This is a genomic window from Bacteroides oleiciplenus YIT 12058, from assembly GCF_000315485.1.
GTDB lineage: Bacteria > Bacteroidota > Bacteroidia > Bacteroidales > Bacteroidaceae > Bacteroides > Bacteroides oleiciplenus.
Genome location: NZ_JH992941.1, coordinates 1501997 through 1559667 on the forward strand (window position 1 = coordinate 1501997; position 57671 = coordinate 1559667).

The window sequence follows — 57671 nt, forward strand, 5'->3', positions numbered from 1 at the left end:
GAACCAGGGAATCTGTGAATAAACCGGCTTTGATAGTGTGGTAAGCGGAAAAGATTTATTTCGTTCGTACGATTGTGCTTTCTTTCCGTATGATTTTTAGATTCCGATTCTGTGTTTTTTGTGAATTTTGTCTTGTTCCTTTATTAGTAATATATAAATCTAATGTATTAAATGAAAAACTGTTGTTTTAAACTAATCTTATCGGTTGTATTTCTATTGATTATGGCCGATGTACATGCGCAGAACGTACGGGTAACAGGTGTTGTGTCTGATACGCAAGGTCCGTTGATTGGCGTGAATGTTCGCGTGAAAGATTCTGCAACTGGTGTGATTACCGATATAAACGGTAAATATTCTCTTGAGGTACCTTCGAATTCTACACTTGTGTTTTCGTATATCGGTTATCTGAACCAGGAGCATAAGGTAGGTAATAAAGGTGTCATTAATGTAGTCATGGTAGAGGATACCAAGCAACTGGAAGAAGTTGTAGTCGTGGGCTATGGTTATCAGCGGAAAAGCGATGTCGCTACTTCTGTCGCTTCGGTTAAGACGGATGAACTGAAAAGTTATCCGGCAGGAAACGTTGCTGATATGCTTCGTGGACGCGTGGCCGGTGTTAATGTGACAAGTTCGTCGGGAAGACCGGGTTCCAATCCTAATATTACGGTCCGTGGTAACCGTTCTATCAGTGCATCCAATACTCCTTTGTATGTTATCGATGGTTCTATCTCAGACAGTGAAGAGTTCAGTACGCTGAGTGCGGAGAACATCGAGTCCATCGAGATTCTGAAAGATGCCGCTTCGCAGGCTATCTACGGTGCCCGTGCCAGCGATGGTGTTATCCTGGTGACAACGAAACGTGGTAGCCAAGGTAAGATGGAGGTAAGTTACAACGGATATGTAGGTATACAGTCTTTATGGCGCAACTTCGATTTCTACTCACCCGAAGAATATGTAATGTTGCGGCGTGAAGCAAAAGCCAATGATAAAGGTGTGATTGATGCACGTGAAATATCCATTGCCGAAGCCTTAGGAGACGATGTCATGCAGCAAGTGTGGGCAAGCGGACAATTTATAGATTGGGAGAAAGAGATGTTGAAGAATGCACTCTATCACAATCATGACGTAACGTTGCGTGGTGGAAATGATAAGATACGGATGGCTGCCGGTGTCAATTACTTCGATCAGGACGGAATGGTAACCACCGGTTCCGGCTATCAGAAGGCGGCTTTTCGCTTGAATGTGGATTATAACATTAATAAGTGGATCAGCCTCGGTGTAAACTCGTCTTATGCTCTTACCAAATCCGATCGTGAAGACGGTAGTTTCAGCGAGTTTATTACCCGTACTCCGATTGCACAGATTTATAATGAAGATGGTAGTTATTCACGCTATATTAATTCTAATAATGATGTTAACCCGTTCTATAGAGCGGAAAACTATAAGCGTGAGATTTCCACCAATAGTTACCGTTTGAATGTCTTTCTGGAGTTGAAGCCTTTCAAAGGGTTCAATTACCGCCTGAATACATCGCTCTATAACAGAGAGCAGGAAGATGGCGAAGCAAAAGGAGTGAATTATCCGGGTGGTGGAGCTACGGCTAAACTGACCGACAGGGAAGACAGAAGCTACCTGATTGAGAACATCTTTACATACAATGTCCCTATTAAAGACCAGAAGCACAAACTGACGATTACCGCAGTACAGTCCGTAGATCATAAGCAGACAAAGCAGTTGGGCTATGCTACCGATCAATTACCGGTGGATATGGATTGGAACTTCATAGCAAACGGACAGTTTACAGGTTCTCCCATACGTTCCTTTACCGAGAATAACCTGGTTTCTTTCATGGGACGTGCTTCTTATATCCTGATGGATAGATATATTATGAATGTTGCAGTCAGAAGAGACGGCTCCAGTCGTTTCGGAAAGAATAACAAATGGGGTACATTCCCGTCTGTTGCCCTTGCATGGCGTGTGAATCAGGAGAAGTTCCTTCAGAATGCAACCTGGATCGATAATCTGAAACTACGCTTGAGTTATGGTATTGTAGGCAATCAGAATGGTATCGGTAATTATACAACTCTTGGTCTGACTGACAAACTCAGATATGAGTTTGGCGATAATTCCTATATGGGTTATCTTCCCGGAGCAGAACTTACCAATCCTAACCTGAAGTGGGAACAATCCAGAACCGTCAACATGGGCTTGGACTTTGGTTTGTTCCGAAACAGACTGTCGGGTACCATTGAGTATTATAAAACCCGGACTACCGATTTGCTTGTTTATCGCGGATTGAATTCAGCCTTAGGTTACGAAAAGATGCTTGATAATCTGGGAGAAACGAAGTCGAGTGGTATTGATATCAGTGTTAGCGGTGACGTGATTCGTACGAAAGATTTCACATGGAGCCTGGGAGCTAACTTTAGTCAATACTCCAATGAGATCGTGAAGATTGACGATCAGGTGGATGAGAATGGAAAACCGTTGAGCCAGCCTGGAAATAACTGGTTTGTAGGTAAACCTATCAATGTATATTACAATTATGAACCGGACGGTATTTATCAATACACTGATTTTGATATTACCCGTGATGCTTATGGCAAACTGACATATACCTTAAAACCAACCATTGATACGGATGGAGACGGTATACCCGACAAAGTTCTGGAACGTCAGGATGCAGTGGCGCCGGGTTCTGTGAAAGTGAAAGACCTGAATGGTGACGGGAAGATTACGGCAGACGACCGTACTCCTATCTCCAAAGACCCGGACTTTACCCTGTCATTGAACACAAGTCTTAAATGGAAAGGCTTCGACTTCTTTATGGATTGGTATGGAGTATCCGGACGCAAGATTCAGAATGCCTATCTGTCGGATGCAAACAGTGGTGGTTCATTACAGGGAAAATTGAACGGTGTGAAGGTGAATTACTGGACTCCGTTTAATCCTTCAAATGACTTCCCACGTCCTACCCATAATTCGAATGTGACGTATCAGAGTGCCTTGGCCATTCAAGATGCCTCTTACATCCGTTTGCGTACTTTGCAACTGGGATATACATTCCCCACCGCCTGGATTAAGAAAATCCAGCTTCAGAAGTTAAGAGTATATGCAACCGCTACGAATCTTCTTACGTTCACAGACTTCCTGTCGTATAGCCCGGAGTTGACTCCCGGTGCATATCCTGAGTCAAGACAGTTTGTGTTTGGAGTAAATTTGTCATTCTAATTATTAAAGACCGAAAAAATGAAGAAAAGATTATATATAGCAGCTTTAGCAATTGCAGCAATTGCGACGTTGCCTTCCTGTGAAGACTTTCTTAATCCTGAATCGAAGACGGACATCACTTACAACTATCTGATAAGTACTCCCGATGGTCTGAGCCGCGCCGTGATAGGGTTATATAATATGGAGAGACAGATAGCCAATGGAGATGGAGGTAACCTGTACGTTGTAAATATGTGCGACTATAATACGGACATCATGGTATTCCGTGCCGGAACCAGTGCAGCTATTGCCCGTCTCAATACGCTATTGCCTAACAATAGCGATATCGAATCATTCTGGACACACCATTATTCCATTATTGGTAAAGCCAATGAAATCATTGTAAGCGCCGAGAACTTGGGGCTTGATGACGAAGTTGTCCATAAAGCATGGGCTGAGGCTAAGTTCTTCCGCGGGCATGCATACTTTGAGCTATGGAAACGTTTTGAACGTCTCTATCTGAATACACTTCCTACTACGGTAGATAATCTGGTGCGTGACTATAAACCGGCATCTACGGAAGAAATATTCACTCAGATTAAAGGTGACCTGGAAGATGCAATAGCCACTCTTGTCTGGGACATTCCGAATAAGGACTATGGCCGTATCACTAAGGCGGTTGCCAAACATGTGAGAGCGCAGGTAGCCATGTGGGAAAAGGACTATGATAAAGCAATAAAAGAGTGTGAAGATATCTTTAGGGATGGCACGATGTACTCCATGATGCCGAAGACGGAAGATGTTTTCAGCGGGGCGGACCTGCGTAACTCCGAGGTGCTGTGGTCCTACCAATTCTCAGAGAATCTGGGAGGTGGCGGAAGCGGTACTCCATTGATGGGACACCGTCTTGCCATTATTACCACTACCCGCTACCAGTCTAACGCCGGATGTACCTTTGAAGCAGCCCAGGGTGGTTACGGTTGGGGACGTGTTTATCCGAATACTTACTTGTTCGGTCTGTATGATAAGGAAAAGGATACCCGCTATGAAAAGCTCTTTATCCACAAGTTCTATTACAATGATCCTACTAATGCCAATTATGGCAAAGAGATACCAGCCGATTTGTATGGCAGTTCTGCCGGATATTTGGAGAAACTGCATCCGATGTCAAAGAAGCATTTTGACCAATGGACCAATGCTACACAGCCTGACAGGACTTCCAGTTTCAAAGACCTGATCGTTTACCGTTTGGCAGAGACCTACCTGATGTGTTGTGAGGCTTACTTCCATCGCGACGGCGGTTCGAGTTCCGAAGCCATCGAATACTATAACAAGACGTGGAGCAGGGCAGGTAATGCCCGTGAGAACGGTCCGCTTACCCTTGATATGATTCTGGATGAATATGCCCGTGAACTGCACTTCGAAGGAGTACGCTGGCCATTGCTGAAACGTCTTGGACTCCTCTACGATCGGGCTCGTGAACACTCAGGCGACTTGAAGTCGGAAGACCCGTATCTGGATACCGATTATGCCTTGTGTCGTGATTACTTCGTGAAAGGCAAACACGAAATATGGCCTATACCACAGAAGCAGATAGACCTGATGGGAGCAGAAAACTTCCCGCAGAGCGATCCGTGGAAATAGGAGAGTTGACTTTAAATTATAAATTAAAAACAGAATCATAATATGAAAAAACTAACTCTGGTTTCATTGATTTTGAGTATGATACTGATTTCATGTAAAGAGCGTGGGGAAGTGCGTATCATGCCGGAATTTAATTATGACCAAACCACTATAAACATATCGAAGAATGAAGGTTCTTCTGTAACGGCTCTTATTTATACGACGGAGGGTGAGGTTACCGCCGAGTATACGGCAGACTGGCTCTCGGTAGATGTGAATCCGAAACGTGCCATTTATAAAGCTACGGCTGCCAATGAAACAGGTGAACCGCGTTCGACTGTCGTGAAGCTGGTTTCCGGAGAGTTCTCTGTAAATGTAACAGTGACTCAATCAGATAAAGATGCTTCGGAAGAGAAGGCATTGAAAGTGGGACAAGTGACAGAAGACGGACTCGGTATGATATTCTGGGTTGACCCGTCTGATCCGGAATCCGGAAAGGCTATCTCACTGGAACGTTGGGGCGGCAATCCGTATGAAGTATCTATCATGCCTCATGGTGCTCTGTCGGCAGTAGACGGCCCGGCGAATACAGCCTTGTTTGTAAATGCAGGTCCTAATGATGCTGCCGCCTTGTGTACAGCATTGGGAGAAGGTTGGTATTTACCGGCATCCAATGAATTGCTCGATTTGTTTGACGCATACAATGGTATCGGACATGAAGAACCGGCATTTACCAATGCAGTGCCTGCCAATATCAGCGATACGGAAAAAGCGGCCCGTGCCATGTTCGACCAGTACCTGACCGATTTGGGTGGAGCTGTTATAAATGCAGCGGCTGATACGGGCAATGGTGAAAGCTACTGGGCAAGTACGGAAAGTGAAGATGGGCAGAAAGCAAGATACGTCCGCTTCGGTAAGTATGGATTTGACTTTGGTGCCAAAACAGGTACAAGCCGCTTCGTACGTGCCATGAAAGTGATAGGTAACTATAAATTCCCCGAAGAACCTGCGACACTGACCGTTACACCTACCCAAGTTGGACTGACCAGTGAAGCCGGTGCCACGGCAGAGTCTACCGTAACTACGAATAAGAGTTCATATGCGGTAACCATTGAAGGTGATGGCTCCACATGGCTTTCCGTAAGCAAGGCAGAAAACAAGATTACATTCACCGCTTTGTCGGAGAATACCACGGATGGTTCGCGTACGGCGACTGTGACCGTCGTAGCCGGTTCCGGTGAAGGCCAGGCTACGGCTACCATTACCGTAAGCCAGCAGAAAGCTATAGCTGTGGAACCTTTTACAATAGGTGAGTATGTGACGAAAGATGGGGATACGGAACTTGCTGAAGGCGGTATTGTATTCTGGGTGGATCCGGCAGATCCTTCCAAAGCTAAGATCGTATCTCTGAAACGAGAGAGCCTGAAGTGGACGAACGGTTTTGCAGAAGGTTTTGGGGTAACGGACGGTGAAAATGGATATGCCAATACGCAGACTATAGCGCAGAGTGAACATGCAGCAGATATTCCGGCTATACAATATTGCAAAGAGAGAGGAGAAGGTTGGTATTGGCCGGCAAGAGACGAGTTGATAGCCTTGTATGATGCCTACAACGGAAATCATAGTTCGAGTTTGCTTCCCGGTCAGCTTCCGGCGGAAGAACAGGCTGCACGTGCTGCATTCGATAAGGTCTTCACCGATCATGGCGGCATTCTCCTGAATACAATGGGGGATACGGAAAACGGTGACAGTTATTGGGCAAGTACAGAGACTACCGACGGTAAGAAAGCTTGTTATATACGTTTTGGTAAATATGTCAGTACCAATAACACCAAGACTGGAAGTGCGCGTTATGTTCGTTGTGTGAGAAGTGTTTCCAAATAAAATCTTTAAAGGCAAATATCATGAAAATAAAATCATTTTATATAACGGCATCCTTTGCGTGTCTGTTTATGTTGACTTCATGTGTAGACTATGAAGTGAAAGATCCTAACTTCATGCCGCCGGACGTTGTTCTGGACGAAGGTGACGACGATGAAATTATAGAGGGGTTGCCGACTCCCGGAGAAATGCAGGCTTACAGTCCTTCACTTCTGGGTAAACCGTATCGTCCGATCAAAGTGAAGTATTCGAGCCAGTTTCCACCGGTTGCCAGTTGGACTGAAGCAAATACCCGCATCGTGGCTTATATGGGCGAGTATAAGCCAAGCATAAAAACAGAAAGTGACTACAAGGCTATCACCAATAAATATGGTAGCCTTACCACAGGTGCCAAGCAACAAGCCACAGGACGCTTTTATGTGAAGAAAGTCAACGGTCGTTGGTGGATTATCGATCCCGAGGGATATCCTCACTATGAAAGAAGTGTGACTTCCCTCAGGTATGGTTCTTCTTCGCGTAATAAGGAAGCTTGGAACAAGCGTTTTGGCAATGATAATATGTGGTTATCGAAGACGCAGGCAGAACTGGCCTCTATCGGCTTTCATGGCACCGGTGCTTTTTGTACCAATACATATAGTAAAATTCAGGCGCATAATCAAAGTAATCCCAATGCACCTATGACTCTTGCACCTTCGTTTGGCTTCCTCAGCCAGTTCAGATCGCAGAATGGGCATGCCTATCCAGGAAATACTTCTGATAATGAATTGGGGCTTGTGTTGTACAGTGATTGGGCGGACTTCTGTAAATCTTATATCCGTTCGGCTATGGCGTCTTATTTGAATGATGCAAATGTATTGGGATTCTTTTCGGACAATGAGATAAATTTCTCTTCACAGAATTCAAGAATTCTGGACCGTTTTCTGAAACTGACAGACCGGACGGATATCGCTTATCTGGAAGCTAAGAAGTTTATGGAAGAGAAGAATGCAACAAGTGTGACCGATAACCTGAATAGTGAGTTTGCCGGCAGGTTGGCCGAACTCTATTACAAGGGAGTTAAGGAAGCCATCAAGGAGATTGATCCGGGAATGATGTATCTGGGAACCCGTCTGCATGGAACACCGAAATATCTGCAACATGTGGTGGCTGCTGCGGGCAAGTATTGTGATATCATCTCTATCAATTACTATAGCCGTTGGAGTCCGGAGTTGACTACCTATGTGAAGCAGTGGGGCGAAGATTGGGCGGATGCTCCCTTTATGGTTACTGAGTTTTATACAAAGGGTGTGAAAGATTCTGACCTGAACAACCAGTCGGGTGCCGGATTCTCTGTTCCCACTCAGAATGACAGGGCGTACGCATACCAGCATTTCACTTTGGGTTTGTTGGAAGCCAAGAACTGTGTCGGCTGGCATTGGTTCAAGTATCAGGATGATGATGGTACGGATAATAGCAGTAAGCCCGCTAATAAAGGGGTGTATGACAACTATTACGAGATGTACCCCTATCTGAGTAAGTTCATGAAGGAAGTGAATTACAATGTTTACAACCTTATTGAGTATTTTGATAAATAAACAGATTTATCAGATTGACATTTTGCATTTCTAAAGCCCCGGGAGTCTCTGCTTTGCAGCCCGGGGAGAGGAGGCTTGCAAATTCGCGAATGAAAATCTATATTTGTCAGATTATGAGTTGGATATATAAATACGTACAACTCTAAAAAACGGGAAATAGCTTGTTCGGGCTCTTTGACTATAAGGCTTTTGCAGAATGTATGCTTCTTTGGTGCAGAAACTATATACCTAATGTGCAGGAACTATATATCTGACGCGTTGGGACTATATATCTGATACGTCAGAACTATAGATGCAATCTGCAGAATATAGAGTTCCTGTACATAGAATATGTATAACGGGCGTATATTATGCAATATTCCGCATTTATATTCAAACCCAAGAGGCGTTGACAGTCTGTTTGGTTTTTCCGGATAAAATGCGTTGTAAGGCAAAAGCCTGTTTTCCTCTCTTTTTGTAAAGACAAATAGGAAATTCTGATATTATAAGAAATAAAATAAATAAGTATAAACCTTTAAAAGGATGATGATGAGAAACGGAAAGAAAGTTTTAGTTATAGGTTTGGTTCTGTTGGCAGGATTCGCCTCTTCGGCATCGGCAGTGACAAAAGGTATGAAAAAGGTTGTTGAGGATGCGCTCGACTTCTCTGTCAGACAGTCAATGTCCATGTTCGGTGAGATGAAAGACCAGAAAGGCATATTGCCCAGAACGGCGAAGGATGGGGAGATGATTACCTGCGATTCCGGTTGGTGGACAAGTGGTTTCTATCCCGGTACGTTATGGTATTGTTATGAGTATAGCAATGATCCGCAGGTGAGGGCAGCCGCCGAAGAAATGACTTCGCGTGTGGAAAAGCAGAAGTATACGACCAGCAATCACGATGTTGGCTTTATCATCAATTGCAGTTTCGGCAATGGCTACCGCCTTACCCGTAATGAAGCTTACAGGGAAGTGATAGAGACTGCGGCCAAATCCTTATCCACCCGCTTCCATCCGGTGACGGGTTGCACTCGCTCGTGGAACAGCAAGAAATGGCAGTTCTCCGTAATCATTGATAACATGATGAATCTGGAACTTTTTACGGTAGCCTCATCCATGACGGGAGATAATTCTTACTATAATAAAGCAAAGTCTCATGCCGACCGTACGATGATCAATCATTTCCGTCCGGATGGCAGTTCATTCCACGTGGTTAGTTATGATACGATTACAGGAAAGGTGCTGAACCAAGTGACACACCAGGGCGTGGGTGATCAATCTGCTTGGTCGCGTGGTCAGGCATGGGGATTGTATGGATTTACTATGATGTACCGACAAACGGGTAAGAAAGAGTATTTGGACCATGCTATTAAGATCGGTAAGTACATTATGAATCACCCGCGTTTGCCTAAAGATAAAATCCCTTACTGGGACTTTGATGCTCCTGACATTCCGAAAGCCGATAGAGATGCTTCGGCCGGTGCCATTATGGCTTCGGCTTATGTGGAGCTGAGTACTTATGTAGAAGGCGAACTGGGCAAGCAATTCCTTGCAATAGGTGAACAGCAAATAAAGTCGTTGGCTTCTCCGGCCTATCGTGCCAGGAAAGTGGGCGATAACAATCATTTTATTATTAAGCATTGCACTGGTTTCATGGCAAAGCAGTATGAGATAGATGCTCCATTGACGTATGCCGATTATTATTTTGTAGAGGCTTTGCTTCGCTATAAGAATTTGTTGGAAGGGCGTCCGGTAGTTGAGACGATTACGGCTTTCTCTGAAAATCCGGACCGTTCTGCCTGGTTGAGTTCACTCCATCGTATCTCCTATCCGTTGCTGGCGAATATGGCGAAAGGTGAGCTTCGTAAAAATATGCCGGTTGAATCTATCGCCGCCGATATGCAGAAAAGAAGAGAAGTGACACATCTGGAAGCTTTAGGCAGACTGATTACAGGTATTTCGGCTTGGCTGGAACTAGGGCCTGACAGTACGATAGAAGGTAAACTGCGTGCCCGGTACATTGGTCTGGCGTTAAAGTCGATTACCAATGGAGTTGATCCTGAATCGTCCGACTACCTGAACTTCAATAACGGGCGTCAACCCTTGGTGGATGCCGCTTTCCTGGCTCACGGACTGTTGAGGGCCCGTACACAACTGTGGGATAAACTGGATAAGACCACTCAGGAACGGGTAATCAAGGAACTCAAATCATCGAGAGTGATAAAACCTTCCGAAACCAATTGGCTGTTTTTCTCGGCAATGGTGGAGGCTGCCTTAAAGGAATTTACCGGCGAGTGGGAGTATGACCGGGTGAAATATGCCTGTGATCGCTTTGAACAGTGGTATAAAGGAGATGGCTGGTACGGTGACGGGGTCGAATTCCATCTGGACTATTACAACAGTTTCGTTATCCACCCGATGATGGCGGAAGTGCTGGGTGTGATGAAGAAACACCAGATAGAAGGTGCCATACCTTACGAACTTGAACTCGAACGCTATGCCCGCTATGCAGAGCAACAGGAAAGAATGATTTCTCCCGAAGGGACTTTTCCGATAGTGGGTCGTTCATTGGCTTACCGTTTCGGGGCTTTCCATGCTTTGTCCGACGTTGCTTACCGGAAATTGCTTCCGGAAAGAGTGAAACCTGCACAAGTGAGATGTGCACTGACAGCAATAATCAATCGGCAGACACAAGCTCCCGGAACATTCAACCCCGAAGGATGGCTGCGGGTGGGCTTTGCCGGCTATCAGCCTCATATTGGAGAGAGTTATATTTCAACAGGTAGCCTCTACTTGTGCTCTGCTGTGTTTGTAGCCCTCGGTTTGCCGGAATCAGATGAGTTTTGGGCTTCGCCTGCAGCAGACTGGACTTGCAAGAAGGGATGGGCAGGCGTCGATCTGGATGTGGACAAGGCCTTGAAGAAATAAGGATGAATTCTAAGAAGAATTGCTTATGAAGAAATTAGCAAGTGCCGTGTTGTATGGATGTGGCATTTCATTGTTTGCTTCCTCTTGTGTACAGAAAGCTGAAGAAAAGAAGCTGAATGTCCTTTTCATCATGACCGACCAGCAGAGGTATGATATGCTGAGTTGCGCAGGCAATCGCTATGTCGGTACTCCTTCATTAGATCGTTTGGCTGAGAACGGTGTCCGGTTTGAACATAATTATTGTGCAAATCCGGTATCGATGCCGTCACGTTTTGCAATGGCAACAGGACGTTATGCCGGCGAAATAGGTTATACAAATAACTCTACTAAGCCGGATACTTTAAGAGTCTTGCCTGTTGCCCGTGAAAGTTCGGTTGGAAATCTTTTCCGTAATGCCGGCTATCAGACAGTCTATTCCGGTTATCCGGGCTTTTATTGTGGAAGGACTCACATGGAGGAGTATGGTTTTACCCAGAATGGTACGGATTATTACGAGGGTCCTGCCGATTTTGCCGAGAACTTTCTTGCTGGTTATAATCCGGTTCAGGATGAACCTTTTTTCCTATATCTCTCTTTCATGAATCCTCATGATATTTGTTATGGGGCAGGTTTTGATCCGAGATTTCCCGATGAGCTGCGCCCTCATCAGATAGCTGCTACGCAGAAGTATATAGATTTGCGTAAAACACTAAGTGATGAAGAATATCGTGCACAGATACCTCCCGTACCTGCCAATGTGGAACCCAACGGGACGTATGCCGAAATGAAAGCAATCGGTTCCGGTTCCCGTGACTGGACAGAAGAGCAGTGGGATTTCTATCGCTGGATGTATTGCCGGCTTGTAGAAGATGTGGAACAACAGATCGGACGTATCCTGGCTGCGTTGGAAAACTCCGGTCTGGCAGATCATACGATCGTTGTCTTTACTTCAGATCATGGAGAAATGGGACAGTCTCATGGCCTTGTTTTTAAAAGTCGTTTGCTTGAAGAAGCTACCCGTACACCGCTTATTATTTCCGGTCCGGGAGTGAAGAAAGGAGTTGTAGACTCAAAAAGCCTGACTAGCGGAATTGATCTGGTACCTACGTTATGCGACCTGGTAGGAATTCCCGTACCGGAGAACTTGTCCGGTAAGTCACTGAAACCGGTTCTGACCGGGCAAACGGATAAGATTGACCGTGAATATATTATCGTAGAGTCTAGTTCAGGCTATCAGATTAATGACGGACGTTATAAGTATACAGCCTTTACGCGTGGAGATAAGGAAGCGTCTTTGATGGATATCCTGGCTGATCCTGGCGAAATGTCCGATAAAGTTGCTGATCCGGCTTATGTAGCAGAGAAAGAACGCTTGCACGGTTTATTGATGAAGGAAATAAAAAAAATAACAGAACAGGTTCCGGCAGAGAAATAAGCCGGAAGCTCTATTAATCTCAGTATTGGCATGAAAAATAAATTATCCCTTTTATTGGTGTCTTTTTTTCTCTTCTCCTGTGCGGAGAACAAACAGGTAACGGAACAGCAGACAACGTTTTGTAATCCGATGAATTTGGATTACGGTTGGGGATGTTTCCAGAAGAGAGAGAAGAAAGCCCGTACGGCTGCCGATCCGGTAATCGTATTGTTCAAAGACAAATATTATCTCTTTACTACAATGGATATCGGCGGTTATCGTGTATCCGACGACTTGATTACATGGAAGGATGTCTATTTTAATCCGGAGGTACATGCATCTGCCCTTGATATTGACCATTATGTGGCACCTGCTGTAGCTGCGGATGATAATTATGTCTATTTTATAAACTTTACCCGCGACCGTTCCAAAAAGAAAGTAGACGTGATTCGCTCTGCTGACCCGGAAAATGGGAAATGGGAAAAATGCGGGGAGGTACGGCGTATGGCCGATCCCTGTCTGTTCATTGATGACGGGCGCTTTTATTTCTATTATGGGCTGGGTGCAGAACAATCTACCACTTTCTTTGAAGTGAATCCTGAGACTTTTGAGGAAATAGAAGGTACGAAGAAGGTGCTTCGTGAATATATTACGGACGTTAAAGAGTGCACTTCCGGTTATCACTTCGGGCGCAGAGAACTGTATGATGAAATTGACGCTTCTGCCTGGATGGGTAAGTTCCAGAAGATACCTTGCCCTGAGGGTGCCTGGATTGTGAAGAACAATGATAAGTATTACCTGCAATATGCCACACCGGGAACCATTTGTAACTGGTATTGCGATATCGTTATGGAGAGTGATAGCGCGAATGGAGGCTTTATTGAACAGCCTTACAATCCTGTTTCGTTGAAGGTCGGTGGTTTTATTGGTGGGGCAGGGCATAGTTGTGTATTCAAAGATAAGTATGGTAACTGGTGGCAGGCAACTTCCATGTGGATTGGTAATCACGATGAATTTGAGAGAAGAATCGGATTGTTCCCGGTATCATTTGATGCGAAAGGGCGGATGAGGACTCATACCGTATTGGGTGATTATCCGATGCTATTGCCTCAGAAGAAGTTTGAGCCGCAGGATATCTCTGCTTTCGGCTGGATGCTCCAGTCTTTCAATAAAGCTTGTATGGCTTCTTCTTCGCTTCCGGGCTTTGAACCGGAGAAAGCAGCGGATGAGAATGTCAGGACGTGGTGGTCGGCAGAAAGCGGTAATGCAGGTGAGCATTTCGTAATGAACTTTGGTAAGAAAGTGCAGATTAACTCTGTTCAGATCAACTTTGCCGAACAGGATATAAATCCGGAGGCTCCCAAAGAGACAGACTATCATGCCTACAAACTATATACTTCGAACGATGGGCATACCTGGAAGCTGCTTGCTGATAAGTCCGGAAACAAAACAGCGGTTCCTCATGAATATCTGGAACTCTCCAAATCTGTAGAAGCTTCTTATATGAAGGTGGAGAATGTACATACTCCCAAAGAAGGTAAATTTGCACTGTTGGATTTGCGGGTATTCGGTTCCGGTTATTCGGATAAGCCCGGACAGGTGAAAGAACTTTCTGTGAAAAGAAACCAGGAAGATGAAAGATACGCCTCGATTGCCTGGAATAAAGTATCCGGTGCCGACGGTTATTTGGTTCGCTTTGGTTATCAACCCGACTTCCTGAATCAATGTATTCAGGTGAAGGGAAATGAAACCACTGAACTTTTGCTGCATATTCTCACTAAAGGCGTGAAGTATTATTATCGTGTGGATACCTATAATGACAGTGGAATTACGGAAGGTAATGTTATTTCGGAGTAGGACTTTGGTTCTTCTCCCTATGTTGACTTGTGCCGGGCTTATGCAAGCTCAGCACAAGCCTAATGTTGTTATCATCTTTACCGATGATCAGGGATATCAGGACCTTGGTTGCTACGGATCGCCGTTGATACAAACCCCGTCAATAGATGGGATGGCAAGGGAAGGACTAAAACTGACAGACTTCTATGTATCTGCTTCTGTCTCCAGTGCCTCACGTGCGGGCCTTTTAACGGGACGGCTGAATACCCGGAATGGAGTGAAAGGAGTATTCTTTCCGGAATCCGAAGGTATGCCTTCCGAAGAGATCACCTTGGCAGAAGCATTGAAAGAACAAGGTTATGCAACAGGTTGTTTCGGTAAATGGCATCTGGGTGACTTGAAAGGTCATCTACCCACAGACCAGGGGTTTGATAAATACTTCGGTATTCCTTATAGTAACGATATGTATATCGGCCCTTCTCAAAAATTTGCTTCTAATGCTGTGTTTAGAGAAGGATATACTCTGTCTGAAGCTAAAGCGGATCAGGACTTTGTGAGAAATGCTCCCAACAGAGCGACGATAAAAAAGAGACTCAATAGTGTATCTCCTTTGTTTGAAGGAGATGAAATCATAGAATACCCTTGTGATCAGTCTACTACTACCCGTCGTTATTTTGATAAAGCGATTGAGTTTGTAGGGCAGAATAAAGAGAAACCTTTCTTTGTTTACATTACTCCTTCGATGCCCCATATTCCTTTATTTGCATCCGAGCAGTTCAGGGGCAAGAGTAAACGTGGGCTTTATGGAGATGTTGTGGAAGAAATAGACTGGAATGTCGGACGCTTTCTCGACTATCTGGATCAACAAGGATTGGCGGAAAGCACGTTGGTTATTTTTGCATCTGATAATGGACCGTGGTTAGGTTACAAAGAAGATAGCGGTTCTGCCGATCCGTTACGTGGCGGTAAATTCTCGTATTATGAAGGCGGGGTACGTGTACCTTGTATTCTGCGTTGGAAGGGTACTATCCCAGCAGGAGTAACCAGTGATGCGATAATTGCCAGTATTGACCTATTCCCAACAATAATGCATTATGCCGGTTGCAGATCGTTCAGGCAGGAGATTGATGGAGTGGATATATCATCATTCTTGAAAAAAACTTCTTTGCGGTTGCGTGATGAGTATGTCTATGTAAAAGGTGGTGAGGTGCATGGAATACGTAAAGGAGATTGGGTTTATTTACCTAGAACGGGAAATAGTAAGTTTAAGGAAGGTGATGTGCCTGAGTTGTTTAATTTAAAACGGGATATTGGAGAAACTAATAATCTCCATCTGGAATATCCTGAAAAGGTGAAAGAATTACAGGAAGTAATGCAGCTATACCAGGCTTTAAAAGTTAAAAAATAGACTTTTAGGGTATCATTAATGAAAAAAGATATGTTTTTTGCAACCTGTGATTCTCTTTCTGCGTCTAATAGATAAATAAAAAACTGAAGAGCTATGAAACTAAATTTTTCCATGGATGAAATCCGTATTAAAGTAGAAGAGTATATAAAGAAAGGTGGCCGTGCCGCCGGTCGTCCCGTACTGACTGCTTATTATGTGATGACTGCCGATACGACTCCCGAGAGTGAACGAACCAATATCATGATTGCTTTGGTAGCGATTGTATTCCCTACCAGTATAGAAGATATTCTGGGGCAACTCTTCATGGTAGGAAAGGGTTTTGCTGCCGTTTATGCCTATAAGAAGGTGAAGAAGTATATCACACCTCAGATAAGAGATAAGGTGGAGGCTAAACTGGATGAGTGGTTCCATGATAATGTGACGGAGGTGGAGGTGCTGTATCTGGAGCCGAAATAAGGGGGGGAGATTTATAATCTGGAAATTCCAGGTTTGGGACCATAATATAAGGTTGTAACTTTTATCTAGTTACAACCTTTATTTTCATAAATGAGAGCCCTACAATCGGAGAGGTCTTAAGGTATATGTATAGTGGTATATTTTATTCTTTAACAAGAACTCTTTATGGACTCTGGGCGACCAACTGTCGTCTCCTCCAAGCCCCATCTGCTTATAATCAATATGCAACCAGTTCTTTTCACCACGAATTAATGTATGTTCTTTCTTACTACGGTCCAAATCTTTATCGGAGTAATTCTGAATATTAAAATTAAAGAGTGGCTTTCCGGTTATGCGTATTCCGCTTCCGGAATCATCGTATATTTCCAGCCAGCGGTTATCTGTTTTGTTTCCATTCTCTTGGGGCATGATATGTGAAAAGAACTGTTCGCTGACAGTCCCCTTGTAGATACCGACGTAAGCAGATTCTTTTCTGTCATCATAGCTTTCATGAGGTCCTTTACCAAACCAAGTAAGATTTTGCCACTCAACGGGTAAAGCACACTCCATCCCGACTCTTGCCAATGACAGGACATCTACATTTACATGGAAGACCACATCAATGATAACTTCACCTTCGGGAGAAACCGTATAATTTGCCTTTTGCAGGATATTGCCTTCTTTGCAATCCAATAGATTATTGGCATAGACTTGTACATATCCGGTAGGCAGAACCACGAAATCCAGTTGCTTCGGTTTTATCTTATAATCATCCAGTCCTGCTTTGCGCCACGAACTTGCATAAGAGTTGTTGCGTCCTTCGTCGTTGTCGGTCGGAACCCGCCAGAAGCATGGTAGTAGGGGAGATTTAAGCAAACCACTTCCTCTGTAAACGAACTGTGATATTGCCCCTGTGAGTTTATCAAAATGTATATGAAAATCTTTTCCTGTAACTGTGAGCCCATTTCCCCTTTCCACCCGAAGGGGGGAAGCGGTGCTGACCCCTCTCTCTACGAATGGTTCGGGAAGCAAGTCTAAAGCTAATTGTTCTGAAGCTATCTCTACACTACCATCAGAGTAGTTCCGTTTTTTTGTATCATAAAAACTAAAGTTTACATGATATTCATTTCCCGCTTTCAAATTTTTCCTGGAGAAATTCAATTCTATCAATTGCCTGCTTTGGGGTGCTATATTCAAAGTAGTAATGGTATCACGCTCTATAGGGACTCCATTTTCTAATAATGTCCAACACAAAGTAATCCCCTTTGTATCTACAAAGTAGTTTGTGTTTGATATTGAAACAAGACCTTCGTTTATATCTATATTCTCTACGTTGAAATTTTGATAGACCTTTTTCAGCTCATATATCTCCGGTTGGACTTCCCGGTCAGGGTTCACCAAACCGTCATTTGAATTAGCCCCGTCGCTATAATTCATGACTTCCCAATATTCCTTTCCATTTTTGTCTTTCAGGCGTAATCCCTGGTCTACCCAATCCCAGGTAAATCCTCCGTGCATACGTGGATATTTATAAAATAAATTCCAGAACTTTCTGAAATTGCCTAAACCGTTTCCCATAGAGTGAGCATATTCACATATCAACATAGGACGTGACTGATCCTCATTATACTGCCTGATAATTTCATTAAGCGGATTGTACATATTGGAAATGAAGTCATACCTTGAAAGTACTTTAGCATAAGCAGGATTCTTTGCCTCATAATGAACCGGACGTTTTTCAGGATCACACCTTTTTATCTCTTCATAGGCCTTGTCAAAGTTCTTCCCCCAACCGGATTCATTTCCCATAGACCAGAAGATGACAGAAGGGTGGTTCTTATCCCTTTCCACCATATTCACATTCCTTTCGACAATGGCACTTTCCCACTCATCCCTTTCTCCGACATGGAACCCTTTTGCCCACAGGCCATGACTCTCTACATTGGCTTCATCCATTACATACAGCCCATATTCGTCACACAAGTCATACCAATCCGGATGATTGGGATAATGAGATGTTCTCACTGCATTTATATTAAATAATTTCATCAGTTTTATATCACGCTCCATCATCTCACGTGTAATGTATCGTCCGGTGTAGGGATCGAACTCATGCCTGTTGACTCCTTTTATTTTTATAGGTTGTCCGTTCAACAGCAACAGTCCATTTTTAATTTCTACTTTTCTGAATCCTATCTTCTGGCTAATAACCTGTTGAACGGTTCCATACTTTTTTAATAGTTCTATGTCCAAGCGATATAAATCAGGTGTTTCTGCCGTCCACTTTAAAGGAGAAGATACTTTCTCTGAAAATGAGATTTCTTGTTCTTCCCCCGAGGCTACACTGAACGAAAACTGTCTTGTCCATATCAATTTGCCGGATGTTTCTTTTAAAGAAACACGCAAACAACCATCTCTGACGAGTTCTTTTGTCTCATTCTTTATGGAAACGACTGCATTCAATTCTGCATCCTTATACTCCATATCCAGGTTGGGGGAAATAGAGAAATCCCTGATGTGGACTTTAGGAAGTGCAAACAAAAAGACATCACGATAGATGCCGCTTAATCTCCAATAATCCAAGTCTTCTAAGTAACTGCCGTCAGACCAATTTAGAACCTGAACAGTCAATTGATTTTCACCCTTCTGCAAATATTTGCTGATGTTGAACTCTGCCGGCAACATTCCGTCTTCATGATATCCCACTTTTTCCCCGTTCACCCAGACATACATGGCAGATTGTACTCCGGCAAAGTGCAGAAAGATTTCTTCATCTTTCCAATCAGCCGGAACAACAAAGTTCCGACGGTACAGGCCTATCGGATTGGATTCTCGGGGAATATAGGGTGGATTAGGTTCAAAAGGGTATTTCACATTCGTAAAAACAGGCGGATCATATTCTCCTTGCAGCTGCCAGTTGCCAGGGACTTGAATATAATCCCATGAACCATCATTATAGTTCGTACTATAAAAAGCGGCTGGTAAGGCATATATTCCGGAGATATATTTAAATTTCCACTCTCCGTTCAGAGAGTGTACCATAGAAGATACTCTTCGTTCTGCCTCTGCTACAGATCGATAAGGTATATAAGAGGCATGAGCCGGTTCCGTATTTATACTGTTTACTTCAGGATTTTCCCATTCGGACAATACTTCCTGAGAATGGGCAAGTGTTACAGCCCAACATATAATAGCCAGGACCAATATTCTTTTCAGCATATCTATTTTGTGACATTAGATGTTTGGTACATAAAAAACTGTTCTCTTTTGTCATTGGGGGTAGGTTGTACATCTACTCTCTCTAAAATAACTCCTTTTACATCCGACGTTACAATAGCAGGTCTGTAATCAAAAGAGTGAACTTTCAATTTCACATTATCCAGCCGGATATCATCTGCATGACGTATGAAGATTCCCCAAGCAGGAAGTTCCTTGAATTGTGAGAACTCCGGATAAGCTGTTCTCATCTCAGGTATTCCTTCCAGTTCTTTTGCGGTCAATCCACATTTGGCATAGAAGGGATTGCCTCCTCCCGGAGATTCTATATCTATATTCTTGAGAGTAATCCCTTGAATTCGATCTTTAGGTAAACCGATAATGCTTGCAGGAGAAATGTTGCGGGGTAGATGCTCTACCGGACCTTCGTATGGATAGCCCGCATCAGGCTTAGAGTTTGCTAACTTCACATTGAAATTTGAAAGAGTGACATTCTTCATAAGCGGCCTCTGCCCGGAATTCCAGCGGTCTCCTATTCGCAGGTAGAATGCATTTCCCACATTCACGGCACGTACGCTATCGACAAATATGTTCTCGATGATGCCTCCGTCCACGGTGGCGAATGTTACGGCGGAACGGTAGGTGTTATAAACCGTAAGATTCTTGATGATAAAGTCACGAAAACCTCCTTTTGATGCTGTTCCGAATTTTAAGCCACTGGCACTTGAACGTATGATGCAATTATCAACTACCACATTCTGGCAGATTTGCGATGGTTCATGTGATTTGAAACAGATACCATCATCGGCGGCATCGAAAAAGGAATTGTTGATTCTGACGCTATCGCAATCTACGATATCTATCCCGTCATTATTCCAGTAAGATTTGCAATCAACATTTATATTGTTTATAATGACTTGTCGGCACTGGTCGTAGGCTTGATTCCAACTTGCCGGATCGTGCATCCGTATCCCTTCAATCCGTACATTCCGGCATTCTCTGAAATAAATATTGTGGGGACGGTTTGTTTCATCAGGCCTGTCCATGTGCAACGGATCATCTATCAGTCCTCTCTGGATGTGTGAAATCAGATTGTTCGCTACTATAAATCCTCTGCCATCAATTGTTCCTTCGCCTGTCACACCGATATTATCTTGCTGTACGGCAAAAAGCAAGGCTGTCCGTTGTATATATTCATCCTTTTTATAATCTAAGGCATTACATGAACCCAATAAAACAGCTCCTTGCGCTAAGTGCAAAGTAACATTGGATTTTAAATATATAGTGCCGGTCAAATAGTTTCCGGTATCAAAAATGAGTTTTCCTCCTCCTGCCGTGTGGATATAATCAATCGCATATTGGATGGTGTGCGTGTTCAAAGTTACTCCATCAGGTTTTGCCCCAAAATCCATTATAGAGTAATCTTGTCCCCGGACACCGGTCCAACAGAGGAATAGAGCCGACAAAGCATATAGTAATTTTCTTTTTAACATAGTATCAAATCATTATTTTTTCATCTTTACATATAACTCATTCAAAACTTCCCTTCGCGTAGAAACTCCCGACTGGACTTTTATATTCAATTTAGACAAGCGCTTCCAGTAACTTAAAGTCTGTTCCTCTATCGCTTCGTCTAATCTTGCTTCCCATTCGGGCAAAAAGCCTCGAAGTCCCATGTATTGCACCATTGAGAAATCTTTATCATCCAATGAGACATCTTTATAATAAATCAGAGTAGTACCTTGCTCAAGCAAGACATCTTGCATCATAGATATATTGATGTTCTTGACTTTTACCTTTTCATCTATTGCAACCGAAGACGCTACACCGGCAGCTTGTCCCATAGCCATCCAGCATGGCTCCATCCTAAGTGTAGAGAAACCGATGTGAGAACCGGAGATAGGGACCGGAAACAATAAATTATCTACATCTTTGGGAACAATCACTCCATAAGGAACAGTGTAAGGTGATGTCGGATAGCCCAGAAAACCATTCAGGTGTACCATACCGGGTTCCCGCTTATGGGTGGCATGTGAATCAAATCCATAGTGGCTGGCTGTAATACTTGATGAGTACACAGGAGGTCTTCCACCACCTTTTACAGGCATCGCATCACTTGCTATGAAAAAGTGAAGTCCTTCGAACCGACGTCCTTCACGTACATATACTTGTCTGGGAAAATGCCCGTTATCTGTGTATTCATCTTTTGCATACCCCCATTCGCGAGTCGCTTTCCGGAAATGATCAGGTAATTCTTTATCGTTTTGGGCAAACCAGAGCAATCCCTCTGTATATTCCCTTAGTCTTGTTGCAAATTTGTCACGCCATGCCCAACCGGCTGTAGGCCATGCCCAGTTCTCTTCGGGGAGATCTGACGAGACAAAGGCAGCATGCTGGTTATTGGCATCTGTTTTTTCATTTGGAATCTCAACCAGGTTTACTACTTTCCCAAGCCCCCATTTGTCACCGGGAATCATAGTAGGATTACCTTTAGCTATATGCTTTCTATTAGCTTCTAACATTTCCGGAGTAACATTCACCATCTCAGCTTGGGTATGACGCCCCGTCCAGACATCATCGATAATAGATGCATATTCATTGCGGTCATAATTTTGGGGTTTTGTTATGGATACTTTATTATTCGGATTTCTGGTTAGGCACAACCGATAGTTGTAGGCTTGGACAGCATTATCTCCAATAAATGTGGAAGCATCCATTTCAGGACCATGCCAATATTTGTAAACACTACCTGCTCCGGGTTCTCCAAATTCATTTTTACCTTCTCGCCCTACTCTAAAGGGTACTCCGGCTGCTGCTGCCAGATCTCCCTCATAGGTTGCATCAATGAAAATCTTGCCTCGATACTCTTCTTGAGTATTTTTATCACGATTCAGTATATTGATTTGCACAATCTTGTCATCTACTTTTTTTAGATTGCGGGGGCTGGAATCAAATTGTCGCATTGTCAAAACTGTGATTAGACCTTTATATTCTCCCAACCAGTCAGTAAATACTTGTTCTGCTACTGAAGGTTCGAAACGGAAACCATCATCACATCTCTGATATTGTGTGGAAGCCATACCATATTTCTTTTTGTAATAGTCTTTGATGCGGCAAGTGAACTCTCTGAACAATCCTGTAGTAGCTGCCCGGGTTACAATATCCGTTGCTCCCAGCCCATTGGAAGGCAGGCCTCCGATATGCTGTGTACGTTCCAGAATAACAGACGTTTTCCCAAGCTTGGCAGCTGCAAGTGCTGTGGTCAAACCGCCGGGCGTTCCTCCCACTATAACAATATCATATGTTTGTTGTGCAAAAACATTGATGCTCCAAAATAATAGTAAAGTTATTAGTAATTGTTTCATTGTAATTTCTATTTATTTATATTAGTAGATTGATATACATGTATCTGTTGCTTCTTTTTTCCGGGTTCCTGGATTTTCATTTTACTCATGTTGACATGGTGTGCGTCATCCAGTACTATAGCTGGTCTATAATCTCTTTTTCGGGCAATAAATGTAACGTTCTCTAAAGCAATCCCCTCAACATGTCGGAGATAGAGCCCCCACGCCGGGAGTTCTTTGAAACATGAAAATTCAGGATATGAATCTGCCAACTCAGGAACTTTATCTAATTCTTCCGGAGTTATACCGACCTTTGCTATTTCCGGTTTTCCTGCTCCCGGATGATTGATTACCACATTTTTCAGAGTTACGTGTGTTATGGGATGCCCTTTCAGTCCAATGATACTTGCCGGCGATATATTTCTGGGCATATGTTCTATTGGTCCCTCATACTCATATCCTGCATCCGGTTTCCCTTCGGGAATTTCCACATACAAGTTAGAAATGAGAACAGAGTCCATAGATCCGACTTTATCCGAATGTGTACGGTTGCCTATCCGAAGAAATATAGCATTTCCTGTATTATAGGCTTGCAAACTATCCACTACTATGTTTCGGACATATCCTCCGTCAGGAGTGGCTATCGTTAATGCTGAACGATAAGTATCATAAACCTTATTGTTTATAATCCGGATATTTTCATATCCTCCAACTGTCATAGTGCCTAATTTTATTCCGTTAGCACTCGAACGCATGGTACAGTTACGAATCACTACGTTTCGACATGCAACCTCTGCTTTATGGGATTTCAAGCAGACTGCATCGTCCGAAGCGTCGAAGAAGGAATTTTCTATCAATACGTTCCGGCAATCGACGATATCAATGCCATCGTTATTCCAATATGCTTTATTGTCGACTGTAATTCCCCTCACCCATAGCGAGTCGCACTCTTCGTATTCCTGTGTCCAGTCACAGGTGTTTTTTAGAGTGATTCCTTCTATAGTTATACCCTGGCATTGCTTGAAATGAATCCCTCGCGGTCTACGCGGTCTGTCGTTTTCCAGAGGATCTTTGATAAAACCTTTATGCACCTGGTCGATTATGTTATATGATACTTGGCGTCCTTGTGCGTCAATTACTCCTTTTCCATAAATAGCTATATTCTTTTGACTTATAGCTCGAATCATACTGTAGCAAGGGCCTTCCATATTATAGTCGTACGGGTTCAGAGAGCCTACCAGCACTGCCCCTTCCTTCAATTGTATCGCTACATTCGATTTGAGTTCAATGCTACCTGTTAAATAGCGGCCGACATTAAAAACTAAAACGCCTCCTCCTTCTTTGTGAATATAATCGATGCCGGTCTGGATAGAATTAGTATTCAACGTTACTCCATCAGACTTTATGCCAAAGAAAGATGCATTATATTCTTTACTCCATACTAAAGAACAAGAAAGGGAAAAAAGAATTGATAATATATATGTTCTCATAATCAATTATTTAAATGTTTCTGACGGATTGTCCGTCATGATAAATTCTAAAATACCTCCGTCTGTGATTTCATGATGAAAGATTCTGAAGCGTTTTAACTCTTTTCCATTCAAGAAGACTACCTTTACATATTTATTTTCTTTCGATAAGTTTTCAGCACGAATGGTGAAATTCTTTCCGCCTTCCAGACGTAACACCATTTCTTTCAATTGAGGAGCACCAATAATATATTCTCCACTGATAGGGTCTACGGGGTAAAATCCCATGGCTGAGAATAAATACCATGCGGACATCTGCCCACAATCATCATTCCCGCATAATCCGTCGGGAACGGGCAAATAAAAGCGATCAAAGATTTCGCGGACAAGTTCTTGTGTTTTCCAGGGTTCTCCTGCATAGTTATATAGGTAAGCTACATGATGGCTGGGTTCATTACCATGAGCATATTGTCCTATAAGCCCGGTCACATCCGATACAAAACCTGTATTTACAGTCTTGTTCTCAAGCCAGAAAAGTGAATCGAGTTTTGCTGTAAATGCTTTATTTCCTCCCATCATCTCAATCAAAGAATCTACATCGTGTTGCACATGCCATACATACTGCCATGCATTGCCTTCGGTATAATCCCCTCCGGAAGTTCCGGCATGTGATAATCTGAAAGGATCAAAAGGATCTCTCCATTTGCCTTGTGAATCTTTTCCTCGCATTAGTTTTGTTGCCGGATCAAATAGGGATGTATATGCGCGAGCTCTTTTGGAAAAGAAATCATAATCTTCCTTTTTTCCTAATGCTTTTGCCATCTGCGCCACGCAATAGTCATCATAGCAACTTTCTAAAGTTCTGGAAACCGATTCTTCAGGAACAAGATCGAAAGGATAATATCCATACTGATTGTATGTTTCCCAATCAGACTTCGGATGGGACTCTAATGATGATTTTCTGATTGCTTCGTAAGCTCTTTCCGGGTCAAAACCTTTATACCCTTTCAGATATGCCTCTACAATAACGGGTATAGCATGGTTGCCAATCATACAATGGTTTTCTTTGCCCCATAAAGCCCATATAGGCAAATAACCCTGTATATCACAATGAGATAACATTGAATTGACAAATCCATTAACTTTCTCTGGCACTAAAAGAGTATATAGCGGATGAGCGGCACGATAAGTATCCCATAAAGATAAGGTAGAATAGTATTCTCCTATGGGAGAATGGAGGATGCTGTCATTAGGACCTTTGTATCTTCCATCCACATCGGTTATATTATTGGGTTGAATACACAAGTGGTAAATGGAAGTGTAAAAATTTACTTTTTGCTCTTCTGTGCCCGATACGTCTATACGTGATAATAAATTGTTCCAGGCTTCGGCAGCTTGAGTCTTCACCTTCTCAAAGTTCCAGTCCGGATTTTCTTTTTCCAATGCTTCCTGCGCGCCTTCTATACTGACAGTAGACAGGCCAACTTTTACTTGAACGCTTTCTCCTTGTTTTAAATCGAATGAAAGAAGAAGGCGTTTGGCCTTTTCCCCTTCCTGGGGCTGAAGTTCCTCAACAGCCATATAGGGTTTGTCGAATTTGATAACATAGAAGAACTCTCTTTCTACCCACATCTTCACCCTGTTCTTTCCGGCAATGCTATGTTGATCTAAAAATTGCATTTCTGCATCTATCACATGAGTTCGTAGCTGCTCATCCTTACTTACAATTCCACTTTGAAGGTCTACCAGAATGTGTGCCGGTCCTTCTTTTCTGAAAGTATAACGATGCATAGCTGTACGCTGTGTCGCAGTCAACTCTACATCCACCTCAAAATCAGATAAAACCACCGAATAATATCCTGGATAAGCTTTTTGATGCTCTTTATCATATCGACTTTTATATTTGCCATTTTGTATATCACCACAAAATGGCAGAATTAATATATCTCCTAAGTCAGGACATCCCGTACCATTCAGATGGTTTTGAGAAAATCCCATGATAGAGTCATCCTCAATATTAAAGCCGGAGCAATATCTCCACGAACCATTTCCACTTTCCGGGCTTACTTGTATCATTCCGAATGGTACACAAGCTCCTGGAAATGTATGGCCATTATCGGCATTGCCAATAAAAGGATTCACATAACAGCAATAATCCTGTTCAATATTACTACATCTTATGCTCAGAAAGCATACTCCAATTATAGCAAATACCCACCAAAAACATTCCTTTATTTTCATTTAATTTATTTTTTAAATAGTGATTTTACAAAATCAGTATTATTTCCCCAACGTTTATTGGGAGACTTTCCTAACTCCAGAGTCAAATCTCCGCCTTGCATGATTTCTTCATAACTTAACCAGCTTCTATTTAAAGTTTTGCCGTTTAAAACAGCTTTTTGAATATAGATGCACTCTGCATCAGGGCGATTTACATGGATTTTAAATTCCTGTTGAGAGGTTGGGTGTAATGTGACCGCATCAAAGACCGGAGCACTTATCCAATAATAGGGTACACCCGGGCAGACCGGAAATAATCCTATGGAGGATAGTACAAACCAGGAAGACATGGTTCCTGCATCGTCGTCCATTTCTTTCAAATATCCCCGTGGAGTGGTAGTGAAGATTTTACCAATATAAGGTTTTTCCCACTTTTCATGTGTCCCGTAATAATTAGTGGTAGGTTCAAGTAATATCTGACGGACTAACTTTTGCGTTTTCCATGGTTCTCCAAGGTAATAATATAAAAATGGAACGTGTATATCAGGCTGGTTCCCCATGTTGAATAAGTTATTCTCAAAGAAATAATCTAATTCGTTCAAAACCTTTTTCTTGCTGCCCAAAGTCGAAATTACCCAGTCGAAATCATGAGGTACGAACCAACGGTATTGCCATATAGTACCTTCATACAAACCGTCGCCGTGCATTATATCTGAAGTAGGGCCAATGTTCTTAAATTTCTGTAACCATATCGGTCTGTAGTCTTTAGAACGTAAAGAGAACTCTTTTTTTAACTCTTTATTACCCATTTTCCCTGCGAGTTCGGAAACTCCCCAGAAATCATATCCTCGTTCTAATGCTTTGTCCGGTGAATCGTTGGAGATATCTTCCGCCTCTTTCAGCATCAATGGGAGTAGTTCGTCGAGAGAACCATCAAACATCCCCTTTTGCAATGCATCTAAAATAGTGATAATAGAGTGTTCTGTACGTGTTGTCAAAAACGGTTCCGTTTTCGTTGCAGAGCGAGGCTTACCTTGTTTGTATAACTCCGCAAGTGAGGAAATCATCTGTTTGTATTCCGTGGGACAAACAATAGACAGCAGAGGATATTTTGTTCGGTAGGTGTCCCAAATGGACCAACCATGATAATAGGGTAACTGCTGGCCTTTATATACTTTTCCATCACTTCCCCTGTAACTGCCGGAATAATCATTGATTGTGAAAGGAGTTTGGCAAGCATGATAGAGCCGTGTATAAAATGATGTCTTTAAGTCTTCATCAGAAGTTTCTACTTGTATTTGCCCCAATAATTTTTCCCAGTTAGCACGTGCATTGGCACGTACTTGCTCGAAAGACAAGTTCGAGCACTCTTGTTTGAGATTCGCTTCAGCTTCTTCTGCACTGACGGAGGATAATCCTATTTTAAGTATAATTTGTTCATTAGGCTCTGTCTGGAACTTCCATAGCAATTCTGAATCGTTGTCTTCCGGTTTACAGGCAGATTTATCTTTCTCAATATAATAATAAAATTTGTAACTGCCTAAATCACAAGTGCAAGCGGAACGCACGAATCCCCTTACTGCATTGTTTCCTACAATATTATGTTCTTCGGCGATATGCTTACCATAAGAATGTTTAAAATCTATTTTGATGCCTGCTGCCTCTGTAGACGGATAAGTAAAACGATAGATAGCGGCAGTTCTGCCTGTAGTAATTTCAACTTTAAGCTGATTATCTAAAGTTATGCTATAATATCCGGGAACTGCTACTTCCGAAGCTTTATCCATCTTTAGAGGTTTGCATGATGTTTCGATAAAAGGTGTTATCAACAGATTTCCTCCGACACCTATGCAGCCCACTCCAGACATTCTGGTTTGTGAGAATCCCTTTAACTGATGTGCTTGATAATCATAACCTCCATTTCCACGAGGCATCGTTTCTGGTCCAGGTTTAATCATTCCAAACGGAATGGTTGCGGATGGATCGGTTTGTCCATGATCATCGGAAGTGCCAATGAAAGGATTTACAAAAGAGGTTTGTTGAGCTTGAACCATAGAAAGGGACAAGCATAATACTAATATTACACTGAAGTATCTCATATTAAATGTTTTATAAATAAAAGAGGGTTTCAAAAGAAACGCAAACTCTTAAAACCCTCATATTAGAAAGGTAGAATCAATCTTTTAGTCCAGGAACTATAAGGAGTTCATTGTCTGGTATCGGGAAATAATAGAATTCTTCGCTTAATGTTAAATTGGGATTTAAAGAAAGCTCGGCTGCATCTCTATAATTCTTTTGCAAATGAAGAATCTCATGTCTTTGCATGGTAAAGAAACGCCCCATGCAGCTATGTTCCATACCTGCGGTTTCCCACCGTCTCTCATCCAAAACAGCTTTTTGGAAGTATTCCTTAGTCACATCCTTTGAAATGAGTGGTACTCCTGCTCTTTTTTGTACTCTCCACATACAGTCAAATGCTAAATCATCAATATTCTTACTTCCATAAGCAACTGCCTCAGCATACAGTAGCAGAATATCAGCATATCTAAATATCATTCTGGTTTTCCCGCTTGCACTTGAAATTCCTTTAGTTTCGTAATACCCGTCATCGTAATTAAATACCCAGTCCGAACTTTCTATATTCTTCTTCCAATAAGGATGTTTCTGATTGGTTGCGGGGTCGTCCCAATCCAGTAATGGATAACGTCCTGTTTCCGGGTTACGTTCCTGTCCGGTCATCGTCACTTTAGTCAAGAACCAAGCATCTTTGCGTATTCCTTCCGGCATACTTCTGAAAAATTCCAATTCAACCATATAGTCACACCATCCGCCGGACTCTTCGGGTAATTCACTTTTAGGGCCAGAGAAATAATTTTTCGTTTTGTTATGGAACTCTCCGAATACTATTTCTTTGGAGTAATTAGCCTCCGGTTCTTTAGTCAATGTGCGTATATCCGGCTCTAATATATAACCATAGGTAGCTTCATTTTCAATAATTTCTTTATATTTTGCAGCTGCCTTATCGTAATATTCGGCTCCCTTTTTCAGAGGCCAGCCTGCTTCTGTCATGTAGACAGAGGCCAACAAAGCTTTTGCAGCGCCTTTGTTAGGAGCTACATTGATTCCGTTCTGAAAATAAGGCGCTATCTTATGATTGTCCGGTAACATTCTTTCTGCCGTTAATGCATCCGATTCTATTAATTCATATATTTTCTGCACATCTGCTTTGGGGGTATTGTAATTTATCTCATTCTCTGTAATCAGAGGTATACGCCCCCAAATACGTACAAGCATAAAATAGTTTAATGCTCTCAGGAAATAGGCTTGTCCCAGTCTCGGCTCCAGGAAAGACTTCTCAACCGGTGTTCTTTCTGCATTATTAATCACATAATTACAAGCCTTGATTGTCTGATAATAGAGTTGATACATTTCAAGAATATCTGTGTTGCCTGAATTGAAATTAAACCGGTCATATTCCGAGAAACGTGACTTATTGCCACCACTATGCGCTGTCACATCATCTGCACACCACACATAAATAGCTCTGAAGACGCGGGCGTTAGTCTGGTAATATTTGTTATACATTCCGGTTATAGCCATATCCAAATCTTCCGGACTTGAGAAGAAAGAAGAAGGAGTAAGCCTGCCACGAGGGTCTTCTTCCAGGAAATTGTCGCAAGAGCATAAAGCAAATAATAATATGCTATAAATCAATATATTTTTCATTTTACATCTATTTTATTGGTTAAACTAAAATGAGAATCCAAGCCCCAAAGTAAATGTTCTTGGCAATGGGTATGAACCGCCATCAACGCCTGCATTAATGTCGCTATTGCCGCCATTGCTTGTGATATCCATAGTTCCTTCCGGATCATATCCTGTATAAGAAGTGATCGTAAACAAGTTTTGAGCACTCAGAGAGATTCTGACATCTGCAAATTTTGTTTTTGCTCTGGGAATTGTATATGCAATGCTTACATTCTTTAATCTTAAATAATCGGCCTTTTCGAGATATTGAGCAGTCTCAAATCTGGAATTGATTGTTGAACTAAACGGATTCGGTATCTTTGTATTTTGGTTTTCGGGGGTCCATCTGTTATAATAACCTTCTTTAGAGGTGATAAAACGTGAATCACTGACACATTCATTGGTGAGATAGCGTGATAAATTCAAACGGTCAGCTCCCAGTGAACCCTGAAAGAATAAGTTGAAATCTAAATTCTTCCATTTGATAGTATTGCTCCATCCTAATATTACATCAGGAAATGCCTGCCCGATAATATCTGCATCATCAGATTCCAATTTGTAATTCACGTTCTTCTCTTTAAATTTATTATCTCCAGGCTTTTGTCCCCATTTAGCTGCTTCTTCAGCCTCGTCAGTGCGCCATAAACCTTCCCAAATATACCCGTAGATGCTACCTAACGGTTTTCCTACTTGCAGTACGGCCGTATTGAGAGAAGCTTGGTCTAATTTTGTTCCCGGATGTAACCTCGTTTCATCTCCTAAGCTGACGACTTCATTCTTTGAGTAGGATACATTGAATGTACTTTCCCATACTAAATTCTTGCTTTGAATGGGGATTCCGGTTAAGGAGAACTCAAGACCTCTGTTTTTCACTTCACCAAGATTTACCCAAGTGGTTCCTCCGCCATCATAGTAAGGTATAGGTTTCTTTAGCAATAAGCCAGTCGTATTCTTTTGATATACGTCGATATTTGCCAGAATTCTGTTATTTGCAAATGCCATATCTAAACCTAAATCATATTGAGTAGTTTTTTCCCATGTCAGATTGGGAGTGGCAGGTCCGGAAACTCCGTATCCGGGATAATCACTTGTGCCTCCCCAGCCATACTTTGATTCGGCTAAAAGTCCTAAAGTAGAATAAGCACCAATAGCTTGGTTACCGGTATTACCCCAGCTCATTCTCAGTTTCAGGACATCGAAGATATTGAGATTCTTTATAAAAGATTCTTCTGACATTCTCCAAGCAACGGCAACTGATGGAAAATTCCCCCATTTATTCTTACCTTGGAATTTGGAAGAGCCATCCCGTCTGATGGTTGCAGTAAGCAGATATCTATCCTTGAACTGATACATAGCGCGTCCCATAAATGAAACCAATGAAGAACGTGAGAATGAATTGCTGAACAGATTCATATCTCCTAAACTCAAGTTCCAAAAATCAACGGATTCTGTTCTTAGGTTAGCGACTTCATTCGACAATCCTGTAGTTGTTGATTGTGATACCTCCATTGCTCCCATAAGATTCAACTTATGGTCTTTCCATTCTCTCACATAGTTTATTTGATTTACATTATACCAGTCAAAACTGTCATTCTGATTATTGTTTGCAGAATTGTTCTGAGCCCGTAAATCATTTGCATTGGATTTCATCCAACGATTTTTGTAATCTTTGTAATGAGCAGCACCCTGGAAATTCAAACTCAACCCTTTAACAGGTAGTTGCACCATAAACTGTAGATTTGCAGCCAGGTAATTGGTGTAACTTTCATCCAAGTCCTGAGTTAATCGACCATAAGGATTATCTTTGGTTGAGTTGATATTATCTCTCAGCCAGTTTCCTTCTTCATCTTTCAATTTTAAAGTAGGGCTATAGGTAATTGCATCTGCTATAATGGTTCCAACCCCACCACGCGGACCGTTTTTATTTGTTTTTCGTCTCACAGCATTCACATCTAAGTTCATCTTCAACCAATTAGTGACATCGGCAGTTATGTTGGACCTTAAACTGAATTTCTGACTTTTCGATTCCTTCAAAATACCTTCTATGTCCATCATATTCATAGATACTAAATATTGGAGCTTCGGAATACCTCCTGAGATGGATAGCTTATAATTCTGAGTATGAGCTGTTCTAAACATTAAATCCTGCCAATCCGTACCACCATTCTTTTTCCACTGGGTGATTTCATCCTGAGAAAAGAAGTCTTGAGTTGCTCCTTTTTCCCGACGATATTCATTGTAAAATTCGGCATACTCGCTTGCACTTAATAAATCCAGCTTTTTAGCAATAGTGGATATTGATTGTTCCGTTTCCAGATGGATATTTGTCTTGCCTTCAGCTCCTCTTTTGGTAGTAACTAATATTACTCCGTTTGCACCGCGAGAACCATAAATAGCAGTTGCCGAAGCATCTTTCAAGACTTCTATTGATTGTATATCATTTGGAGCCAGATTGTTGAATAAGTCTGTGTTAGGTACTCCATCCACAATATAAAGTGGGGAGTTTCCGCCATAAATAGAGTTTGCACCGCGTATACGGATTTGGGTACTCTGCTCCGGTGCACCGGAATTTGTTATGACAACAACACCGGGGATTCTTCCGCTTAAAGCTTGATCCAGCCGTGTCATCGGTTGGTCCTTTATATTCTTTTGTGAAATGGAGGATACCGAACCTGTCAGATCTGATTTCTTCACGGTTCCATAGCCGATTACAACCACTTCGTCAAGCATTTCCATATCTTCTTGCAGAACAATGGCAATATGCTTACCGGTGACTTTTGTGGTTTGAGCTTTATAACCGATAAATGAAATCTGAAGAGTGTTTCCTTGTGAAGCCTGAATGGCAAATTTGCCATCTATATCTGTAATCGTACCTATTGATTTACCTACTACACTGACATTTGCGCCTATAACGGGTTCTCCTTTTACGTCAGTCACTATTCCTGTTACTTTTTCCTGTTGTTGCATCCGGTCCAACAGGCTATTATTCTTCGATAAAATAATATAATCGTTTTCGAATTTATAGCCAATTCCTACTTCTGCCAACGTTTCTTTCAAATATGAAGATACCTTAGCAGATTTGTTTTGTATAGTAACCTGACGATTGGTATCTATTTCGCGATTGCTATATACAACTAAATAATCCGTCTGCTTTTCTATTTCTTCTATTAACTGACCTACAGATATAGAATTAGAAGGAAAGGAAATGATTGAATTTTGTGCTTCCGTATTTACTGCCAGTAACTGGAATGCACAGGCGAATAGCAAGAATAAAGAGATTCTCATAATTCTAAAATAATCTTTAAAGCTTTGATTTTGGACAATAAAGAGTGATAACAAAGGATTTATTTTCATATCTTTGTATTTAGAGTGAATACTAAAAAATGTTTTCTGGTGTTTACTTTCTCCGGGCGACAGGTGGTGGTGCACTTGTCGCCTTTTTTAATATAATTCTATGTCTTCATATGGATAATGTATTAAAGGTTAAACAATTGTATTATTTCAAGGTGATCACGTTCTTCTCTTTATTAATTTCAATCTTAAAATGATGTATTTTCTGAATGGTATATAGTATTTTTTCTATTCCATCCCTTTGACGGAACTTACATGTATAGCAAATATCTTGTAATTTGGGATTTGCGATATTGATTGTGACATCATAATATAATTCCAACTTGCGAACAATTTCGGCCAAGCGCTCATTGTTAAAACTGTAAATGCCGTTTCGCCACAATAACATATCAGGATTTTTTATATTGCTGACTGTCAACTTTCCATCTTGTGCAATGCTTTCTTCATTAGGTCTTAATATCACTTGGTTGCTTTTGTAGAATACTTGGACGGCACCTTCAATCAGACTTGTTTTTATTTGTTTGGTATCTGGATAGCTGTACACGTTGAACTTTGTTCCTAATACTCGTATTTTCGCATCTTGAGCAGTCACAATGAAAGGTTTTTCTTTATCTTTGGATACTTCAAAGAAAGCTTCACCTGTAATGGAAACAGTTCTCTCTTTTCCATAAAAATGCGAGGGATAAATCAAGGTGGACTGTGCATTTAGCCAAACAATAGTACCATCTTGTAGAGTTATGCAAGCACGTTGCCCCGCCGGTACATATAAAGTATTGGTTTGCGCTTGGAGATCATCTTGTAGCTGATGTGACATGTGCCAAACGGATAACTGATATGTGCCTATCATTAAAATGAGTATTGCTGCTGCATATTTCATAGTTTTCACTAACCAAATGTGCATCTTTTTGCTTCTTATCCGTTTCAGGAAATGCTGATAGCCTGTTTTCCCTTCTTCTTTATCTTCTGCATGCGAAGATAAATTCAGTAATGCCTGCATATTCTGATACTCGGCAAACTGTTTTTTCAATTCCTCGTTTTTTTCTATCTCACGAAGAAGTAATAACCTCTCATTGGCTTCCAGGCCGTTTTGGAAATATTTTAGTATACGTTCATCCATCTTTTTATGACTTAATTCATAGTATAGACGGATGTAGAAAAAGAATCCGCTAAAAGAAAATCATTTTTTTTATTCCAGTTACAAATAATACAGGAAGATAAAGAGAGGGAAGTAGTCTTTTAATTCATTTCGTAGTTTCTTATAAGCAATCCCCATCTGAGTTTCAACTGTATTAATTGAAATATTCATCTCTTCTGCTATTTCTTTTTGTTTTTTGCCTTCCAGCTTACTTTTCAGGAATATCTCCCTACATCTTTCAGGGAGTGAATTCATTACTTTAGAAAGCAATTGTTCTACATCATCTTTTTCAAAAATCCCTTCATCTAATTCTCCTAAAGAATAATATTTCATTTGTAGGGTCAATCTATACTCTTCCTGCATTTTATCCTCGACTTCTTTTTGCACTATTTTATGTCGGAGAAAGTCGATGCATCGGTTTTTTATAGAAGTAAATAAATAGGCCAGGATATTGATAGGTAATGGCAATAGTTCTTTTTTCTCCCAGAAATCGAGGAAAACATCTTGCACTATATTCTCCGCATCTTCATCCGACAAGACATATTCTTGGGCAAAACGTTTCATCTTTGAAAAATAAGAAAGATAAATCTGTTCAAAATCAATATGTTGCTTTTCTAGTATCACCTAACGTTTTTTTAGATTATGGGGCAAATATAATAAGTTTAGAATGATAAGCAAGTCATAAAATGAAGTTTTTCTATCATCACATTTTTAAGAGTAAAGTGGAACATGAATAAATTGGGGATACAAACTAAGAGGCTCTATTCCTTTAGGAATGAGCCTCTTAGTTTGTGGACCAGCCTGGGCTTGAACCAGGGACCTCCAGATTATGAGTCTGTTGCTCTAACCAACTGAGCTACAAGTCCGGTGTTATCCTCATCGGATAGCGGGCACAAAAATAGTATATTCTGTTGAAATAAGCAAACCTTTCGAGCAAAATATACTGTTCGTTCCTTTATTTTTAGAACTTATACGTGCGTTTGGGGTTCTTCGGGAACCATCCTTTTTTTACGCGGTCCTCCTGTTCGAAAACCTCTTTGATGGTCCAGAACGAAGAAAAAGCAAATACTCCTAAGAGGGAAGCTACCAAGATATTCTCTACGCAAAGCGAAGCTGCAACGCCACCGATGCCCAGCAAAAGAAAAATCCACCAGCATTTGGTACCCCAATAGTACTCGGCCTTCACTACAACGGGATGAAACAACCCGATGATGAGAAATGTACAAATGCCGATGAATAAACCCGAAAGATGATATTCGTTTAAAAGCTCCATAAATTATCTGTTATTTCTCCGGACAAATAGGAATTTCCTTCTTGATGCTTTGTTCCAGTGAAATCAACGTTTCAGTAGCGGTTACACCCGGAATCTCCTGCATCTTGTTGTTCAGCAAGTCCATCAGGTGCTCGTTGTCACGTGCATATACTTTCGTCAGCATCGTGTAAGGGCCTGTAGTGAAGTGGCATTCCACAATTTCTGGTACTTTTTCCATTTCGGCAACCACTGATTTGTACATGGAACCTTTCTCTAACTTGATACCCACGTACGTGCAGGTTCTGTAGCCCAGAGATTTTGGGTTCACATGATAACCGGAACCGACAATTACGCCTAAATCAATCAAACGTTGCACACGTTGATGAATGGCAGCACGTGATACGCCACACTCAGCAGCTACATCTTTGAAAGGAATGCGGGCATTCTGGGAGATTATCTCCAGAATTTGCCGGTCAAGATTGTCTATTTTTTCCATAATATCAATTAGTGTAAGTTCTTGTTTTTATCAAATAGTAAGCAAATATAGGACTTTATTTTAATTTCTCTATATAAAAGGAGGAAAAAATAAGGAATAAGTAAAAAAGAAGCGGGCGAAGCAGATGTTTTTGTTTACATCTGTTCGTCCGCCAAGTCCATGCGGTTGAAGGTGAATCTTCAGCCGATAATTATTTCTCGATACCGAGGAGCTCTACTTCGAATATCAAAGTTGAGAACGGTTGGATTTGACCGCCTGTTTCTTTGCCACCGTAAGCCAGTTCCTGAGGAATATAAAGTTCCCACTTAGAACCTACAGGCATCATAGTGAGGGCTTCTGTCCAACCTTTGATTACCTGGTTGGCACGGAAAGTAGCCGGTTCGTTACGTTTGAAAGAGCTGTCGAATTCAACACCTTCAATGGTAGTACCTTTGTAGTTTACTTTCACCTTGCTGGTATCAGCAGGGATTTCACCGTTTCCTTTGGTGATGATTTTGTATTGCAGACCGCTCGGAGTGGTTACAACACCTTCTTTAGTCTTGTTGTCAGCGAGGAACTTCTCACCGGCAGCTTTGTTATCAGCGTATTTAACGGCCAATGCTTTCTCTTGAACGGCATTCATGCCTTCACGCATGTAAGTAGTGGCAGCTTCTTTGCTCATAACGTTGGTCTTACCCGTAACACCTGCGATGAAACCTGCTAACATGTTTTCGCGGCTGATGCTTTGAGTAGAGTCGTTACCGAAGATTTGTTGGTTGAAGCCTTCTACCCATTGTTTGCCTACCATCTGGCCGATTTGTATACCAGTCAGGTAAGCAACGTCTTTCTTGCTGGTTTTAGAAGCACCTTCGTTGAAACCTTTGATGAAATCTGCCATCTGCAGGGTGTCAACGCCTTGTTGCATCAGATACTGAGTCAAACCTTCAGTACGAGCCATACCGATGGCGTAAGATAATGAGTCAACGTCTGTTTTCAGATTCGCTTTCGGGCTTTGTGCAGTACAGGAAGCTAAACCTGCGCCTACTGCGAGAGCCATGATTAATGTTACTTTTTTCATTTTGCTTTTTACTGTTTATTTTTATTTTTGGGATAATATTTCGAGCAATTCCACATCGAATACCAATGTGCTGTGGGGCGGAATCATTTCGCCTGCGCCTTGTGCGCCGTATGCCAGGTCGGAAGGAATGTAGAGTTTCCACTTGGCGCCTTCGGGCATCAGTTGCAAGGCTTCTACCCAGCCGGGGATTACCTGGTTCACACCGAATACGGCAGGTTGTCCACGCTTGATGGAGCTGTCGAACAGGGTTCCGTCAATCAGCGTACCTTCGTAGTGACATTTCACTTGGTCGGTGGCTGTTGCATACTTTCCTACGTTGCCTTCGTTGATGACTTCGTATTGCAGGCCGCTGGGCAGGGTAACCACGCCCGGGCGTTTTTTGTTTTCTTCCAGAAAAGACTTGCCTTGTTCAACGGCGGCGGCATTCATTTTATCTTCCAGTTCGGCGAAGTATTTGTTCACTATGTCGCGGGCTTCTGCGTGCGCAATAGCGGTTTTGTTTCCTTCTAATACATCTTTGATAGCTTGTGCAAAGTCATCTACTTCGATGCCTTTAGCACCCATGCTTAATAAATTCTGACCTATTCCGAGGCCGATAGCGTAGCTAAATTTATCCATATATCTATTGGGTTGAGACTGAAAGTGATTTATCTTTCAATCAGTTGCAAAATTACAAGTTGCAAAAGTAAGTGTTTTATTCGAATGATTTGCGCTTTTAAGATTTAAATTTTCTTATATCTGTGGCAACTTCGGCAATCTTCCGTATTTTTGTAAGAAACTAACCGTAATAATAAGAAGGAGATTTGGTATGAAGAACTTGGTTATTTTGTCCGGTGCCGGGATGAGCGCCGAGAGTGGCATCAGTACATTTCGTGATGCTGGCGGATTGTGGGACAAATATCCGGTGATGCAGGTGGCCAGCGCCGAGGGATATGTGCGCGACCCGGAGCTGGTGATTAACTTCTACAATGAGCGCCGCAAGCAGTTGCTCGATGTGAAGCCGAACGAAGGTCATGTTGGCCTTGCCGAACTGGAGAAGGACTTTCATGTGACGGTGGTCACGCAGAATGTGGATAACCTGCACGAGCGTGCCGGAAGCACGCACGTCATCCATCTGCACGGCGAACTGACGAAGGTTTGTTCGAGCCGTGACCCTTATAATCCCCGTTACGTCAGGGAGTTGAAGCCGGAAGAGTATGAAGTGAAGATGGGCGACAAGGCGGGCGACGGCAGTCAGTTGCGTCCGTTCATCGTCTGGTTTGGTGAAGCTGTACCGGAGATAGAGACAGCTATCAACTATGTGGAGAAAGCGGACATCTTTGTGATTATAGGTACTTCGATGAATGTATATCCGGCCGCAGGCCTGCTGAACTATGTGCCCCGCGCGGCGGAAGTCTATCTGATTGACCCGAAACCTGTGGATACCCATTCGATGAGGCGGATACATGTGATTCAAAAAGGAGCTTCGGAAGGGGTGAAAGAGCTAAAGAAAGAGATTCTGGGCTAACTGCCAGTACTATAGTAATCTACAGACAGATATTTTTGCCATCTTTTGCCACTGCATTGGCAAACTTTTGCCATAGGCATGGCAAAGTCTTGCCATCGCGGTGGCAAAGTTTTGCCAAGCCTATGGCAAGAATTCGTTTGTTAGTAGGTGAAAAAGATGGGATTACTTTGCCTTCCGCAACTTACTTCTTCAGCACTACCCGCACCACGAACCATGCATGGTGTGCCACGGTACTTATCAATCCGTAGTGCTGCGCCATGATGCGGAAGCGTTCCCGCAGGGATGCTTTTTGGTTCTGTGTGGTCATGCCTTCTTCCAGATAATCGATAAGTGTGAGATGCGTGTTGTGCAGCGTCCGCGCTTTTTTCATGATGCGGATGCACCAGTCGAAGTCGGCGGAGAAACGGTAGCGCATATCGTAGGGCATAGCCAGACTACGTTTGGCGAAAAATGCTTGGTGGCAGACGAGCATACCTTGCTTGAAGCTTTTCCACGTCAGCACTTCGGGGGCGGAGAGGCGGCGCATGCGCAGGAAGTGCCCTTCTTTGTCAACCAGGGCGGTCTCACCGTAAATGACGTCCGGCAGTTCGCCAATCCCCAGGGTATGCACCAACTGTTGCAGCGTGTCGTCTTCGTGGAAGCTGTCGCCGGCGTTGAGGAAACAGAGGTAGTCGCCCGTAGCCAGATTGATGCCCTTGTTCATGGCGTCGTACAGTCCCTTGTCCGGTTCGCTGACAATCCGGGTGATGCGGTCGCGGTACTTTTCGGCAATGGCGAGGGTGCGGTCCCGGGATGCACCGTCTACGATGATGTACTCCACATGATGGTAGGTTTGTGAGATGACACTCTGTATCGTGTCTTCCAATACGGCCTCGGCATTGTAAGTCACGGTGATGATGCTGAACTTCGGGGTGGGACGGTTATGCATGTCTTCCGGTTATTTTGTTATAAACGTCGATGTATCTCTTGGCGATGGCTCTTTCGGAATAGTTGCTGACGGCTTTCCGGACGGCTTGTTCGGCGAGGGTGTCGTATTCCGGTTCGGTCAGTATCCAGTAGATACCGTTGGCGAAATCCTCGGCCGACTTGTATTGCGCCACATATCCGTTGTGCAGATGGTCTATCATCTCCGGTATGCCGCCCACGTTGAAGCCTACGCAGGGGGTGCCGCACGACATGGACTCTATGATGGTGTTCGGCAGATTTTCTTCCAATGCCGGGGTAACGAAGAGGTCTACAGCGTTGTAGATGTCCACCAGTTGATGCTCGTTGTGGATGAAGTTGAGCGGATATACCTTGAAAGGCAACATGTGTTCCAATTGCTCGGACTGGTTGCCGAAGACGACAACGCCCAGTTGGTCTTTCAGTTCCGGATGCTTCTCTGCCAGCAGTTTACAGGCCTTAATCATGTAGTCGATGCCTTTCCGCTCATCCGTAATCTTTGCCGAGCCGAACAAGATGAGTTTACTGTCTTGCGGAAGCATGCATTTGTTGCGGGCTTCCTTCTGGTTGTGCGGCTTGAAGAGGTTGGTATTGATAGGATTGGGAATACTCGTGATGCTGTGCCCGCTGAACAGGGCGCTCTTCTGAACGCGCTCTTCCAGCCAGTGGCTACAGGCTACGAAGTTAATGTGGCGCCCTTCATACAACTTTTGCTTTTTGAGGAAGATGCGGTGGGAGAGGTCTCGTTTCCGGCTTCCGCCGTGGATGAAGGGGCAATGGTGGCATTCTTGTTCGTAGTGCGTGCAGCCGCCGGAGTAGTGGCAGATGCCGGTGCAGGGCCACATGTCATGCAGGGTCCATACCACGGGCTTGCCCGAGGCAAGAATCTTCTCGATGTTCTTTAGGGAAAGCATCCCCTGGTTTATCCAGTGAAGGTGTATGATGTCCGCTTGCTGAAACTCCGGCAGGGTGGTGATATCCGTGCCGGTATTGGCTATGTCTACGGCGAAGAGATGCCTTTTATTGAAGTGGTTGGCTTTCCAGATAACAATCCGTTCCCATACGAATTTCCACACCATGCGCAGGTTGTGGTTCAGTTCTACGACGGTGATCTGTTCGGTTTGTTTGTCGCGCACCAGCAGCTTGGCCTTGATGCCGCTATTCTTAAGGGCTTCCATGAGGCGACTGGCGGCTACGGCTGGCCCGCCTATCTTCTCTGTGGTATTGATAAGTAGTATTCTCATTGTATCACCTTTTTCTTTTTTAGATTTTGATAGAGAGTGAGATATTCCTTTGCAACGACTTCACTGGAATATTGTTCAAAGACCCGGCTTCGCATAGTTTCCTTCGATAGAGAGGTTTGAGCTTCGGTCACTCCCCACCGGATGCCTTCTGCCAGGCTGTCGGCAGAGAGATAGTCGGCGAGGAAACCGTTTTCCTTGTGCCGGATGATGTCTGCCTGTCCGCTGTTGCCGAAAGATACGGGGATGCAACCGCAGGCTTGTGCTTCGATGAGAGTCTGCCCGAATGTCTCGTAGAAGGAAGCGGAGACGGTGACGTCTGCGGCGGAGTATAGCTGTGAGAGTTTACCGGTGTCGCCGATTCTTCCGAAATAAGTATAGCTGACGGGGATGGCGGCAAACAGTTTTTCCGGATGCTTGATTCTTCCGAACAGGGCGAGATGAAGTTCTTCCTCCCGGAAGTGATTCTTTTTAATCAGCAGGCGGAGTGCTTGCAGCAGGTATTCCACTCCTTTGATGGGGTCGTCGATGCGGGCGGCACCGAAAAGGATGATGTGCTTGTCGGCGGGCAAGTCCAGCTCTTTTCGGGACGATGCTTTGTCCAACATCCGGAAGTCGGCGGGGGAAAGGGTATTGGGGATGACGGAAACAGTTTTTTCCTGGAGTAAGGTGCTTTGGCGGACTTGCGAGGAGAGCCATGTGCTGACGGCAACGATATTCAGTTGGTCGGCATGGGCGAAGAGTTTCTGTTTCTTCTTGAATACCCGGTGTGCCAGGTCGTTCCGGCCGGGGAAGCGCAGGAAGCGGCAGTTCCGGCATTCACTTTTGAAAAGCGTGCAGGTGTGGGCGTGGTGGCAGATGGCTGTGCACTCCCACATGTCGTGCATGGTCCAGACGACCGGTTTGCCCGATTCGAGGATTTCCTGTATGTTGCGGATGGAGAGCATTCCCTGGTTAATCCAGTGAAGATGTATGATGTCGGCTTCGCGGAACGCTGGTAGGCGGGTTACGTTGAAGCCGGTGTTGGCAATGGATACGGTGAAAAGGTTTTTCCGGCTGAAAAGGTTGTTCGTCCAGATAACCAGTCTTTCGAAGAGGAAGGTACATTTCTTTTGCCAGTTCTTGCCCACCGGAATCACTAATTTCGACTGGCTTTCTTTGTGCAGAACGAGCATTTTCACCTCTGTTCCCGCTGTATGGAGCGATTCCATCAGGCGTCTGGCGGCAATGGCGGCTCCACCTGTTTTCTCGGACGTATTGATAATAAGTACTCTCATGTTGCGGAATGTTTTGGCAAAAGTACAGCTTTTACTGCTTTCTATCCACAAATTCGCGGTTTTTTTAGCCAGTAAAGGCTAAAGTATCTATCTTTGCAAGGGAATAACTATAGTAATAATCATATGGGAGAAAAAGGCTTGAAATGGTTGGAGCAGCTCTGGCAGTGCTTCCTCAGCATCGTAAAAATCCTGTTGCAGTCCAAGTGGAGCACACGTTTGCCGTCTTCTTTCAGCAATCCGGATGAGTTGCTGATACTGGCTAACGGTCCCTCACTGAACCGCACGGTGGAAGAATCGGCAGATTTCATTAAGGGAAAAACCTTGTTGGCAGTGAATTTCTGTGTTACCTCGCCCATGTTCGAGCGCCTTCGCCCCGAAATCTATCTGATTGCAGACCCGTTGTTCTGGATTGTTCCGGAAAAGCGCATACAACTCTTCAAGACGATGGCCGAGAAAACCACGTGGGACATGAACTTCTTTGTTCCCGCCCGCGCCCTGAAGAACAAAGACTGGCAACCGCTTCTGGCTGGCAATCCCCACATCAAACTCTATATTTACAACACCACCCCGATTGAAGGTTTCCAAAGCTTCTGCAACTGGATATTTCGCCGGGGCTGGGGCGTTCCCCGTCCGCACAACGTATTGATACCTTCCATTGCTGTGGGGCTTCGCTTACCTTTCAAGAAGATTTATCTGGCAGGTGCCGACCATTCCTGGCTGCCGGAAATCACTGTAACCGATGATAACGTAGTACTGATGCATCAGAAGCACTTCTACGACCAGAATAAATCGCAGGCCGACACCGTGAAACAGGAAAACCTGAACAGCGCGCGGCTCTACACCATACTTTATCACATGCACGTAGCTTTCAAGTCCTATTTCATACTCGAAGCTTACGCCCGACGGCTGGGTAAGGAGGTAATCAATGTCACCCCCGGCTCTTATATCGACGCTTTTAAACGGATGAAATTATGAAAGATGGAATAATTATTCAGGCACGCACCGGCTCCACCCGGTTGCACAACAAGATTTTGCTCCCCTTCTATGGTGAACAACGCATTATCGACATTCTGATAGCCAATATCAAACAGGCCTGTCCGGACAAATGTATCGTGCTTGCCACTACCAACCGTCCGCAAGACGATGTGCTGGCCGAAGTAGCCCACCGGGCGGGTATTCTTAGCTTCCGTGGTGATGAAGACAACGTGCTCGACCGCTTTATCCGTGCCGCCGAAGTCTTCGGCATCGACCGTTTCATCCGTGTTTGCTCGGACAATCCTTTCCTGCGCCCCGAAACTTTCAACACCTTCTTTGCCGAACACACTTTCTCACCGGCAGATTATATCGCCTACGGTTTTGCCGACGGACGCCCTACCATCAAGTCGCATCTGGGATTGTATGCTGAACTGACTACCACGGATGCCTTGCGCCGTGCAGCTGTCTCTACCCAAGAGAAACTCTATGTGGAGCATGTCACCATCTATCTCTATACGCATCCTGAAGCCTTCAATGTGCGCCTTTTGCCATTGCCCACTGAACTGGAAGGTCGCTTCGACCTTCGCTTCACGCTCGATACGATGGAAGACTTCACCCTGTTGCAGGAACTTTATGCCACCTTCAACGAGAAGACCGACCATAGCGTTCATGCTCTCTTGCGACTGGTGGAAGCACATCCCGAATACCGTGCCAAGATGCTGGAGAACATTGCCCGGAACGAAAAATAAGAGAACAGATTATGAGTACATATATAATAGGAGAAATCGGCCAGAACCATAACGGTTCCGTTGATATAGCCAAGTTGATTGTCGACTTGGTATCCCGCCCTGTCCGCGAGGAAGTGTTCAATATAGAACTTCGTCCGATGGATGCCGTGAAAATGACCAAACGTGATTTGAATGAGGAACTGACAGACTCTCAGATGAATCGTCCTTACGATTCTCCCCATTCCTTCGGGCGTACCTACGGCGAGCACCGCGCTTTTCTGGAACTGACGGACGAGGAGCACTTTGAAGTCTATAAGCACGCCAAGTCTTTAGGACTCGACTTTGTAGAAACGCTCTGTTCAAAAGGTTGCCTCTCCCTGCTGAAACTTTTCACGCCCGACCGCCTGAAAGTGGCAAGCCGCGACCTTACTAATCTGCCGTTGCTGGAAGTAATGGCGGAAACACGGATACCCATTATCCTGTCCACCGGCATGGCAGGCAGGAAAGAGCTGGATGATGCCCTGGAAGTAATTACCCGTTATCATACTAATATTTCCATCCTGCACTGTGTATCCCAATACCCCACCCAGCCCGACAATCTCAACCTGCGGACTATCGGCTATCTGAAACAACATTACGGTCAGTACACTATCGGCTTTTCCGATCATACCATCGGTATAGCCGCCCCTATTGTTGCCGTAGGTATGGGTGCGGAAATGATAGAGAAGCATGTCACTATCGACCGTCGCATGAAAGGAACCGACCAGCAAGGCTCGCTCGGTCCCGACGGAGTGAACCGTATGATACGTGACATCCGCATCGCCGAACGCTGGTTAGGAAAAGAAGAATTGTATATCGACGCTTCTGTTGCGTCGGCAAAGGTGAAGCTTGAACGCTCCATCGCTACCAATAAAACCTTGCATCCCGGTGATGTCGTTACTGAGAATGACATCCATCTGCTGAGCCCCGGTGACGGTTTCAAGTGGGCGGAGCGCGACAAGGTGGTAGGGCATAAGGTGCTGAAAGAAATTCCGCGTAATGAAATCATCTATTCTTCACTGATAGAATCATGAAATTAGCTGCCGTTGTTGTTCTATATCATCCGGACGAGAATCTGGTCCGCAATATAAACAGCTATCTGCCGCAGGTGGATACCTTGGTTTTATGGGACAATACGCCCGAAGGGGAGAAGACAACTTCTCTTTCCTTATCCGGTGTCTGTCATCCGGAGCGCTTGGAGTACATGGGATGTGGGCGAAATGTAGGTATTGGTGCGGCACTGAACCAGGCCGTTGCCTATGCCCGTGATAATGGTTTTACGCATTTGCTGACGCTGGACCAGGACAGTTATTTCCGGGAAGGAGACTTCCAGCGATATCTGGAAAACATCCGTGCTTACGGTGAAGATGCGGAAGCTATCTTCTCTACCAATTACTTCATCGTTTCCCAGCAAATTTCCTCCTATCCGGTGACGGAGAGTGTAGAAGAGGTTGCCTCTGCCATGACTTCCGGCACCATCTATCCTGTGGCACTCTTCGAAAAGCTGGGTAACTTCATGGAAGAGCTCTTCGTCTGGGGCATCGACTGTGAATTCTGCTGGCGTGCCCGCAGGAGGCAGATTCCGACTTATTGTTTCAGGAATGTCCTGTTGCAGCACGATTTGGGCTATCAGAAAAAGAAACACCGTTTGTTCGGCAAAGAAGTGTTTCCAAATGAGTATCCTCCCCAACGCACCTATTATAATGTGCGAAATGGTATCATTCTTCACCAACTTTACCCCGATTGCCTGAACCTGAAAGCCCATCTCCACTATCATCTTTATAAACGGATTGTCTTTGTCCTGCTTTACGAGCAACAGAAGTTTGCTAAGTGGAAAGCCCTTTGGGAAGGTTACCGGGATGGCAAGCGCAATCGTTTAGGCGAAAGAAAATAATTCATAACTCAAAAATATCTCTTATGTTACCCAAGTTAGTTATTACAGATATCGACGGTGTTTGGACAGATGGCGGAATGTATTATTCGGCCGAAGGTGATATAATGAAACGTTTCTCCGTAAAAGACGGATGGGGTGTTATCTTTCTTCGTGAGCTGGGTATCCCCGTAGCTATCATGACGGGGGAGAATTCCCAATTGGTGCAGAAGCGTGCCGACAAATTGAAGATTTCCCGTTGCTACCTGCACGTGGGTGACAAGTTGACGAAAGCGAAAGAGGTCTGCGAAGAAATGGGCATCACTCTGGCAGATGTCGCCTTTATCGGTGACGACCTGAATGATATACACCTGTTGCGTGCTGTGGGCTTTAGTGCTTCTCCCTGCAATACACCCGATTATGTGAAGCGCGAAGTGAACTATGTGACGGCAGCTCATGGCGGCTTCGGTGCATTCCGTGAGTTTGTAGAGAAGATACTGGCAGACAACAGCATGCTGGAAACAGTGCTTCAGAAATTCATGTGAAACAATTAATAGCTGGTATTTGAAATAGCCCGGATAATCTCTTCTTTTTCCGGAGTAGAGAACGTGCAGGGGTAGCTCTGCATACCTTCTACGGCCTTTAGTCCTTTCTGGGCATATCTCCAGTCGCCCAGCTTATTCACCCAGCGTAATGGGGGATATTTCTGTGTGAATTCCATGATTTTCCTTTTACTGGAAATCTCGGCTGTATCTCTGGGCATATCGCTGATGTTGCAGATAAAGGAAAAGGCCTCTTCAAGTTTACAACCCTCCTGTGCTTCCAGCAATTCGGCCAGCGCCAAGAGGAAACCTTGATATTCTGATTGATACTTATGGGATGTCTTGATGACGGAAACAGGCACGGTGGTTTCCGTTGCCGAACCTGCAATACGTTCGCGGGCACTGTAGAAATATGGCAGTGTGGCATACTTGCCGAAAATAAGTGCTGCATGGTTGAAGAACTCCTCAGCCAGAAACAGATTGCGAAAACGCAGACTGCCGTCCGGATTAAAACAAGCTGCATACATCCTCTGAAAAACATCTGTCCGGATGACGGAATAGAGCAGGGAAGCATACATGTTCTTTTCTTGGGAAAGTCTTTCCCGGGGAGTTTCACCCGTTATCTGTTTGTCGAAATAGCGGATATACCGGGGATAAAAAGATATCTTTTTTTTGCGGGGTGTGAAGGTCAGGTAATGACCTTGTGCAGTGCTATAATCGGGATGTGCATCCAGAAAAGAAGCCATCTGGGCAATGGCTGAAGGCACGGTGAAATCATCATCGGCACAATATAGCACATAAGGAGTGCAAATCATCGGGAGCACCTCTTTTAATTTCAGCAGAAAATGCAGCTTAGGGCGGTGCAGATACGTCATGTCCGGGTACTTCTCTGCATCAGCAAACGGCTGGTCGGATGAATCGGGAACGAGGATTTTTATATCTGTGCGGCTATAATAGTCGAGTAGTCTGCGCAGGCGCTCGGGGCGGTTGTGCGCAGGGATGATTACGGTTACATTTTGCAGGGTCATCATTCTATGGTTTTCTTTTTAAACAGATATTGAAGGCTTTCCCGGAATACGGTGGACTTCAGGCTCCACATAAGAAATATGTAAAGGGAAGCAGCCAAGGTGATCTTTACCAGCAGGGAAAGATAGATATTCTCTATAAAACTTGCCACCCAATACGTGAAAGTCATTATAGCTACGGAAATGATAAGGTAGGGAGCAATGTCCTTCAATGTATTGAACAGGGAAATCCCGATATGCTTGTGGGCAAAATAATGCCAGACTAGTAGCCAGAGGATATTAGCAGCAGTATAAACTATCAGCATGACATTCAGCCCATATGGATAGCTGCCCCATACGCATAACAATTGGAAAATGCCCAGTGCGATGGTGTTCCACATATAGATATTCGGACGCCCGAGGCTATTCATCAGATTGGAGTATAAAGTTGCAATGGGCATGAAAGCTCCCCATACGCATAATATCTGCATGACGGGTACGCAAGGTAGCCATTTCTCAGTGATGGTTATAACTATCAATTCCCGTGAAACGATGCCCAGTCCCAGCATGGCGGGGAAGCTGACGAAAGCGGTGAAGCGCATCAGTTTGCGGAATATGTTTTGCAGGCGTTGCAAATCTTCCGAAGCTTCTCTGAATACGGGTTGCCCCACGCTGTTTATCATTCCGAAGATGGTGGAGTAACCCATAGTGGTCCACTTGCTTCCTTGCGAATAGTAACCCGCCTGTTTGATAGTATAGAAATATCCCAGCAGGGCGGAGAAGATGTTATTGTTGATATGTGTGAACAGTGAAGTAAAAAGCAGTTTACTGCTGAAAGGCAACAATGCCCGCAGCGGGCGCATATTGAATGAAAGCGTGGGATGCCAGGGCGAGAATATCCAGAGCAAGATGGTATTAATGCTAACATACAGGACTGTTTGTAGGGCAATTCCCCAATATCCCCAGCCGTGATAGGCACAAGTGACGCCTGTGACTCCCGAGATGATGATGGCAGCTATTTGTATCTGACTGCGTTCTTTCACCATAAGGTTACGGAAGAAGTACGCTGTGGGTGCAGTGCCAAAGCTTCCGATAAAGAAACTGAGGAATTGGAAGCGTGCCAATTGTGTCAGTTCCGGCGTATCATAGAAGTTGGCGATGAAAGGGGCACAGATAAAAAGTATCAGATAGAGTGATGCGCCGATGCTGATGTTGAACCAGAATACAGCGTTATAATCTTCGTGCTTTACCTCTTTCCTGTTGACAAGAGCCAGGATGAAACCACTTTCGGAGAAGACTCCAGCCATGGCTGAGAAGATGGTCAACACAGCTACCATACCGTAGTCGGTGCTGGTCAACAGACGGGCAAGGAATATTCCAAAGACGAGGTTCAGCAATTGCATAGCGCCATTGCCTATGCCGCCCCACAATAATCCTTTGGCTGTTTTTTCTTTTAGTGATGCTCCTGCCATTGCTTGCTTGATTTGTGATTAAGATACTGTTTAATTGCGCTTAAATCTCGGATAAATTGCTCTTAAATTGCTCGTAAAGACTAACTCGTATATAGTTTATTATTAGATTGTTATCTTCTGAGTCTTGGATAAATCTCGGATAATTCTCGTTTAAATCTCGGATAATTCTCATTTAAATCTACTCTTTTCTCAATTGCCAGTTAGATATACTTCCTTGTCTCTGATTCACAATTTTATTGCATGACCGTAATTTTGATAATAAATTCTTTACTTTGATAAGCTTCTGACTATCCTCCAATATATCAGGCAACTTTTTCCAAAGTAGTTTGGTTATTTCTTCTCTTGTAAGTATTTCATGTTCAGCCAGTGCTTTTAAAATTAAATCACAATAATAGCTGTCTTCAAATCCTTTATTGTTGGAATAAACTGTTTTCTGATCCAATTGTTGAGCGACTGGTTTTGCAATAAATAGATTCGGCTTTCTCCCCTCAATAAGCTTTTTCTTTCTGAGATGGGATACCTCTTCATCTGATATCGGACGATTCAGTTGTATGCGGTTAAGCGCTTCGACCTCTACTAAAGTCAAATCCTGTTTCTTAGCTAATATATTGGCATATTCCATATTCAGAATCTTTCCGATAATGGTGACTTGCACTCTGTCATTTTCAATAAAATAATCGGGTAATGGAAACAGCCGTTGCCTTTGGAAGTTGAACATCTTTCTAATGCCGCTTCCTATCGTGTCCACCATCTGTAGTCCTACCATTGCACGAGCCAGGAAAGGATTTCGGTAAACTTCTTCCGGCGCATTGTCTTTCAATACATTGCTGATTGCACGGGGAATAAAACTTCCTTTATTGGTAAATACAAGTCTATCTTCGTATTCTACTACGTTGATTTGTCCTCCTAATGTATAATCCTGGTGTGCTATCGCGTTATTTATGGCTTCGCGAATGACGTACGGCTCATATGTATCCACTTCTTCGGGGAATAGCGTACGGAACTCAGGATTAATATACCGATATTTCAAATTACGTATTTTCTGGTAGATTTCTTCAATGGAGATGATAAACGGACAACTTTTAATCTCATAATCCCGCTCCGTTCCTTGTGAATCTTTAAGTATCCAACGTATCTTGGCTACTGCCGGTGAGATGAGGACCTCACTTTCTTCTTTTCCCAATAGGACAATGGCGGCATTGGTTATTTTGCCTTTTATAGTCAGTTTTGCCTTATTAAGAAAGGTGACATCATCCCATTCTGCTATTTCAGTGGCATTCTTTTTGTTTTTAGCGCTGTATAATGAACGTGCTATGGAAATAGCTTTAGGATCTAAATCGTCAAAAGTCGCTCCTTTTACAATCCGGGCACTCCAATCGGACTGCTGGCTTTGATTACGGATAGATTCTAACTCATGCAGGCTCAAGGCAACTAATGATTCACCATCGCGACCATAATAGTGTCCTTTATAGGACGTAGGAATTCCTTTGGGGGCTGCCGGAATTTGGAACATAATAACTCTTTTCCCCTGATACATGATTTCATGTATTTCCGTAAAAGTGATACCACAGTTGGTTCCTTCGGCTATTTCTCTTTTCAGGGCATCGAGTGAGGGGCGTGTCGGTTTATATGAGCTACCTAAAATGGCATGAGTTTTATCATGAATGCCGAATAACAACCAGGCAAATCCTTCCTGACTAAGATTGGCTTCATTGCTAAGTGCAGAGAAGTATTCTCCCAACTTTTGTGTATCGAATCCATTCTGAGCCTTTTTGAATTCTACAACTTCATTTTCTCCTGGCAAATGGATGAAATCTTCCAGAAGTTTTATGAGTTCTTGAGTTGTCATTCGGCATTAAGATTATTGTTTATTTCACTTCACTACCCGGTTTCACCTCCTTCATGGTAGTAACCACAGAGAGTGATCCGTCAAAGTTCTCGGCAGAAAGAATCATACCCTCGCTGACAATCCCTTTCAGCTTGCGCGGTGCAAGGTTGGCAACAAAGCATACCTGTTTGCCTACCAGTTCTTCCGGCTTGTAGTGCTGTGCAATGCCGCTTACGATGGTACGGTTTTCCAATCCGTCGGCAATCTTGAATTGCAGCAACTTGTCGGCTTTGGGCACCTTCTGACATTCCAGTACGGTGCCGACACGGATATCCAGCTTCATGAAGTCGTCGAACTCAATATTCTGGCGGATAGGATTTGCCTTATAGTTAGCTTCTTCGTTGGCTTTCTTCGTATCGAGCAACTTCTGTACCTGTGCTTCGATTACACTGTCCTCTATCTTTTCGAAGAGCAGTTCGGGAGTGCCCAATTGGTGTCCGGCAGACAGTAAATCAGTGCTTCCCAGAGTTGCCCAGTCGAAGCTTTCCATATTCAGCATGTTGCGCAATTTCTCGCTGCTGAATGGCAGGAACGGTTCGAAAGCAATGGCAAGGTTGGCAACCAGTTGCAGGGAGATGCTCAGGATAGTTGCTACGCGGTCCATATCCGTCTTGGCAATCTTCCAAGGTTCGGTATCTGCCAGGTATTTGTTACCGATGCGGGCGAGGTTCATAGCCTCTTTCTGTGCATCGCGGAATTTGAATACATCAAGCAACTTTTCTACTTCCGCTTTCACGTCGGAGAATTCTTTCAGTGTTTCGCGGTCATAGTCCGTCAGTTCGCCGGCGGCAGGCACCACACCATCGAAATACTTTTTGGTGAGTTGCAGGGCGCGGTTCACAAAGTTACCGTAAACGGCTACCAGCTCGTTGTTATTGCGTGCCTGGAAATCCTTCCAGGTGAAGTCGTTGTCTTTGGTTTCCGGGGCATTGGCGGTGAGCACGTAGCGCAGCACATCCTGTTTGCCGGGGAAGTCTGCCAGATACTCGTGCAACCATACAGCCCAGTTGCGTGAAGTGGAAATTTTGTCGCCTTCCAGGTTCAGGAACTCGTTGCTCGGTACGTTGTCCGGCAGGATGAAACTACCTTCCGCTTTCAGCATGGCAGGGAATACGATACAGTGGAACACGATGTTATCCTTACCGATGAAGTGAACAAGACGTGTTTCAGGGTCTTTCCACCATTTCTCCCAAGAGTCGGGCAATAATTCTTTCGTGTTGCTGATGTAGCCGATAGGGGCATCAAACCATACATATAGCACTTTGCCCTCGGCACCTTCTACGGGTACGGGAATACCCCAGTCGAGGTCGCGGCTTACGGCACGGGGTTGTAGACCCATGTCGAGCCAGCTCTTGCATTGACCGTATACATTGGGACGCCATTCTTTATGGTCTTCCAGAATCCACTGGCGGAGCCAGCTTTCGTGTTTGTCGAGCGGCAGATACCAGTGTTTCGTTTCGCGCATCACGGGTGCACTTCCGCTGATGGCACTCTTCGGATTAATCAGGTCCGTGGGGCTGAGGCTGGTGCCGCACTTCTCGCACTGGTCGCCGTAAGCGCCCTCAGCGTGGCAGTGGGGACATTCGCCTGTGATATAACGGTCGGCAAGGAAAGTCTTGGCTTCCTCGTCGTAGTATTGCATACTGGTTTTTTCGATGAACTCACCTTTCTCGTACAGCTTGCGGAAGAACTCGGAAGCTGTATCATGATGCGTCTTCGAAGTAGTGCGGCTGTACACGTCAAATGATACGCCGAATTCCTTGAATGAGTCTTTGATAAGTGTATGGTAACGGTCTACGATATCCTGCGGCGTCACGCCCTCTTTCTTGGCACGGATAGTGATGGGTACTCCGTGCTCGTCCGAACCACCGATAAAGATTACATCTTCCTTTTTCAGTCTCAGGTAGCGGACGTAGATATCGGCGGGTACATAAACTCCTGCCAGATGTCCGATATGAACCGGTCCGTTAGCGTAGGGCAATGCCGACGTAACGGTAGTGCGTTTGAATTTCTTTTCCATTGTGATATATCTATGTCTTTTGTTATGAGCGCATTTTGGTGTGCAAAGATAACGGTTTTCTACTCAAAGAGAAAGAGAAGACAATGAAATATCCAAATACCAGGTATGGAAATCTATATTTATCAGTGCTGTAACTGAAACAATATCAATAGAGGGTTACTGTCTTCGTTCCAGTTTGCAAACATTTGTGCTGTATTCTCATCCAACCCGTTTATCTTCAAAGCAGCATTAACTGTCTCTTCGTTGTAGTCGGAAGTACAAATGAGATAATTGCCTGCTACCCCATTGATAATCAGATTTCCCAGTAGTCTATCCTCTTTTATCAGGTTGAGGTTATATATGTTGTTTCCAGTTTTAGAAATCCCCAAAAACTGAGGTAGCGGAAAGGTCGATAGAGAACAAAAATATCCATCTGCTGTCTCGTAGAAAGCATTGATATCCTTTATATGTTTCATGTCGGTCATGAACGATTGAGGATTACCCTCTAAAGTCTTCAATTCTACTTCCTTGAAATATTTATCTGAAAGAATATTTGCCATTAAACTAATGGTTTTACCATTTAAGATATAAATCTCCGGTGTAAAACGTTGATAAAAGTAAACTTTATCGCCGGAACGGTATAGATAGTGAGAAGAACCTCTTGGCACTTTTTGTTCGTCTATTTCCTTCAACGTTGATTTGAGCAATGATTGTATTTTCCCATCTTTTCTGGAATAAACAGCTAATTTATCTTTAATCCTACCTTGATCATATATTTCTGATATGATTATATGCTCTTCATCAATTACTGCAAATTCCATGAAGTAGCATCCCAATTCCATTTCATCATATTTCTCGAAGTCATTTGCGTTGTATCTGATAATCTTTTGGCGGGCATTGTCGGCTATGTATATATTCCCTGTAGCATCTACGTCAAAATCAATGGGGGCTATATATTCTTCAGGACCTTCTCCCAGTTTATACAATGATTTAATAAATTTCCCATTTTCGTTGAATATAAGGACTCCCATATTAGCGCTTTTATCAAGAATGTAAAAATGCTTATTCTGGTATAGTATTTTGTCGATGCTTCCGATTAGAGAATTATCAGTCACTTCCAAAGGAAGATATTTCACTTTGCAGACTGGATTCATATTTGATGTTTGTACGGTGTCCAGCAGGAAGTTCATGCTCTTTGTACTGTTATTTTTTGAACTTGGCTGACAAGAAAGAAACAGAATATTAAAAAGGAGGAAGTAAAGTGGTAAGAGAATGATTGTTAGTAGTGGTTTAGGCCATTTCATATGCATGCTGTTTTTGTCGTTATCATCATCAAGTCGTACAAAGATAATGAATTTTTGTAAAGCTAAAAGGCTAAAAGCTATTTTCCTGTTGTCATGTATCTATTCAGTTTCTTGCATATTCCCCCTTCCACCTTCTTCCATCTCCTTATTTATCGGCTTTAGCGGGTGGAAGGCTACTTTGTGGTTATCATTTACCCCTGCTTGTTTTGACGGCTTTCGTTTCACATTATAATCGACCGACTTGAGTTGTTTACTATACCGACTGGAATCATATGATCGAATGACGTTAGTTGCTCAAATGAATGACTGTAGTTGGTCGATTGTAACTATCTTCTTTTAACGCACGATTGCTTAGTAATGAAAACATGAAAGCAGTGCCATTTTTCGTACATACAGACAAATGATGATCATATCTTTTGAATGCCTGTAAGACGCTATTTCAGTCTATGCCTGCCAACCCTTCCACCCGCCAAAGCCGATGAATAAGGCGTCTTAGCTGTGTGGAAGGGGGGAAGAGATAAAGTAAGAGGCGTTAAAAGTTCATGCTCTTTTGTTTTATACGAAATATATTCCGTATTTTGCATTACATAAAATGTGTAACGTAAAAATAGGAAATGAGACATGATATTAAAGTCATCGCTTTCGATGCGGATGATACTCTCTGGAGTAATGAGCCTTTCTTTCAGGAAGTGGAACGGAAATATACGGAGTTGCTGAGCGATTACGGCAGTGCAAAGGAGATATCGGCAGAACTGTTTAAAACAGAAATGAGTAACCTGGAATGTCTGGGTTATGGTGCCAAGGCATTTACCATCTCAATGGTTGAGACGGCTTTGTGGGTTAGCAATCAGACGATTACAGCAGAGAAGATACAGCAAATTGTTCTTCTGGGTAAATCTTTGCTCGAAATGCCGATTGAGTTGCTGTCCGGTGTGGAAGATACGCTGAAAGCATTGAAAGAACAAGGCTGCTATCGGCTGGTAGTGGCAACGAAAGGCGACCTGCTGGATCAGGAACGTAAACTGAAACGCTCCGGACTGACTCCTTATTTCGACCATATTGAAATCATGTCCGATAAGACGGAGAAAGAATATAACCGCTTGTTGCAAGTGCTGCAAGTAGCTCCTGAGGAATTCCTGATGATTGGAAATTCGTTGAAATCTGATATTCAGCCTGTGCTGGCAATAGGCGGATATGGCGTGCATATTCCTTTTGAGGTAATGTGGCAGCATGAGGTAGTGGAGACGTTTACACATCCCAGATTGCAACAGATGAAAAGTCCGGTAGAATTGTTGAACTGGCTTTGATTGGGAGGACATAAAAGAAGCTGTTAGTTACGTCGCGAAACCTGGTATTCCACCTTATACATGTGATCGAAGTATTCCACCCAATCGTTGGGGGCGATACCTATTTGCAGACCGTAGAAGAAAGTTCCTTTCTCCCGGTTTGCCTGCATTTGCTTTATTAATTCCGGTTTGCATTTCGGTATGCGGAAATCACTGATTAATAGGATATCCGCATTCATATAGCGGTTCTGATCGAGCATCCTGAACGTGTCCTTTAGCATCCGGGTGGCATCCGTATCACCAGTGAACGGGTGGCTGAAAAACTCCATCAGCTTCTGCCGTTCACGCCGTACGTCGATGGTCCGGGTGGCTACGGAGAAAGAAATCAGAAAACATTCCCTGTCCTGCAACTCCGCTATTTCGATGAGCTTTATCAGCAGGGAATTAGCCATTTTCTCCGGTTTGCCCGTCATACTGCCTGATGTGTCGAGGCACACAATCATCGGGCCTTTCAGGACGGCGGGCTTTGCTTCCAGTCGTCGGGAGGGTTGCATGATTTCCGATTTGTAGCGAAAGGTCTGCAACTTTTGAGTGAAGTATTTCAGCATGAAGACGTCTTGCAGTTCGCTGTCCGAGTAGTAAAGCAATTCCGAGGGAAGCAGGGCGTTCAAGTCGTTGCCGGTGGTGACACCCAAGATGTCGCTTTTTTGTGAGTGGGACAGCTTGTAGACGCTACCCTCCGTCACGTATACCTGTTTGCTACCTTCGTCGTCGGCAATCCGGCCCATGCGGTTGGCTACTTTCAGGAGCTCGGGATACTCTTTTTGCAGTTTTACAATCTTGCGGATGCTCTCGAAGTCGATAGTGTTCCAAAGCCCATTCATCATGCTCCATGCCTGGAAGAATTCTTCTTGTTCCACCTGGTGCTCTTCCAGATACTCCGGTATCTTGCTCAGGCTGGTCTTCAGTTTCTTTTCCAGAAAGTCTTTCCGGTCGTTCAGGTTTTTCTCTTTCTGTTCCTGTAATTTCTGCTGGAAAGAGTCTTCCCAGTCGCTCAGCATTTTCTCCCAGACGGAAGGGTCGTGCTGCTGTTCTTTGTCGCCGAACATGTGCTCGTAGAATGGCTCGTCGAAAGCATTCTCCTTATAGTCTTCTTTGATTTTTCTCAGAAGCGCCTGCCAGCCGTCGCGTTTCTCCTTTATCCAGTTGAGGGCACTTTCCATTTCTCCGAGTTCGGACTGTGCTCTTTGCATCTGGAACTTTTCCTGTTCGAGGAATTGCCAGACGAATTGTGTGGTGATGTCATAGAATATGCGTGCATGAACTTCATTTTCCAGAACTTGCAGTTTGATGGAAGGGTTGTTCATGATGGACAGCAGATAAAGATACAGAGGATCTTCCGTTTCGCCATATGCGTTTTCGGCACATTCTCCGGTCTGTACGAATTTCTCTACTACCTTTGCGTAGAAGTTTATGTCATACTTCTTTTTGGTCAGTCCCGCCATATTGCTGTAAGTTGAATTGTAGTTTCTCCTCTTCAATCTCTACGTTCCGCAGTTTTTTTCGTACTTCGTCCGAGAAGCGGCTGACCAGTTCTTTGTCCGCCTGGGGTACGAAGATATTATCTGTGCACAAAGTGTTGGTAAGACTGAGTAGACGCTGCGAGAGTTGGTTCAGTTCGTTCCGGTAGTCGCGGGTGGTTATGCGGGGGGTATTGTCGAATATCTGAGGCTCTTTATTAGCAGCAGAAACACTCTTCGCTCCTTTTTTCTTTTGTGTCATCGGATAGCGTACGCCGTCTATCAGCAGGAATTCCGTGCCTTCCCTGTATAGGTTCACTCGTTGTTGTGGAACGGAAGACGGGCCTGTGCCCGGATAACACCGAATGATGGAACGTCCCGGGTTTAGCGGGTCGGGATAGATAAGGGCTTGCCGGGGTGAGTTTTCCCTTTTTTGTTCTTTCAGTGCGAGATAATCCACAGCAAAGATGTAGGTGTGTCCTGTTCCATGCTCTTCTATGTGGTAGTAGAAATAGTCCGTTAT

Annotated in this window: 41 protein-coding genes and 1 tRNA gene (2 of these 42 running past the window's edge); 17 read left to right on the top strand and 25 right to left on the bottom strand. The window is 43.7% G+C overall.

Annotated features, from left to right (window positions below; genetic code table 11):
- The 10 genes from HMPREF9447_RS13260 to HMPREF9447_RS13305 all read left to right on the top strand — a co-directional run.
- Positions 1 to 44: the 3' portion of a DNRLRE domain-containing protein gene (locus HMPREF9447_RS13260; protein WP_009130255.1), read on the top strand. 2983 nt of this gene lie to the left of the window's left edge; the window shows 44 of its 3027 coding nt (coding positions 2984-3027); the start codon falls outside the window, past its left edge; the stop codon is at positions 42 to 44.
- 127 nt (positions 45 to 171) lie between these two features.
- The gene (locus tag HMPREF9447_RS13265) at positions 172 to 3231 is read left to right on the top strand and encodes a SusC/RagA family TonB-linked outer membrane protein (RefSeq protein ID WP_009130256.1); all 3060 of its coding nucleotides are present in this window, start codon (positions 172 to 174) and stop codon (positions 3229 to 3231) included.
- Between the two features lie 18 nt (positions 3232 to 3249).
- Positions 3250 to 4854, top strand: coding sequence for a RagB/SusD family nutrient uptake outer membrane protein (locus tag HMPREF9447_RS13270; RefSeq protein WP_009130257.1), 1605 nt, complete (start codon positions 3250 to 3252; stop codon positions 4852 to 4854).
- A gap of 42 nt (positions 4855 to 4896) precedes the next feature.
- Complete coding sequence (locus tag HMPREF9447_RS13275; RefSeq protein ID WP_009130258.1) at positions 4897 to 6717, top strand: BACON domain-containing protein; 1821 nt, start codon at positions 4897 to 4899, stop codon at positions 6715 to 6717.
- A 20-nt stretch (positions 6718 to 6737) separates the two neighbouring features.
- Entirely contained in the window at positions 6738 to 8288 is a 1551-nt protein-coding gene (locus HMPREF9447_RS13280) for a hypothetical protein (protein WP_009130259.1), read from the top strand.
- Between the two features lie 522 nt (positions 8289 to 8810).
- Positions 8811 to 11195 carry a DUF2264 domain-containing protein gene (locus tag HMPREF9447_RS13285; RefSeq protein ID WP_009130260.1) on the top strand — a complete coding sequence of 795 codons (2385 nt, stop codon included), beginning with the start codon at positions 8811 to 8813 and terminating at the stop codon, positions 11193 to 11195.
- Positions 11196 to 11220: 25 nt separating this feature from the next.
- Positions 11221 to 12609 carry a sulfatase family protein gene (locus HMPREF9447_RS13290; protein WP_009130261.1) on the top strand — a complete coding sequence of 463 codons (1389 nt, stop codon included), beginning with the start codon at positions 11221 to 11223 and terminating at the stop codon, positions 12607 to 12609.
- Positions 12610 to 12639: 30 nt separating this feature from the next.
- On the top strand, positions 12640 to 14445 hold the full coding sequence (locus HMPREF9447_RS13295; RefSeq protein ID WP_009130262.1) for a family 43 glycosylhydrolase: 1806 nt from the start codon (positions 12640 to 12642) through the stop codon (positions 14443 to 14445).
- Positions 14429 to 15832 (top strand): sulfatase family protein, encoded by a 1404-nt coding sequence (locus tag HMPREF9447_RS13300; RefSeq protein ID WP_052315197.1) that lies wholly within the window; start codon positions 14429 to 14431, stop codon positions 15830 to 15832. Before HMPREF9447_RS13295 ends, HMPREF9447_RS13300 begins: the two co-directional genes overlap by 17 nt.
- A 93-nt stretch (positions 15833 to 15925) precedes the next feature.
- Positions 15926 to 16288, top strand: coding sequence for a hypothetical protein (locus tag HMPREF9447_RS13305; RefSeq protein ID WP_009130264.1), 363 nt, complete (start codon positions 15926 to 15928; stop codon positions 16286 to 16288).
- 99 nt (positions 16289 to 16387) lie between these two features.
- Here the strand turns inward: HMPREF9447_RS13305 and HMPREF9447_RS13310 are convergent, their stop codons facing one another.
- The 15 genes from HMPREF9447_RS13310 to HMPREF9447_RS13380 form a co-directional block, all read right to left on the bottom strand.
- Positions 16388 to 19486, bottom strand: a complete 3099-nt coding sequence (locus HMPREF9447_RS13310) for a glycoside hydrolase family 2 TIM barrel-domain containing protein (protein ID WP_009130265.1) — start codon at positions 19484 to 19486, stop codon at positions 16388 to 16390.
- 2 nt (positions 19487 to 19488) lie between these two features.
- The gene (locus tag HMPREF9447_RS13315; RefSeq protein ID WP_009130266.1) at positions 19489 to 20976 is read right to left on the bottom strand and encodes a glycoside hydrolase family 28 protein; all 1488 of its coding nucleotides are present in this window, start codon (positions 20974 to 20976) and stop codon (positions 19489 to 19491) included.
- Between the two features lie 12 nt (positions 20977 to 20988).
- Positions 20989 to 22848 carry an FAD-dependent oxidoreductase gene (locus HMPREF9447_RS13320; protein ID WP_009130267.1) on the bottom strand — a complete coding sequence of 620 codons (1860 nt, stop codon included), beginning with the start codon at positions 22846 to 22848 and terminating at the stop codon, positions 20989 to 20991.
- 8 nt (positions 22849 to 22856) lie between these two features.
- Positions 22857 to 24317 carry a glycoside hydrolase family 28 protein gene (locus HMPREF9447_RS13325; RefSeq protein ID WP_009130268.1) on the bottom strand — a complete coding sequence of 487 codons (1461 nt, stop codon included), beginning with the start codon at positions 24315 to 24317 and terminating at the stop codon, positions 22857 to 22859.
- Positions 24318 to 24323: 6 nt separating this feature from the next.
- Complete coding sequence (locus HMPREF9447_RS13330) at positions 24324 to 26537, bottom strand: GH92 family glycosyl hydrolase (protein ID WP_009130269.1); 2214 nt, start codon at positions 26535 to 26537, stop codon at positions 24324 to 24326.
- Between the two features lie 5 nt (positions 26538 to 26542).
- Complete coding sequence (locus HMPREF9447_RS13335) at positions 26543 to 28615, bottom strand: GH92 family glycosyl hydrolase (RefSeq protein WP_009130270.1); 2073 nt, start codon at positions 28613 to 28615, stop codon at positions 26543 to 26545.
- A 76-nt stretch (positions 28616 to 28691) separates the two neighbouring features.
- Entirely contained in the window at positions 28692 to 30242 is a 1551-nt protein-coding gene (locus tag HMPREF9447_RS13340; protein ID WP_009130271.1) for a RagB/SusD family nutrient uptake outer membrane protein, read from the bottom strand.
- Between the two features lie 24 nt (positions 30243 to 30266).
- Positions 30267 to 33548 (bottom strand): TonB-dependent receptor, encoded by a 3282-nt coding sequence (locus HMPREF9447_RS13345; protein ID WP_044138082.1) that lies wholly within the window; start codon positions 33546 to 33548, stop codon positions 30267 to 30269.
- A 211-nt stretch (positions 33549 to 33759) separates the two neighbouring features.
- Entirely contained in the window at positions 33760 to 34731 is a 972-nt protein-coding gene (locus tag HMPREF9447_RS13350) for a FecR family protein (protein ID WP_009130273.1), read from the bottom strand.
- A gap of 78 nt (positions 34732 to 34809) precedes the next feature.
- Positions 34810 to 35373: an RNA polymerase sigma-70 factor gene (locus tag HMPREF9447_RS13355; RefSeq protein WP_009130274.1), complete on the bottom strand. Its 564-nt coding sequence runs from the start codon at positions 35371 to 35373 to the stop codon at positions 34810 to 34812.
- A gap of 168 nt (positions 35374 to 35541) precedes the next feature.
- Positions 35542 to 35615: transfer RNA gene (locus HMPREF9447_RS13360), tRNA-Ile, on the bottom strand.
- Between the two features lie 95 nt (positions 35616 to 35710).
- Positions 35711 to 36022, bottom strand: coding sequence for a DUF4491 family protein (locus HMPREF9447_RS13365; protein WP_009130275.1), 312 nt, complete (start codon positions 36020 to 36022; stop codon positions 35711 to 35713).
- Positions 36023 to 36032: 10 nt separating this feature from the next.
- A complete protein-coding gene (locus HMPREF9447_RS13370; protein WP_009130276.1) occupies positions 36033 to 36497 on the bottom strand; it encodes an Lrp/AsnC family transcriptional regulator in 465 nt (154 codons plus the stop codon).
- A 190-nt stretch (positions 36498 to 36687) separates the two neighbouring features.
- Positions 36688 to 37554 (bottom strand): FKBP-type peptidyl-prolyl cis-trans isomerase, encoded by an 867-nt coding sequence (locus HMPREF9447_RS13375; RefSeq protein WP_009130277.1) that lies wholly within the window; start codon positions 37552 to 37554, stop codon positions 36688 to 36690.
- A gap of 21 nt (positions 37555 to 37575) precedes the next feature.
- Entirely contained in the window at positions 37576 to 38172 is a 597-nt protein-coding gene (locus HMPREF9447_RS13380; protein WP_009130278.1) for an FKBP-type peptidyl-prolyl cis-trans isomerase, read from the bottom strand.
- 190 nt (positions 38173 to 38362) lie between these two features.
- Here HMPREF9447_RS13380 and HMPREF9447_RS13385 point away from each other — a divergent pair, with 190 nt between their 5' ends.
- Positions 38363 to 39061 (top strand): SIR2 family NAD-dependent protein deacylase, encoded by a 699-nt coding sequence (locus tag HMPREF9447_RS13385; protein ID WP_009130279.1) that lies wholly within the window; start codon positions 38363 to 38365, stop codon positions 39059 to 39061.
- A gap of 181 nt (positions 39062 to 39242) precedes the next feature.
- On the opposite strand, the gene HMPREF9447_RS13390 is transcribed toward HMPREF9447_RS13385, so the two are convergent.
- The 3 genes from HMPREF9447_RS13390 to HMPREF9447_RS13400 are packed head-to-tail and all read right to left on the bottom strand — an operon-like array spanning position 39243 to position 42521.
- Positions 39243 to 39989: a glycosyltransferase family 2 protein gene (locus HMPREF9447_RS13390; RefSeq protein WP_009130280.1), complete on the bottom strand. Its 747-nt coding sequence runs from the start codon at positions 39987 to 39989 to the stop codon at positions 39243 to 39245.
- Positions 39982 to 41247, bottom strand: coding sequence for a glycosyltransferase family 4 protein (locus HMPREF9447_RS13395; RefSeq protein WP_009130281.1), 1266 nt, complete (start codon positions 41245 to 41247; stop codon positions 39982 to 39984). Before HMPREF9447_RS13395 ends, HMPREF9447_RS13390 begins: the two co-directional genes overlap by 8 nt.
- The gene (locus HMPREF9447_RS13400) at positions 41244 to 42521 is read right to left on the bottom strand and encodes a glycosyltransferase (protein WP_044138185.1); all 1278 of its coding nucleotides are present in this window, start codon (positions 42519 to 42521) and stop codon (positions 41244 to 41246) included. Before HMPREF9447_RS13400 ends, HMPREF9447_RS13395 begins: the two co-directional genes overlap by 4 nt.
- 123 nt (positions 42522 to 42644) lie before the next feature.
- On the opposite strand from HMPREF9447_RS13400, the gene HMPREF9447_RS13405 reads away from it, so the two are divergent.
- From HMPREF9447_RS13405 to HMPREF9447_RS13425, 5 genes are read left to right on the top strand one after another with little or no spacing between them, the layout of a single operon-like run.
- A complete protein-coding gene (locus HMPREF9447_RS13405; protein WP_009130283.1) occupies positions 42645 to 43496 on the top strand; it encodes a hypothetical protein in 852 nt (283 codons plus the stop codon).
- Positions 43493 to 44245: a cytidylyltransferase domain-containing protein gene (locus tag HMPREF9447_RS13410; RefSeq protein WP_009130284.1), complete on the top strand. Its 753-nt coding sequence runs from the start codon at positions 43493 to 43495 to the stop codon at positions 44243 to 44245. Before HMPREF9447_RS13405 ends, HMPREF9447_RS13410 begins: the two co-directional genes overlap by 4 nt.
- A gap of 8 nt (positions 44246 to 44253) precedes the next feature.
- On the top strand, positions 44254 to 45297 hold the full coding sequence (locus HMPREF9447_RS13415; RefSeq protein WP_044138083.1) for an N-acetylneuraminate synthase family protein: 1044 nt from the start codon (positions 44254 to 44256) through the stop codon (positions 45295 to 45297).
- Complete coding sequence (locus HMPREF9447_RS13420; protein WP_009130286.1) at positions 45294 to 46157, top strand: glycosyltransferase; 864 nt, start codon at positions 45294 to 45296, stop codon at positions 46155 to 46157. The genes HMPREF9447_RS13415 and HMPREF9447_RS13420 overlap by 4 nt, the downstream gene beginning before the upstream one ends.
- Positions 46158 to 46180: 23 nt before the next feature.
- Positions 46181 to 46678 (top strand): KdsC family phosphatase, encoded by a 498-nt coding sequence (locus tag HMPREF9447_RS13425; RefSeq protein ID WP_009130287.1) that lies wholly within the window; start codon positions 46181 to 46183, stop codon positions 46676 to 46678.
- Positions 46679 to 46683: 5 nt separating this feature from the next.
- Here HMPREF9447_RS13425 and HMPREF9447_RS13430 read toward each other — a convergent pair whose 3' ends face one another.
- The 5 genes from HMPREF9447_RS13430 to HMPREF9447_RS13450 all read right to left on the bottom strand — a co-directional run bounded on the left by HMPREF9447_RS13430 (position 46684) and on the right by HMPREF9447_RS13450 (position 54228).
- Positions 46684 to 47706, bottom strand: coding sequence for a glycosyltransferase family 2 protein (locus tag HMPREF9447_RS13430; RefSeq protein WP_009130288.1), 1023 nt, complete (start codon positions 47704 to 47706; stop codon positions 46684 to 46686).
- Positions 47703 to 49151 (bottom strand): lipopolysaccharide biosynthesis protein, encoded by a 1449-nt coding sequence (locus tag HMPREF9447_RS13435; RefSeq protein ID WP_009130289.1) that lies wholly within the window; start codon positions 49149 to 49151, stop codon positions 47703 to 47705. The genes HMPREF9447_RS13430 and HMPREF9447_RS13435 overlap by 4 nt, the downstream gene beginning before the upstream one ends.
- Before the next feature lie 178 nt (positions 49152 to 49329).
- Positions 49330 to 51000, bottom strand: coding sequence for an RNA-binding domain-containing protein (locus HMPREF9447_RS13440; protein ID WP_009130290.1), 1671 nt, complete (start codon positions 50998 to 51000; stop codon positions 49330 to 49332).
- A 19-nt stretch (positions 51001 to 51019) separates the two neighbouring features.
- Entirely contained in the window at positions 51020 to 53059 is a 2040-nt protein-coding gene (gene metG, locus HMPREF9447_RS13445) for a methionine--tRNA ligase (RefSeq protein WP_009130291.1), read from the bottom strand.
- Between the two features lie 122 nt (positions 53060 to 53181).
- Positions 53182 to 54228 carry a 6-bladed beta-propeller gene (locus HMPREF9447_RS13450; RefSeq protein ID WP_009130292.1) on the bottom strand — a complete coding sequence of 349 codons (1047 nt, stop codon included), beginning with the start codon at positions 54226 to 54228 and terminating at the stop codon, positions 53182 to 53184.
- 728 nt (positions 54229 to 54956) lie between these two features.
- Here HMPREF9447_RS13450 and HMPREF9447_RS13455 point away from each other — a divergent pair.
- On the top strand, positions 54957 to 55649 hold the full coding sequence (locus HMPREF9447_RS13455) for an HAD family hydrolase (RefSeq protein WP_009130293.1): 693 nt from the start codon (positions 54957 to 54959) through the stop codon (positions 55647 to 55649).
- A gap of 23 nt (positions 55650 to 55672) precedes the next feature.
- Here HMPREF9447_RS13455 and HMPREF9447_RS13460 read toward each other — a convergent pair whose 3' ends face one another.
- On the bottom strand, positions 55673 to 57133 hold the full coding sequence (locus HMPREF9447_RS13460) for a vWA domain-containing protein (RefSeq protein WP_009130294.1): 1461 nt from the start codon (positions 57131 to 57133) through the stop codon (positions 55673 to 55675).
- Positions 57105 to 57671, bottom strand: the end of a protein-coding gene (locus HMPREF9447_RS13465; protein WP_044138084.1) for an AAA family ATPase. Its footprint extends 1038 nt past the window's final position; only the last 567 of its 1605 coding nucleotides appear in the window; its start codon lies off the right edge, out of view; its stop codon occupies positions 57105 to 57107. The genes HMPREF9447_RS13460 and HMPREF9447_RS13465 overlap by 29 nt, the downstream gene beginning before the upstream one ends.

Coding starts and splice junctions, on each gene's coding strand:
- HMPREF9447_RS13265 (WP_009130256.1), top strand. CDS start 172: ATGAAAAACTGTTGTTTTAAACTAATCTTATCGGTTGTATTTCTATTG.
- HMPREF9447_RS13270 (WP_009130257.1), top strand. CDS start 3,250: ATGAAGAAAAGATTATATATAGCAGCTTTAGCAATTGCAGCAATTGCG.
- HMPREF9447_RS13275 (WP_009130258.1), top strand. CDS start 4,897: ATGAAAAAACTAACTCTGGTTTCATTGATTTTGAGTATGATACTGATT.
- HMPREF9447_RS13280 (WP_009130259.1), top strand. CDS start 6,738: ATGAAAATAAAATCATTTTATATAACGGCATCCTTTGCGTGTCTGTTT.
- HMPREF9447_RS13285 (WP_009130260.1), top strand. CDS start 8,811: ATGATGATGAGAAACGGAAAGAAAGTTTTAGTTATAGGTTTGGTTCTG.
- HMPREF9447_RS13290 (WP_009130261.1), top strand. CDS start 11,221: ATGAAGAAATTAGCAAGTGCCGTGTTGTATGGATGTGGCATTTCATTG.
- HMPREF9447_RS13295 (WP_009130262.1), top strand. CDS start 12,640: ATGAAAAATAAATTATCCCTTTTATTGGTGTCTTTTTTTCTCTTCTCC.
- HMPREF9447_RS13300 (WP_052315197.1), top strand. CDS start 14,429: ATGTTATTTCGGAGTAGGACTTTGGTTCTTCTCCCTATGTTGACTTGT.
- HMPREF9447_RS13305 (WP_009130264.1), top strand. CDS start 15,926: ATGAAACTAAATTTTTCCATGGATGAAATCCGTATTAAAGTAGAAGAG.
- HMPREF9447_RS13310 (WP_009130265.1), bottom strand. CDS start 19,486: ATGCTGAAAAGAATATTGGTCCTGGCTATTATATGTTGGGCTGTAACA.
- HMPREF9447_RS13315 (WP_009130266.1), bottom strand. CDS start 20,976: ATGTTAAAAAGAAAATTACTATATGCTTTGTCGGCTCTATTCCTCTGT.
- HMPREF9447_RS13320 (WP_009130267.1), bottom strand. CDS start 22,848: ATGAAACAATTACTAATAACTTTACTATTATTTTGGAGCATCAATGTT.
- HMPREF9447_RS13325 (WP_009130268.1), bottom strand. CDS start 24,317: ATGAGAACATATATATTATCAATTCTTTTTTCCCTTTCTTGTTCTTTA.
- HMPREF9447_RS13330 (WP_009130269.1), bottom strand. CDS start 26,537: ATGAAAATAAAGGAATGTTTTTGGTGGGTATTTGCTATAATTGGAGTA.
- HMPREF9447_RS13335 (WP_009130270.1), bottom strand. CDS start 28,615: ATGAGATACTTCAGTGTAATATTAGTATTATGCTTGTCCCTTTCTATG.
- HMPREF9447_RS13340 (WP_009130271.1), bottom strand. CDS start 30,242: ATGAAAAATATATTGATTTATAGCATATTATTATTTGCTTTATGCTCT.
- HMPREF9447_RS13345 (WP_044138082.1), bottom strand. CDS start 33,548: ATGAGAATCTCTTTATTCTTGCTATTCGCCTGTGCATTCCAGTTACTG.
- HMPREF9447_RS13350 (WP_009130273.1), bottom strand. CDS start 34,731: ATGGATGAACGTATACTAAAATATTTCCAAAACGGCCTGGAAGCCAAT.
- HMPREF9447_RS13365 (WP_009130275.1), bottom strand. CDS start 36,022: ATGGAGCTTTTAAACGAATATCATCTTTCGGGTTTATTCATCGGCATT.
- HMPREF9447_RS13370 (WP_009130276.1), bottom strand. CDS start 36,497: ATGGAAAAAATAGACAATCTTGACCGGCAAATTCTGGAGATAATCTCC.
- HMPREF9447_RS13375 (WP_009130277.1), bottom strand. CDS start 37,554: ATGAAAAAAGTAACATTAATCATGGCTCTCGCAGTAGGCGCAGGTTTA.
- HMPREF9447_RS13380 (WP_009130278.1), bottom strand. CDS start 38,172: ATGGATAAATTTAGCTACGCTATCGGCCTCGGAATAGGTCAGAATTTA.
- HMPREF9447_RS13385 (WP_009130279.1), top strand. CDS start 38,363: ATGAAGAACTTGGTTATTTTGTCCGGTGCCGGGATGAGCGCCGAGAGT.
- HMPREF9447_RS13390 (WP_009130280.1), bottom strand. CDS start 39,989: ATGCATAACCGTCCCACCCCGAAGTTCAGCATCATCACCGTGACTTAC.
- HMPREF9447_RS13395 (WP_009130281.1), bottom strand. CDS start 41,247: ATGAGAATACTACTTATCAATACCACAGAGAAGATAGGCGGGCCAGCC.
- HMPREF9447_RS13400 (WP_044138185.1), bottom strand. CDS start 42,521: ATGAGAGTACTTATTATCAATACGTCCGAGAAAACAGGTGGAGCCGCC.
- HMPREF9447_RS13405 (WP_009130283.1), top strand. CDS start 42,645: ATGGGAGAAAAAGGCTTGAAATGGTTGGAGCAGCTCTGGCAGTGCTTC.
- HMPREF9447_RS13410 (WP_009130284.1), top strand. CDS start 43,493: ATGAAAGATGGAATAATTATTCAGGCACGCACCGGCTCCACCCGGTTG.
- HMPREF9447_RS13420 (WP_009130286.1), top strand. CDS start 45,294: ATGAAATTAGCTGCCGTTGTTGTTCTATATCATCCGGACGAGAATCTG.
- HMPREF9447_RS13425 (WP_009130287.1), top strand. CDS start 46,181: ATGTTACCCAAGTTAGTTATTACAGATATCGACGGTGTTTGGACAGAT.
- HMPREF9447_RS13430 (WP_009130288.1), bottom strand. CDS start 47,706: ATGATGACCCTGCAAAATGTAACCGTAATCATCCCTGCGCACAACCGC.
- HMPREF9447_RS13435 (WP_009130289.1), bottom strand. CDS start 49,151: ATGGCAGGAGCATCACTAAAAGAAAAAACAGCCAAAGGATTATTGTGG.
- HMPREF9447_RS13440 (WP_009130290.1), bottom strand. CDS start 51,000: ATGACAACTCAAGAACTCATAAAACTTCTGGAAGATTTCATCCATTTG.
- metG (WP_009130291.1), bottom strand. CDS start 53,059: ATGGAAAAGAAATTCAAACGCACTACCGTTACGTCGGCATTGCCCTAC.
- HMPREF9447_RS13450 (WP_009130292.1), bottom strand. CDS start 54,228: ATGAACTTCCTGCTGGACACCGTACAAACATCAAATATGAATCCAGTC.
- HMPREF9447_RS13455 (WP_009130293.1), top strand. CDS start 54,957: ATGAGACATGATATTAAAGTCATCGCTTTCGATGCGGATGATACTCTC.
- HMPREF9447_RS13460 (WP_009130294.1), bottom strand. CDS start 57,133: ATGGCGGGACTGACCAAAAAGAAGTATGACATAAACTTCTACGCAAAG.